Origin of the sequence: Roseibium sediminis (assembly GCF_008711325.1) — a bacterium.
Classification (GTDB): Bacteria; Pseudomonadota; Alphaproteobacteria; order Rhizobiales; family Stappiaceae; genus Roseibium; species Roseibium sediminis.
In genome coordinates, this window is sequence record NZ_VXDB01000009.1 from 115344 (window position 1) to 173014 (window position 57671).

Consider the following 57671-nt stretch of genomic DNA (forward strand, 5'->3'; position numbering starts at 1 on the left):
ACCCGTGGGGATGTTGTGGCTCTGGCCGGTGCGACCGGCTCGGTTTCCCAGCCGCAGGTTCACTTCGAGCTTCGCCGTGGCAACAAGCCGGTCGACCCGATGAAGTATCTGCCGCGCAGTTGATCTTCATCGCTCGTCCGAGTGTTCAGGGCAGTTCCGGTGGTTTTCATACCACTCGAACTGCCCTGTGCTTTTTGGCGGTTGGTCAGATGGCTTTGCCGAGGCGACCAGCCAGATCCTGAATATACTGGAAAGCGACACGGCCTGAGCGGCTGCCGCGTGTTGTTGCCCATTCCAGCGCATCGGCCCGCAGTTTGTCTGCTTCCATGTCCAGTCCATAGTGGCGGACATAGCCGTTGACCATCTCCAGATAGTCATCCTGACTGCATTTATGAAAGCCGAGCCACAGCCCGAAACGGTCTGACAGCGATACCTTTTCTTCAACGGCTTCTGCCGGATTGATTGCGGTGGAGCGTTCGTTCTCGATCATGTCGCGGGGCAGGAGATGCCGGCGGTTGGACGTCGCGTAGAAGATGACATTATCCGGTCGCCCCTCGATGCCGCCTTCAAGAACGGCCTTAAGGGATTTGTACGAGGTATCATCATTGTCGAACGAGAGATCATCGCAGAAGATGATGAACCGGTAGGGCGCATCCTTGATCAGCGCCATGAGCGCGGGCAGGCTCTCGATGTCCTCCCGGTGGATCTCGATCAGCTTCAGGTTCTGATTTTTGTTCTCGCGGTTGATGGCAGCATGCGCAGCCTTGACCAGAGAGCTCTTGCCCATCCCGCGCGCGCCCCAAAGCAGGGCATTGTTGGCAGACAGTCCGTTTGCAAACCGGCGGGTGTTGTCGAGCAGAATGTCACGCAAACGCGAGACCGCACACAGAAGGTCGATGTCGACCCGGTTGACCTTGTGGACCGGGACCAGCTCTCCTGGGCGCGGGCTCCACAGGAACGCTTCGGCAGTTTTGAAGTCCGGAGCACGAGGTGCGGCAGGGACGGCTCTTGCCACAAGCTCCAACAGGGAATCGAGCTTGTGATTCAACTCGGAAATTGCGTCTTTTTCCGCCATTCTTGTCTTGTAACCCCCGTCAATTTGCCCCATTTGAGGGCGAACGCTCTGTGTGCCGAGGCATATCACGGGGACGGGATGGCGAAAACGACGGTTATTCCCAATCCGGTACGGCGCATGTTCGCGAGATATCTTGAAAACCGGCGCACCACGGTTATAGTCCGCGCCACTGAAATGATGAGCTGTTCGGACAGAGACCAACTCGAATAACAACCGTCCGACCGAGCCCCTTAAGGAGAGTTACATGTTTGTCACCCCAGCTTACGCGCAGGCCGCCGGCGGCGCCGCCGGACCGGATTTCCTCATTTCCATGCTGCCGTTTGTTGCGATCTTCGCAATCATGTATTTCCTGATCATTCGCCCGCAGCGCCAGCGCATGAAGCAGCATCAGGACATGGTGACAAACCTGCGCCGTGGCGACACTGTTGTTACTTCCGGCGGCCTGATCGGCAAGGTGGCCAAGGTTGTCGACGATGGCGAGCTGCAGATCGAACTCGCCGAAGGCGTGAAGGTTCGCGTGGTGCGCCAGATGGTTCAGGAAGTGCGCTCCAAGTCGGAGCCGGCGAAGGAAAACGCATAAGGGTCGCTGGAAAGCACCCGTTCCGAACCGAATTCAGCCGGGTCGATCGCATCCTGATCGACCCGTTTCCCAGCACAGGCTCTTGTCATGCTTTATTTCTCCCGATGGAAGATCGCCCTGATTGTGGCGGTGATCGCCGCCGGTATTCTCGCGACGCTTCCCAATTTCCTTTCCCAAAAGACGCTGGAAAGCTGGCCGGATTTCCTGCCCAAGAACCAGATGGTTCTCGGTCTTGACCTGCAGGGCGGTGCTTATCTGCTCTTTGAGGTGGACAAGAAGGACTACGTCGAAAAGCGTTTCAAGGCTGTGGTTGGTGACATCCGCAACTCGCTGCGGGAAGAGCCGCGGATTGGCTATACCGGATTGGGAGCGAATTCGGATTCGGCACATGTGCGTATCCGCGATCTGACAAAGCTCAAAGAGGCTGAAGAGCGACTTAAAGAGCTCCGCAATCCTCTAGTTTCCAACCTCTTTGGCGGCCAGCCGGTAGACGAATTTGCGGTTGCGGTTTCCGAAGACGGGCTTATCCGCTTCACCTATACCGAAGAAGGTCTCGACAACCGTCTCCAATCCCTTGTCCAACAGTCAATCGAGGTCATTCGGGACCGTATTGATGGCTTGGGAACGACCGAGCCCAACATTCAGCGTCAAGGTTCTGACCGTATCCTTGTAGAAGCCCCGGGCGAAGCTGATCCTGAAAGGTTGAAGGACCTTATTAGAGGAACAGCTGTCCTTGGTTTCCATATGGTCGATACGTCCATGTCGGGTGAGCAAGCGATGCAAAGTCGCCCACCTGTTGGAACCGTAGTGGCCATGTCAGTTGACGATCCACCAATCCCCTATCTAATTGAGGAAGTTCCGCTCTTAACAGGTGAAGATCTGGTAGATGCACAAGTCAGTTTTGACCAACGCACGAACGAACCTGTTGTGAATTTTCGCTTTAACACAGCGGGCGCGAGAAAGTTCTCGTCGGTAACGCAAAAGAACGTTGGTAGGCCTTTCGCTATTGTTTTGGATGGGGAAGTGATTTCCGCGCCGGTTATTCGTGAGCCAATCACCGGCGGGTCTGGTCAAATTTCTGGCAACTTCACCGTTGAAGGCGCAAATGACCTCGCCATCCTTTTGCGTGCTGGTGCATTGCCCGCGCAGTTGACTGTTATCGAAGAGCGCTCGATTGGTCCGGGTCTTGGTCAGGATTCCATCGAGGCGGGTGAATATGCATCCGTGATTGCCGGCGCTGCGGTGATCATCTTCGTGCTGCTCGCCTATGGCCGGTTTGGTGTGATCGCTGACTTGGCGCTTGTGGTGAACATCGTGCTGATCTTCGGTGCACTCACATTCCTGCAGGCGACTCTGACACTGCCGGGTATCGCGGGTATTGTGTTGACCATCGGTATGGCCGTTGATGCCAACGTGCTTATCTTTGAGCGCATCCGCGAGGAGGCGAGGGCCGGGCGATCCGCGATCTCGGCCATCGATGCAGGCTTCAAACGGGCCTTCGGGACCATTGTGGATGCCAACGTGACGACCCTGATTGCTGCCCTTATCCTGTTCCAGCTCGGGTCTGGACCGGTCCGCGGTTTTGCCGTGACGCTGGCAATCGGTATCTTCACCACCGTTTTCTCCGCCTTTACGTTCAGCCGTTTCCTGGTGGCCCTTTGGGTTCGCTCTGCTCGGCCGACGAAATTGCCAATTTAAGTCCGGGAGACAGAATATGGCTTTGCTCCGTTTGGTGCCGGACGATACGCACTTTCGCTTCATGTGGCTCCGAAAGGTCAGCTTTCCGCTGGCTATTCTCCTCGGCGTCGCTTCCATCTTCCTGTTCGTTTCCGTTGGCCTGAACTACGGGATCGACTTCAAGGGCGGAACGATCATCGAGATCAAGACCGATGGTCCGGCTGATGTGGGCAAGATCCGAAGTGATCTTGGCTCGCTGCAACTTGGTGATGTTCAGGTTCAGCAATTCGGTGGCGAGGATGAGGTTCTTATCCGCGTCGAGGAACAGGCTGGCGGTGAACTGGCCCAACAGGCTGTTGTTGGACAGGTTCGTGCGCTCTTTGCCGAAGACAACATCGATTTCCGCCGGATCGAGGTGGTTGGGCCGCGCGTTTCCGGTGAACTTGCGACAGCTGGTATCATCGCTGTTGCCGCGTCCCTGATCGCAATCCTGTTCTACATCTGGTTCCGGTTCGAGTGGCAGTTTGCGGTGGGGGCGATCCTGACCACAGCCAACGACGTGATCATTACCATCGGCCTGTTCGTGGTGTTGCAGCTCGACTTCTCGCTGTCTTCCATCGCGGCGGTCCTGACGATCATCGGTTATTCGCTGAATGATACGGTGGTTGTCTATGATCGTATCCGCGAGAACTTGCGGCGTTACAAAAAGTTGGAACTGCCGGAGTTGCTCGATTTGTCGATCAACGAAACACTGTCGCGTACCACACTGACGTCTGTCACCACGCTTCTTGCGCTGATCTCGCTCTACATGTTCGGTGGTGAGGTGATCCAGTCCTTCACGCTTGCCATGATCTTCGGCATCGTGATCGGGACCTATTCGTCCATCTTCCTCGCAGCACCCCTCCTGATCCTCCTGAACCTTCGCACCGGTGGCAAGTCCTCCGGTGACGGAGAGGCGGAGACGCCGGATGGTGAAGGCGCGGCTGCGTAAGAGATGATTGAAGTTCGCGACGCACATTTTCCGGGACGCGCCCCAATCGAAGCCTACGGAGACGGTGGCTTCCGGTTTGCGGATATGTCCCATCGCGGTTCCATCCTGTCTGTGCCAAGCGGCATCTACGGCTGGGACCCGAAGAGCGTCGCGGACTTTTCGCTCGACGCCTTTCAACGGGTTATCGAGGAAGCCGATGACATCGAGGTGTTGTTGATTGGCACGGGAAAGGACCTCGTGCCGCTTCCCCGCGAGTTGAAGGAAGCCTTTCGAGAGGCCGGAATTCTCGCAGATCCCATGTCGACTGGCGCGGCGATCAGAACTTTCAACGTCCTTCTTTCCGATGAACGGGCAGTCGCAACGGCGCTTCTGGCCGTTGAATAGACTTTCAGCACGAGCGAAAGTGTCTCCATGAGCACGGATTTCGACTACGCGGCAGAAACCCTGCGGACCAGCGACTGGAACCGCTATTTCACGGTGCTGTTCGCCGATCGGAACCATCGGCCAGGTCTGTTTGCGCTTTATGCCTTCAACGCCGAGATTGCCCGCGTCAGGCAAATGATCAGCGATCCGATGCCCGGCGAAATCCGCCTGCAATGGTGGCGTGATCTGTTGGCAGGGCAAGCGCATGGCGAAGCTTCAGCGAACCCTGCGGCGGCTGCGCTGAAGCAGACGGTCGACAAGTACAATCTGCCAGTAGATGCCTTGCAGGCGATGATCGATGCTCGTGTCTTCGACCTCTACGATGATCCGATGCCCAGTCTCAACGATCTGGAAGGCTATGCCGGGGAGACAACGTCTGCCGTCTTCCAGCTGGCGAGCCTGATCCTGAATGAGGGTGCTGATGCGGGCACTGCGACGGTTGCCGGTCATGCGGGGGTTGCCTACGCCCTGACCGGCTTGATGCGGGCGTTGCCGTATCACGCCTCTCGCAGACAGGTCTTCCTGCCTTCAGACCTCTTGTCCCGGCACAATGTTGATATGGAAACTGTTTTCCGCGGTGAGCCGACGCCGGAACTGGGGGCGGCACTCACGGAAATGCGCGAACATGCCCGCCATCACATGAAGCGGGTGCGCGAAAAGCTGGGTGATGTATCGCCGAAGGTCGCCGCCGCGTTCCTGCCGCTTGCATTGGTCGAGCCCTATCTGAAAGAGCTGGAAAAGGCAGGCGATGGCTATTTGAAGAGCCACGCGGACCTGTCAAAACTGCGCCGCCAATGGATCTTCTGGCGGCAGGCCCGGCGAGGGCTCGCCGGGCTCTGATCGTGTCGGTGCCTATTCGGCTGCTTCCGCCAGATCGAGTGTTTTCAGCCAAACATCAAAATCGGCCTTGGCGCGATTGGTCATCGCCAGCTTCTTGGCGCGGGTCTTGTCCTTGCCCTTGATCCGCTTGCCGTTCTCATCAAGTTTTGGCGCTTCCACAGGCGGGAAAAGGCCAAAGTTGACGTTCATCGGCTGGAAGGAACGTGGCTTGCCGCTTTCTTCATGAACCAGATGACCGCCGGTAATATGGCTCAAGAGCGCCCCCATGGCGGTTGTTGCCGGCGGCGTTGAGAAATCCCGGCCGAGACGTTCAAGGGCGGCAAAAATGCCGGTCATGCAGCCAACGCTTGCCGATTCCACGTAGCCTTCACAGCCGGTGATCTGCCCGGCAAAGCGAAGCCGCGGTTCGGCTTTCAGGCGCAAGCTGCTGTCCAGAACCTTTGGTGAGTTGAGGAACGTGTTGCGGTGCAGGCCGCCGAGGCGGGCAAATTGCGCGTTTTCCAGCCCTGGGATCATGCGGAAGATGTCCGCCTGCGTGCCATAGCGCAGCTTGGTCTGAAAGCCGACCATGTTGTAAAGCGTGCCAAGTGCATTGTCCTGACGAAGCTGAACAACGGCATAGGCCTTCACGTCCGGATTGTGAGCGTTCGTCAGGCCCATGGGCTTCATCGGTCCATGGCGCAGGGTTTCGCGCCCTCGGGACGCCATGACCTCAATCGGCAGGCAGCCGTCGAAATAGGGGGTGTTTTCTTCCCACTCCTTGAAGTTCGTTGTATCTCCGGCAAGCAGCGCATCGACAAAGGCTTCATATTGCTGCTTGTCCATCGGGCAGTTCAGGTAGTCCTTGCCCGTGCCTCCCGGGCCGACCTTGTCATAGCGGGACTGGAACCAGGCCTTCGTGAGGTCGACTGATTCAAAATGGACAATCGGAGCGATGGCATCGAAGAAGGCGAGGGAATCTTCTCCGCTTTTGGCCAGAACTGCCTCGGAAAGCGCGGGAGATGTCAGCGGTCCAGTTGCTACGATCACGCTGTCCCAGTCTTCGGGTGGAAGTCCGGCGATCTCTTCGCGTTCGATTGTCACCAGCGGGTGGTCTTCCAGCGCCTTGGAAACAGCGTCGGAAAAGCCGTCGCGGTCCACGGCAAGGGCGCTGCCAGCGGGAACCTGATTTGCATCGGCCGATGCCATGATCAGCGATCCGGCCTTCCGCAATTCATCATGGATCAGACCAACCGCGTTCTGTTCGGAATCATCGGAACGGAAGGAATTGGAGCACACAAGCTCAGCCAGACCTTCAGTCTTGTGCGCATCCGTCTTGCGTACCGGCCGCATCTCATGAAGGACAACCGGGATACCGCGCTTGGCGATCTGCCATGCAGCTTCCGAACCGGCAAGACCGCCGCCGATCACATGGATGGGCTTCATTTTTCATTCCTTGAGCTTGTTCTGACGACCCATGCTTGCGCAATAGCTGCGCCTTGGGCACCTTAAGGGCATCCGGTGCCCGAGTTGCCCCCTGATATCAGGATGCATGGGCATGCGGCAATGGTTTGTGGTTGTTTCGGGGGGAATTGAGTGCGCAATTGCATACGAAAGGGAGACCGTATGCGGGTGGGACGGCCCATGGGGATTTTCAGTGCCGTGTTCTTCACGCTGGCGCTTGGAGCCTGCAGTGCTCATGTCTCTGATGATGCCAGAGGATGGTATGCCACGAATAATGGCGAAGCTCCCAAACAACAACGCATCTACATTTGCCACGGGTTCGGCTGCACGTATCGAACGCCGATCAGCTACTCCGCTGCGGATCTTGCGAAACTGAAATCCATCCTTGCTGCCGGTAAGTCGTCACCGGAAGCGGAAAGACAGGCGATCGCGCGGGCTGTTCAATGGCAAGAGAACCGCGTTGCTCCGGACGTCGGATCGGCAGGGGATGTTGGTGGCTATGACTTGTCCAAGTCACGCGTCCCGGGGCAGATGGATTGTATCGACGAGGCCGCCAATACAACCAGCCTTCTCGTGCTGGCGACAGAACGTGGCTATTTGCATCATCACAAGGCGGGACGTCCGGTTTCCAAGGGGTTCCTGATTGACGGATCCTATCCCCATGCCAGCGCGGTCGTGAAGGAAACTGCCACCGGCAAAACCTTTGCCGTCGATTCTTGGCCAAGGGGCAACGGCATGAAGCCGGATATCATGCCACTCGGCGACTGGTATTCTAAGAAGAGTTGACGGGACAAAAAAGAAAAACACCCACCGGCCTGGGCCGGTAGGTGTTTTTGACTGCTCCAGAGCCGGATGGGGTGAGAACAGAGCGACTGTTCACCGGTTCGGAGCAGTGGATGGGCGCTGCATGCTTATGCCGCGCAGCCCATCAGTGCATCACTTCATGGAAGCGCGTGCAAAGTGGCTGATGTCAGCCCGGCTGATGCCGAGATCGTTCAGTTCACGGTTGCTGAGGCGAGACAGTTCGTCATAGGTCGCGCGGTAACGTTTCCAGTTGCGGTAAGAGCGTACTACAGAGTCCAACATGGCTAAGGCCTTTCTATCTAGTGGCCATGGCACCGCGGATCGGCGTCTGGCCCGTTCGTATCTAACAACTGCTAAATAAGCTTTTCTAAAACGATTAGGTAGATGCGTTTGTGCAGGCCTGCTCTGCCAAAAATGCAAGTCAACAAAAGGTTAAAATGCATGGATCTTCGTAAAGCTGATCTGTAATTTATCAAATAAGCTATAGCGTCCCCTCGCATATCGTCAAACGATGCGGGGATACTACGTAGTTTGCTGTATGTCAGGGAAGATTGCTTTAAAAAAACGATCGCCCGTCAGTGGGAGGAGGTACTGACGGGCGCCGTTTGACAGAGGCAAGATTGGGAGGAGGAGTTCTTGCCTCAAACACGTTCTTCGGCTTGGGAGGAGGAGTGCCTCGGAACGCGATCTCTATATATGTACGCCTAGTCGAATTTGCGACGGGCGACGAATTCTATTTCGCTGCGGGTAATGCCCAGATCATGAAGTTCGCGAGTAGACAGGCGAGACAGCTCGTCAATCGTGCGACGTGCCTTTACCCAGTCATTGTATCTGCGAACCACAGAACCGAACATTATTCTTCTCCTTGCAATGACTAGAAGCGCTGCCGGAGCGCTGTGTCATTGATGCGATGCACCTTATTTAGTTGATGCTGCTAACCGATTGAAGTGCCAATGATGCATGCCAGACATGCATTTGGTGCAATGCACCAAATTGACGTTGGAGAAACCGCAAAATGCCGTTTGTGACACGTCATAAATGACAGTTTTCTGCGTTTTGTGCGATGCGATATCACTCCGCAGCGGTACTGGTTGCCTGTGGACGACGCTCAAGGAGCTCCTTCAGGAACTGCCCGGTATAGCTCTCCGATACGTTGGCAACATCTTCCGGGCGGCCTGTTGCGACAATCGTTCCGCCGCCATCGCCCCCTTCTGGACCAAGGTCAACAATCCAGTCAGCGGTCTTGATGACTTCCAGATTATGTTCAATCACCAGAACCGTATTTCCCTGATCGACCAGCTCATGCAGGACTTCCAGCAACTTGGCCACATCATGGAAATGCAGGCCCGTTGTTGGCTCATCCAGAATGTAGAGTGTGCGCCCCGTAGAGCGGCGGGACAGTTCCTTGGCCAGCTTGACGCGCTGCGCTTCGCCACCTGAAAGCGTCGTTGCCTGCTGACCGACCTTGATATAACCGAGGCCGACGCGGGCGAGGGTTTCCATCTTGTCGCGAACGGCAGGGACGGCGGAGAAGAACTCGGCTGCTTCTTCAACGGTCATGTCGAGCACGTCGGCAATCGACTTGCCCTTGAACAGGACTTCCAGCGTCTCGCGATTGTAGCGTTTGCCCTTACAGACGTCGCAGGTCACGTAGACATCCGGCAGGAAGTGCATCTCGATCTTGATGACGCCGTCGCCCTGACAGGCTTCACAGCGGCCCCCCTTGACGTTGAACGAGAAACGCCCGGGCGCATAACCGCGGGCCTTGGCTTCCGGCATGCTGGCGAACCATTCACGAATGGGCGTGAAGGCTCCGGTATAGGTGGCCGGGTTGGACCTGGGTGTTCTGCCAATTGGCGACTGGTCGATGTCGATCACCTTGTCGAGGCGTTCCAGGCCATCAATCCGGTCATGCGGGGCGGGGTTGTCCCGTGCGCCATTCAACCTGCGGGCAGCGGCCTTGAACAGGGTGTCGATCAGGAAGGTGGACTTGCCCCCGCCAGAAACACCCGTCACGCAGGTAAAGGTGCCGAGCGGAATATCGACGGACACATCCTTCAGATTGTTGCCGCGTGCTCCGACGACAGACAGCTTGTGCGTCTTCTTCGGTTTGCGACGTTCCGCAGGCTGAGGGATCATCATCGCCCCGGAAAGATACTGACCGGTCAGGGATTTCGGGTTGGCCATGATTTCAGCCGGCGTACCCCGGGCAACAATCTGGCCGCCATGGACACCGGCGCCGGGGCCGACATCAACGACATAATCTGCCGTCAGGACCGCGTCTTCGTCATGCTCCACGACAATCACCGTGTTGCCGAGATCCCGCAGGTGTTTCAGCGTGTCGAGCAGGCGCGCATTGTCGCGTTGATGCAGGCCTATGGATGGTTCGTCCAATACATAAAGCACGCCCGTCAGGCCGGACCCAATTTGGGATGCAAGGCGAATACGCTGGCTTTCGCCGCCCGACAGAGTGCCGGATCCGCGTGACAGAGTGAGATACTCAAGCCCCACATCGTTCAGGAATTTCAGGCGCTCACGGATTTCCTTGAGAATCCGGCCTGCAATTTCCTGTTGCTTTTCGCTGAGCTTGGCTGGAAGGCTGTCAAACCACGCACCGGCCTCGCGGATGCTGAGCTGGGAGGCATGGCCGATATGACGGTCTGCAATACGAACGGCGAGTGCCTCGGGCTTCAGGCGATAACCCTGGCAGGCCGGGCAGGCGTGGTCCGACTGGAACCGCGACAATTCCTCACGAACCCAGGTGGATTCTGTCTCCCGCCAGCGGCGTTCGATATTGCCAATCACGCCTTCAAAGGTCTTTTCCGTGCGATAGCTGCGCACCCCGTCGTCATAGATAAACTCGATCTTGTCCTTGCCGGTGCCGTGAAGAATGGCGGTCTTGACCTCATCCGGCAGCTCTTTCCACGGTGTCGACATGGAGACATCGAAATGCCGGGAGATGGCTTCCAGAGTTTGCGCATAATAGGGGGACGTCGACCCGGTTTTGGCCCAGGGTAGAACGGCGCCTTCGCGCAGGGACAGGGAGTGATCGGGCACGACAAGGTCGTCCTCGAAGGCGAGGGTTGTGCCAAGGCCATCGCAGGTCGGGCAAGCGCCGAAGGGATTGTTGAACGAAAACAGGCGCGGCTCGATTTCCGAGATGGTGAAGCCGGAGACCGGGCAGGCAAATTTCTCGGAAAACACGAGGCGTTCCGGATTGCCCTTTTCGTCCTTCTTGTCGGCAAATTCCGCAAAGGCGATACCGTCTGCAAGCTGCAGGGCGGTTTCAAGGGAATCTGCCAATCTGCCTGCAATATCATCGCGCACGACAATACGGTCCACGACCACGTCAATGTCGTGCTTGAATTTCTTGTCGAGAGCAGGGGCGTCCGCAATTTCGTGGAACTCGCCGTCAATCTTGACGCGCTGGAAGCCCTTTTTCATCAGCTCGGCAAGTTCCTTGCGATACTCGCCCTTGCGCCCACGCACGATCGGGGCCAGCAGATACAGGCGGCTGCCGTCTTCGAGCGCCATGATGCGGTCGACCATCTGGCTGACTGTCTGGCTTTCGATCGGCAGGCCGGTTGCCGGAGAATAGGGAATGCCGACACGCGCGAACAAAAGGCGCATGTAGTCGTAGATTTCTGTCACCGTTCCAACGGTGGAGCGCGGGTTGCGGGAGGTGGTCTTCTGCTCGATGGAGATCGCAGGCGAGAGGCCGTCAATCTGGTCCACGTCGGGCTTTTGCATCATCTCCAGGAACTGGCGGGCATAGGCGGACAGGCTTTCCACATAGCGGCGCTGCCCTTCGGCATAAATCGTGTCGAAGGCGAGAGAGGACTTGCCCGAGCCGGACAGGCCCGTCATCACGATAAGCTTGTCGCGGGGCAGGTCGAGGTCGACGCCCTTGAGATTGTGTTCCCGTGCACCGCGCACGGAAATGACACGTGTCGGATCAGCTTCCGGCTTTGCCATCGAAGCAATGTCTGACGTCTTCTGTGTCATTGGGTGACTTTCTCCGCCCGTTGATAGCCTGTTCTTCAGGACCAGCTGAGGTGCCATTGCAGTTTCCGGCTGGGTCTGATGGTCGATATAGCATTGCGATCGCGAAGTGCCAGTCGCCGAATGCGACTCATCTACGCTTTTTGCCCGAAGCACGGTAAATTGACAAAACGAACATAACAAGAACAAAGTACTGGTGTGACCATGTCACGCTTGCCGTTGGTGGGCTTGTATGTCAGATTTGGTACAAATAGGGAACATGAGTTGTTGCGTGTGGCGCGCCTTTTCTGCCTGCTTTTGGGCGGGGATTGTGGAAAAGCAGGAGGACGGTAGGAAAAGGGTCGGTCTTTCCCTGCGAAAGCGCTAGGTTCGGCGAAATTCGTTCGGGTCTACGTCTTGGCCCGGCTTTATAAATGTGCCGGATGGAGCGCGGCAGCGTCGGTTCGGATGTAAAACGGGAGCGCAGGATGGCGGGAAGCGTCAACAAAGTAATTCTAGTCGGCAACCTTGGTGCCGATCCGGAAATCCGCCGGACCCAGGACGGGCGTCCGATTGCCAATCTCAGCATTGCGACTTCCGAAAGCTGGCGTGATCGCGGGTCGGGTGAGCGTCGGGAGCGGACCGAATGGCACCGCGTGGTGATCTTCTCGGAAGGTCTGTGCAAGGTTGCCGAGCAGTTTCTGCGCAAGGGATCGAAGGTGTATCTGGAAGGCCAGTTGCAGACACGCAAGTGGCAGGATCAAAACGGCCAGGACCGCTACTCGACAGAAATCGTCCTTCAGGGCTTCAACTCAAACCTGACCATGCTTGACGGTCGCGGCGAAGGCGGCGGCGGTGGTGGCGGTGGCAATCTGCCCGACTATGGCGGCGGCCAATCCGGTGGTGGCTTTGGAGGCGGCAGCGGTGGCGGTGGCTATGGCGGCGGTTCACAAGGCGGCAGCTTTGGCGGTGGCTCGCAAGGGGGCGGCTTTGGCGGTGGCAGCGGCGGCTTCGGCGGTGGATCGCAGGGCGGCGGCGGCCCGATGGACGATGAAATTCCGTTCTGATGGGCCGGAAGTGACCTCCTGAACAAGGCGGTCAGGACCTTGAATGGAAACGGTGGTCCGGCGCCAGATGCCGGACCTGAGTATGTTGGAAGTGGTTTCGATCCGGCTGCTCAACTATAGGTGATTGTACGCAGCCGACCAGAATCGTACTATTAACCACTCGGCGAAACCATTGCCGTATGGTATCGCTGGGTAAGAACGGTTTCTGCGGGCAGGGCGCGGGGACCGGGCTGAGCCAACTTCGTGCCGATAGAATGACCGGGTACCGGACTGTTTATGTGCCGTCTACCGAGTTGCGTCCCTCCGGTCTTCACCAGATAGAACTCGATGAGCCTGACTTGATGACCGTATCCACAAATTTGCCGTTCTCCATCTCCTGCAAACCGAACCGGGCGACGGGAAGGCGTCGTGCCTCCGTTGCGGCGCTTCTGATGATGAGCGTCTTTTCCGGTGCCTTTTTGACCGGTTCCGCGACCGACGCCTCAGCGCAGAACTTTCTGCAGCGCATCTTCACGCCGAAGGAAAAGCGGCTTCAGGAGGTGCAGGCCAAGCAGGAAGCCGAACAGCGGAAGAAGGCGACGAGCTACAAGGTCGCTCCGCCCAAGATTTACACCTACAAGCCGGATGTCTGGAAAACGGTATCGCTGGCGTCGCTTGCCAAGCTGAACACGGCGGCAGTCCAGCCGACAACAGAGACGTCCGGCACTGACGGCGGCACGAGTGTAGCCACTGAAATTCCGGCGCCTGTGCTGACCGAATTCGACAAGGCACGCCCGGCTCTCAAATCGCTGTCTTTCAAGGCTCTGCCGGAAGTTGGCGAGGCACTGGAAGCCTATTATCGTGAGCATCCCGACTACATTTGGGCGACAGATGGTGAGCTGAACTCGAAGGCTCTGGCAGCCATCGAGGTGCTTGGTGCTGCAGATGAGTTTGCGCTTGATCCCAAGGACTATGTCGTCGGCATGCTCAAGCCTGCTGCGCAGGCGCAAGTCGCCAATGTCGAAGCCGTCGATGACAGTGAGATTGTCGATGCGCGTGCAGCTGCCGTTATGGCATTCGAGATGGAGCTCTCAGCTGCGGTCCTGACTTATGTGCTGGATGCCAAGCGTGGCCGTGTCGATCCCAATCGCTTGTCCGAATATCATGACCTGCCACGCCACGACGTTGATCTGGTTGCCGCTCTTCGGGCGATCCAGTCCGGTGGTGATGTCGCTGGTATTCTTGAGGGACAACATCCCCAGGACGGCAATTTCGCGAAGCTCAAGGCGCGCCTTGCGGAACTGAGGGCCGAGGACGAAGCCGAAGACCCGATCGTGATTGCGCCGGGCACGTTCCTCAAGGAAGGGCGCACCAGCCCGGAAGTGAAGAATATCGTTGCCGCGATCCGCAAGAACGGGTCTGCGGAGCTGAAGGAAAAGCACGCCGAGACCCTTGCCGCTTATGCCGGTGAAGAGGATTACAACACCGCAATCTCGGCAATGGTTCGTTCCTATCAGAAGGAGCACGGACTGGCGCCGGACGGCATCGTTGGCAAGAACACGATCCGCGCCCTTGTCGGCGAAACGAACGCGGCCAAGATCGCGAAACTTGAATTGGCTATGGAGCGTCGTCGCTGGTTGCCGGAGGATCTCGGCGAGCGGCGTGTCTTCATCAACCAGCCGGCGTTCATGGCGACCTACTATGAAGGGCAGTCTGAACCGCTTTCCATGCGGGTGGTGGTTGGCAAGAAGTCCAACCAGACAAACTTCTTTTATGACAATATCGAGATCGTTGAGTACAACCCGTATTGGGGTGTGCCTTACTCGATCATCGTCAATGAAATGATCCCGAAACTGGCGCGTGATCCCAGCTATCTGGATCGCTCCGGTTATGAGGTCAGCACGGCTTCCGGCAAGCGCGTCTCTTCTTCCTCGGTGAACTGGTACGCGGTTGCCTCCAAGCAGCAGAGTGTGAATGTGCGCCAGCGTCCGGGCAGTGCGAACGCGCTTGGAGAGGTCAAGATCCTCTTCCCCAACAAGCACCATATCTACATGCACGACACCCCGGCAAAGAGCCTGTTCAACAAGGACAGCCGCGCCTTCAGCCATGGCTGCGTGCGCCTGCATGATCCGAAGGCAATGGCCGCTGCGGTTCTTGGAAAGTCCAAGGACTATGTGTCGGGTCAGATCGCCAGGGGCAAGAACCAGCAGGAGCGCGTTCAGGGCAATCTCCCTGTCTACGTGTCCTACTTCACCGCCTGGCCGAGCGATGCTGGCGAGATCGAGTTCTTTGATGATGTCTATGATCGTGACCGGCACCTGCTGAAGGCGCTGGAAATGACCGATGAAAGCCGGGCTGCAGCACGCAGCTGACCATCGGCATTTGCCAAATTAAATCAGGCGCTGTGGGGCAATCCACAGCGCCTTTTTTCTTGGTTTTGCCAACTCGGCCCCACTCAGCTCGACCTCTGTCAGCTTGGAGAGGCGAGGCAACCAGTCAGGTTCTTGGCGAGATTGGCAATCAGCTGCGGGTAGAGGTCCGGTCCGTTGGCAAGGCCTGCTCCCAGTGGATCGAGTGTGGCTGTCTTTGTGCCTGTGCCCTCGATGACCGTTGCGACGATCTTCGGTTCAAACTGCGGTTCGGAAAAGACGCAGCGAGCGCCCGATTCTGCAATCTTCGTCCGGATTTCCATCACACGTTCAGCACTTGGAGCGGTTTCCGGCGAGAGGGTAATGGCGCCGGTTGCTTCAACTCCATAGCGGTGTTCGAAATGATGGTAGGCATCGTGGAAGACGATGAAGCCGGGATTTTCGAAGTTGCTCAGCGATGCCTCGATTCCGCCCGACAAGGTGTCGATCACGCCCTCCATGGCTTCAGCGTTCTTGTCGTAAAGAGCTGCATTTTCAGGGTCAGCAGCACCGAGAGCTGCGCTGATTGCAGCCAGCATCGCCTTGCCGTTTTCCGGGTTCAGCCAGATATGCGGGTCCTGCGCACCATGGGCGTGTTCGTCATGGTCTTTGTGTTCATGCTCATGCTCATGCTCTTGTTCCTTATGGGCATGCTCATCATGGTCCTTTTCGCCGTGAGCATGGTCATCGTGCCCATGTTCATGCTTGTCGCCGTCATCGTGCTCATGGGCCTCAAAGGTTGTCCCTTGGCGGAATGGCAGATGCGATATGCCGTCTGCGTCCATGAGGGTGATGACCTTGGCATTGGATGCAAGAGTGTCTATCGGCTTCTTGAGGGACGGGGCGAGCTCCTCGCCGATCCAGAAGACGATGTCCGCGTCCTGCAGGGCGCCTGCCTGTGACGGTTTGAGAGCATAGCCATGCGGCGAGTTGGCACCGTCGATCAGCAGGGTCGGCTCACCGACGCCCTGCATGACGGCAGTCACAAGGGAATGGACCGGCTTGATTGACGTCACAACCTTCGGCGCATCGGCAAAGGCCGCTGAAGGAAGCGTTGCCGCAAGGCAGGTGAGGGCCAGAGCGGTGGTGGATTTCATCAGCAATGATTTGGAAGAACGGGGCGACACAGGCAAGAAAGCGGGCACGGCAAACTCCGAGGCGTGTAATGTTGTTACGTGTAACTGTATAACATTTAATTTCCGCGCATCAAGCCGGTTCCTGATGCAATATGTGTGAAACTTGGCCACAGGTGGGGATGGAGGAGTTGCGTTTGAACTGTGAGAGAAATTGTTGTGGTTGAAGTTGGGAAGCTGGCGAGGATAGAAAGGGCCACCTGCGGACCTCATTTGAAATAGGGCTTGCGCTGCACGTGAACAAACAATTCGATCCGTCTTCCATTATTGGCGAAACGCCCCCAAAGGCCGCCAGCTTCATCGTCACGATTTATGGCGATGCGGTGGAGCCAAGGGGCGGTGTCCTTGGAATGGCAAATCTGATCGAAGTGTGCGCGCGGTTTCAAATCAGCGAATCCCTGGTTCGAACCGCTGTCTCACGGCTTGTCAGTGCTGGTCAGTTGGTCGGGGAGCGAGAAGGACGCCGCAGCTATTACCGCCTGACGGATGCCGCCCGGCGCGAGTACACGGCTGCATCCCGCATCCTGTTCGCCGAAGAGCCGGAAGCGACAAGCTTTCGGTTTGTCTTTTCGGTCAGTGAAGAGAGCGAGAGCCTTCTGCGTGAAAGCGGGTACACGCCATTCGGGCAGGGGGGCTGGATCGGGCCCGACAGAGGGGCAGTGGTCTCGGATGGTATCGTTTTTGTTGCCAGTCACGAGGTCGGCTCTGGAGCGGAGAGTTCGCCAGCGTTTTTTGGCGATCTTTGGGATTTGCCGTACTACGCCGAGCAATATGAGGCGTTCGAGCGCCGGTTTCTTCCCTTGGCGGAGCACCTAGCGGCAGAGCGGCTCTTGGATGGGGCCGACGCGCTAAGTCTTCGCTTTTCACTCGTTCACGCCTATCGTGCGATTCTCCTGAGAGACCCGCGCCTTCCATCCTCCGTTTTGCCGGAGAATTGGCCTGGAACCAGAGCGCGCCGACTGTTTGCAAGGCTTTACATCAGCCTCTCGGATGTCGCCGATGCCTATGTAGGGCGCGTTTTTCAGGACGCGTTCGGGCTGTTGCCTGCAGAAAGTGACGCGGTTCACAATCGCCTGAACCGGTTGCGGCAGCATCTGTGAAGGCTTGAAAAGCTCAATCCGACAAAGGTTTGGACCCTTTATTGTATCTTGAGGGGTGAGCGGGCACCCCGCCAGACGCCTGAATTCTGCCGTTTTGGTTGAAAGCATCACGAAAACGTCGTTAATTTGTCTTTTCTTGTGATGTGTTGTGATGTATAAAGTGACCAATCGGTCAGCGAATGATCGAGATGCTCGCCCTCTTAGCGGGGCTACCGAACGTCATCAGGGCGCTGTGGGACCTTGCAGACCTATCTCACTTGCAAGGTGCGTCCGTGTTCGGAGCGTGCGAAAGCACGGAGCGTTTCTCATTCGCGACCGAAAGGTTTTTGATCTCGGGCGCACCTGTGGTGCACTTGGGGCGATTGAGGGCCGGACGGCTGAGGAGGATCGCGAATGTACGCACAGATGGTGACATCTACCGGCAAGGGTGTTCAGTCCCTTGAGGATATGAGCCCCGAGGAGCGCGCCTTTCAGGAGCGCATCAACCGCGGCGAAAAGATCGAGCCGAAGGAGTGGATGCCGGACGGGTATCGCAAGAACCTCATTCGTCAGATCGGTCAGCACGCCCATTCCGAAATTGTAGGTCAGCTGCCGGAAGGCAATTGGATCACGCGCGCCCCGACGCTTGAGCGCAAGGCTATCTTGCTGGCAAAGGTTCAGGATGAGGCCGGGCATGGCCTCTATCTCTATTGTGCTGCCGAGACCCTCGGCGTCAGCCGCGACGAGCTTCTCGACAAGCTTCATTCCGGCGACATGAAATACTCTTCCATCTTCAACTATCCGACGCTGAACTGGGCCGATATCGGTGCGGTTGGCTGGCTGGTTGATGGTGCGGCGATCATGAACCAGGTGCCGCTGCAGCGGACATCCTATGGCCCATACAGCCGCGCGATGATCCGCATCTGCAAGGAAGAAAGCTTCCACCAGCGCCAAGGCTACGACATCATGATGAAGATGGCCTTCGGTACGGAAGCGCAGAAGGAAATGGCTCAGGATGCCCTGAACCGCTTCTGGTATCCGTCATTGATGATGTTCGGCCCGTCAGACAAAGACTCTGTGCATTCTGCCCAGTCCATGGCTTGGAAGATCAAGATCAATACCAATGACGAGCTGCGCCAGAAATTCGTCGACCAGACTGTGCCACAGGCCAAATATCTTGGTCTGACCATTCCGGATGAAAACCTGAAATGGAATGAGGAGAAGGGCGGTTACGACTTCTCCGAGCCGGACTGGACCGAGTTTTTCGAAGTGATCAAGGGCAATGGCCCGTGCAACAAGGAACGGCTCGGTGCCCGCGTGAAGGCGTGGGACGATGGGGCATGGTTCCGGGACGGGCTGATGGCCCATGCAGAGAAACAATCCGCAGCAAAGCTGGCCGCGGAATAGGACCACTGACGCCGGGCCCCATCGACACAACGATAACAACACACTGTGCAAAAGGCCCGGCGGCGGTGACTTTGGGAGAGAACCGATGAAAAAAGAATGGCCCCTTTGGGAAGTTTTCATCCGCGGACAGCATGGGCTGAACCACCGTCACGTGGGCAGCCTGCATGCACCGGATGCGGAAATGGCGATCAAGAATGCCCGCGACGTCTACACCCGTCGCAATGAAGGCGTGTCGATCTGGGTGGTGGAAGCCAACAACATCACTGCTTCCAGTCCGTCGGACAAGGGGCCGCTGTTTGAGCCGTCCAATTCCAAGGTCTATCGGCATCCGACCTTCTTCGATATTCCCGAAGAAGTGGGGCACATGTAATGACAGCGGCCTCCACCACACTTGATCCGGCGGTTTATGCCGACTGGCTGATGAGGCTCGGTGACAACACGCTGATCCTCGGCCATCGCCTGTCTGAATGGTGCGGTCATTCTCCGGTGCTGGAGGAAGACATTGCCATGGCGAATACCGCGCTTGATCTGATCGGTCAGACGCAGCTGTGGCTCGGTCTTGCCGGCGAAGTCGAGGGCAAGGGCCGCACGGCAGACAATCTGGCGTATTTGCGTGATGCATCGAGGTTCCGCAACGTTTTGCTGCTGGAGCGCCCGAATGGCGACTTTGGCCAGACCTTGATGCGCCAGTTCCTGTTCGATGCCTTCCATCTTGAGCTTTTGAAGTCCCTGCAGACTTCCGGCGATCCGCGCGTTGCCGAAATCGCGGGCAAGGCGATCAAGGAAGTTGCCTATCATCTGGAGCGGTCAGCTGACCTGGTTATCCGTCTTGGCGATGGAACCGAGGAGAGCCACAGCCGCATGCAGACGGCGCTCGACGATCTGTGGCCCTATGTGGGCGAATTCTTCGTCAGCGACGATATCGACAAGGCAGTTGCCGATGCCGGTATTGGCCCCGATCCTGCAGACCTGAAGGCGGCTTGGCGGCAGACAGTGGACGAGGTTCTGCGGGCTGCCACCCTGAACGTGCCCGGTGAAGGCTATGTTCACAAGGGCGGCAAGCGCGGCATCCACACGGAGCATCTGGGTTTCATTCTGGCGGAAATGCAGTTCCTGCAGCGCGCCTATCCGGGCGCAACCTGGTAGGCGGGGATGCAGGTCGCGCTCGATACAGTCTGGGATTGGCTTGGCGAGGTGCCTGATCCGGAAATTCCGGTGATTTCGCTGACCGATCTCGGGATCATACGCGATGTTGCGTGGGATCGGGAGACGTTGGTGGTGACTGTCACGCCGACCTATTCCGGCTGCCCGGCAACCACGCTGATCAATCTGGAAATCGAGTCGGCCTTGCGGGGCCACGGCGTGGAACACATTCGGCTGGAACGTCAGCTCTCTCCAGCCTGGACCACAGACTGGATCAGCGCTGAAGGGCGGGAAAAACTGAAGGCCTATGGCATTGCCCCGCCTGTCGACGGAACAGCTGCGGACGGCAAGACCGTCGCGCTTGCTGCTCGCCTTCTGGGGCAGGGCAATCTGGTGATTGAGTGCCCCCGCTGCGGATCACATGAGACGGAGAAGGTGAGCCAGTTCGGCTCCACTCCCTGCAAGGCGGCCTATCGCTGCAAAAGCTGCCTTGAACCCTTTGACTATTTCAAATGCATCTGATGCACCGGAGTGATCTGGCATGGCACGTTTTCATCCGCTTGAAGTAACTGACGTAAAACACGACACGCGGGACGCTGTTGTCGTGACGTTGAAGCCACGTGACGAGGACAAGGGCGCCTTCGACTTCGTTCAGGGCCAGTACCTGACCTTTCGGCGCGAGTTTGACGGCGAGGAACTGCGTCGGTCCTATTCCATTTGCGCCGGCAAGGATGACGGCATCCTGAGGGTTGGCATCAAGCGCGTTGACGGCGGTGCCTTTTCGACCTGGGCCAATGAGAACCTTGCTCCCGGCGATGTTCTGGAAGCCATGTCGCCAATGGGACGCTTTCATACTGACCTCGATTCCGCGACCGAGCGACACTATGTCGGCTTTGCAGCAGGATCGGGTATCACGCCGATCCTCTCGATCATCAAGACGACGCTGGCACGCGAACCCGGTTCCCGCTTCACGCTGGTCTATGCCAACCGGCAGATCAACACGATCATGTTCCGGGAAGAGTTGGAAGATCTGAAGAACCAGTATCTTGGCAGGTTCTCGGTCCTGCATATCCTTGGCAAGGAAGCGCAGGACATTGATCTCTTCACGGGCCGGATCGATGCAGAGAAGCTGCGCCAGCTGTTCAAGATGTGGATAGATCCGTCGTCCATCGACATGGCCTTCATCTGCGGTCCGGAAGAGCTGATGCACACGATTTCCGATAGCTTGAAAGAACACGGTCTTTCAGCTGACCAGATCAAGTTCGAGCTGTTTGCTTCCAGCCAGCCGGGCAGGGCAAAGACCCGCGCAGTCAGCAAGGAAGCAGACACGGCCGTCGGACAGGCGGAGGTCTCCATCACGCTTGATGGCGCAACGCGCACGATCACGATGGATAAGGGAGACATGAGCCTTGTCGATGCGGCGCATGCCAACAAGATCGACGTGCCTTATTCCTGCAAGGCGGGCGTATGCTCCACCTGCCGCTGCAAGGTGATTGAAGGTGAAGTCGAGATGGCGGTGAACCACGCGCTGGAGGACTACGAAGTGCGACAGGGTTACGTCCTGTCCTGCCAGTCCACGCCAATCACCGACAAGGTCGTCGTCTCCTACGACCACTAACCTGTTTCAGGACAGATGCCCGGTGCAGGAGGGTTTGCAGCGGGCCAAGAACAAGCAAGGATATTTCAGCATGACTTTATCGGCCCAAACGCCGCGCCGCCTCGAAAGCTTTGTCTCTGGCCATTGGACTGCGGGTCAGCGGGACGGCAAGCCGCTGCTCAATGCGGCAACCGGCCAGACTGTCGCGCTGATCGATGCCTCAGGTCTTGATTATGGCGCTGCGCTTGATTGGGGCCGGAAGGTCGGCGGCAGGAACCTGCGCAAATATTCCTTCCATGAGCGGGCGGCCATGCTGAAGGCGCTGGCACAGGCCTTGATGGATCAAAAGGAAGAGTTCTATGCCGAGAGCTTCCTGACCGGGGCGACCCGGACCGATGGCTGGATCGACATTGAGGGTGGCATCGGTACTCTCTTTGCCTATTCCTCCAAGGCGCGACGGGAGCTGCCGAACACGCGCATCCTGACAGATGGGGACGTCGAGGTTCTGTCCCGCGACAACACCTTCTCCGCACAGCATATTTTCACGCCAATGGAAGGCGTTGCCGTTCACATCAACGCCTTCAACTTTCCGGTCTGGGGCATGCTGGAAAAGATCGCACCAACGCTGATCGCCGGGATGCCGTGCCTTGTGAAACCGGCCAGCCAGACGGCTTATCTGACGGAACTGGTTGTCCGCCGCATTCTGGAGACCGGCATCTTGCCGGAAGGTGCCCTGCAGCTGGTTTCCGGCTCTGCGGGCGACATGCTGGATCATCTGACCGGTCAGGACGTTCTGACGTTCACGGGCTCTGCCTCCACGGGCCAGATGCTGCGCGGTCATCCGAAGGTCGTCTCGGAATCTGTTCGTTTCACCATGGAAGCCGACAGCCTGAATTCTTCCGTTCTTGGCACGGATGCAGCTCCGGGAACACCGGAATTCGATCTTTTCGTGAAGGAAGTCGCACGGGAGATGACCACGAAGGCGGGCCAGAAGTGTACGGCTATCCGCCGCGTTATCGCGCCGCGTGCCCACACCGATGCCCTGATCGAGGCCCTGTCTGCACGTCTCGGCAAGACGGTAGTCGGCGATCCGTCCTCGGAAGACACCCGCATGGGGCCGCTTGCCTCGCTTGATCAGCGCGATGAAGTTCGTGCCCGGATCAAGGAACTAAGTGCTGAAGCTGAAATCGTTGCCGGGAACCCGGACGAAGTCTCCGTCGCCTCCGGAGACGCAGACAAGGGTGCCTTCATCAACCCCGTCCTGCTCCATTGCGCCAAGCCGCTGGATGGCACCGCCATCCACGATGTGGAAGCCTTTGGTCCCGTGGCCACCGTCATGCCTTACCAGGATATCGAAGAGGCTGTTGAGCTGGCAAAGCGCGGCAAGGGATCGCTGGTCGCCTCTGTCTTCACCAATGATCCAAAGGTCGCGGAGGAGGTGGTCATCGGCATGGCACCGCTTCATGGCCGTGTGTTGATCGGCAACCGCGACAGCGCCAAGACCTCCACAGGTCATGGCTCTCCGCTGCCGATGCTGGTTCATGGCGGTCCGGGCCGTGCTGGCGGCGGCGAGGAAATGGGCGGTATGCGTGGGGTTAAGCACTACATGCAGCGCACCGCCGTTCAGGGCACACCACGTCTTCTTTCTGCGGTCACAGGTCGCTGGATTGCTGGCGCAAATGGCCTCACTACGCCGGTGCATCCGTTCCGCAAGTCACTGGCAGAACTCAATATTGGCGACCAGCTGATCACCAAGTCGCGAGAAGTGACGCTTGCCGATATCGAGCATTTTGCGACCTTCACCGGCGACACATTCTATGCCCACATGGACGAGGAAAGCGCCCGTGCCAATCCGTTCTTCGAAGGCCGTGTCGCGCATGGCTATCTGATCGTGTCCTTTGCTGCCGGTCTCTTTGTTGATCCGGCTCCGGGGCCTGTCCTTGCCAATTACGGCGTCGACAACCTGCGTTTCCTCACACCGGTCAATCCGGGTGACGAACTGAAAGTTCAGCTGACCGCCAAGGAAATCAACCCGCGCATCACCGCCGATTACGGCGAAGTCCGCTGGGATTGCTGCGTCACCAACCAGAACGATGAAGTCGTCGCGCAATACGATGTCCTCACCATGGTTGCCAAGACCTGGCCGCAAGTTGCACAGGCCGCTGAGTAAGGTTAGCGCGATTTTTGAGAAGCTGCCGTCCCGGCCCCGCGCCGGGACCTTTTGCATACAAGGCCCCGGATCGGTGTCCGGGGCAGCGCGAGCGGACGGATTGTCGCCCGGCCAACCATCGTTCGAGCTGTGCCAAATTTTGCATCTCGCACGATTGTCATCCCCGACTTGATCGGGGATCCAATGAATTCCAGAGACGTTTATGTTCTGCTGCTTTGCGAACCTGTTCGCCCAACAAACGGCTCTGCCAGCCGGATGGTGGCAATGGATCCCCGATCAAGTCGGGGATGACTATTGACCGTTTTGAAAGTTTAACTCTCCATTTGAAGAATGCAATGATTGGCAATGACCGGGCAAAGCCAAAGTATGGATGATATTTGCGTAATTTTTGATCTTGATGGAACGCTTGTTGATAGCGAGCTGCTCTGTAATCAGGCATTCGTCGACCTGCTACCTGACTTGACTGTTTCTGCGGAAATATTATTGCGAGAATACAGAGGGAGAAAGCTATCTTGCATTTTTCGAGATCTTGAGGAGCGGATAGGCCGACCACTTGGGGAAGACTTTGAGCGGGTCTATAGGCACAGGGTTGCGGAGCTTTTTGGAACCGATCTCAAGCCAGTGCGCGGCGTTCGTAAAACTCTCGAACGTCTGGATAGACCAAAATGCGTTGCGTCTAGTGGACCTCGATCGAAGATAGAGTTGGCGATGAGAATAAGCGGGTTGGCGACCTTCTTTGGTTCAAACGTTTTTAGTTCTTACGAAATCAAAAGTTGGAAACCTGAACCAGGCCTGTTCCTCCATGCCGCCGCCGCTATGGGTTTTAGCCCGAACAACTGCGTTGTGGTCGAAGACAGCGCCGTTGGTATCGAAGCTGCGCTTGCAGCCGGAATGACAGCGGTTCACTTTTGTCCGACCTCTGAGACAAGAGTGGGCAATGCGACTTTGGTTATTGAAGAAATGGCTCAGTTGCCAGAATTGATAGAGGGTTTTGCTAAAGCTAGGTACAATGTTTGAAAACTTGTACCACCAACCCTCTCACTTCACCGACTTTGCACCTTCCAGAATGAGTTGGGTGGCGAGGTCGGCGTAGTTTTCGCGGGTGACCGGGCCGCCGTCGCGGAACCACATGTAGACCCAGTTCATCATGCCGAAAAGGCTCATGGTGACGGGCATCAGGAGAGGCTTTTCCGGGTTTTCGAGGTTCGGATTGATCTCTTTCAGGATAGTCGAAAAGCGGCGGACGATCCGGCGTTCCAGTGCCGTGATCTCGCTTTTCTGCTCGTCGCTGAGGAGCGGGCCAGCGTTCAACTGCACCTTGTGCAGGTCGTCGGCGTCCTTGTAGTTTTCCAGAACCGCGCGAACGAGGTGCTTCAGCCGATTTTCGGTGTCGAGATCCGGCTGATCAGCTTTTTCAATATCCCGGTCAAGGTCTTCCAGATGGCTGCGAATGATCTCGAAGATCAAGGCGTCCTTGTTCGGGTAGTAGTGGTAGAGAAGCGACTTGGAGACCCCCGACGCCGTGGCGATTGCGGACATGGACGCCTTTTCCATGCCCTGTTCCGCAAAGACGGATGCAGCCTGGATCAGGATATGCCGTTGTTTGTCCTCAAAATCATCGGCGCGGGTGCGAGCCATCTTTATCTCTTCTGTTACAGTATCTTGTGATCGCTAGCTAATTGCATGCATTAGCCTCGATCACGCCTCCTTCGGTCGATTGTCGACCACACGCTTTGCCTTGCCTTCCGAGCGGGCAACTTTGCCGGGCTCCCTTACATCAATTTTCGTGGAAACGCCAACCACGCTCTTGATGTGATGGGAAAGCTCCTTGGCTGACGCGGCGCGGGCCTCGGACGAGGACCTCGCCTCGGTCGCCTCGACAAGAACCGTCATGGTGTCCATGCGGCCCTCGCGGGTGAGTTCGATCTGGAAGTGCGGGGCAAGTCCGGCGCATTTCAGGATCTGCTCTTCGATCTGGGTCGGGAAAACATTGACACCGCGCAAGATGATCATGTCGTCGGACCGACCTGTGACCTTTTCCATCCGGCGCATGGAACGGGCCGTGCCGGGCAGAAGGCGGGTAAGATCGCGGGTCCGGTAGCGGACCATCGGCAGGCCTTCCTTGGTCAGGGTCGTAAAGACCAGCTCGCCAATTTCACCGTCAGGCAGCACTTCACCGGTCTCAGGATTGATCACTTCCGGATAGAAATGGTCTTCCCAGATATGCAGCCCATCCTTGGTTTCCACACATTCATTGGCAACACCGGGGCCCATGATTTCCGAGAGCCCATAGATGTCTACGGCGTGCATGTCGAAGGCTTGTTCGATTTCCCGGCGCATGGAGTTGGTCCAGGGTTCAGCCCCGAAAATGCCAACTTGCAGCGAGCTTTCGCGCGGGTCGATGCCCTGACGGTGGAACTCGTCCAGAATGGACAGCATGTAGGACGGCGTGACCATGATGATCTTTGGTTTGAAATCCGTGATCAGGGTCACCTGACGTTCGGTCATGCCGCCGGAAACAGGAACGACGGTGCAGCCGAGTCGCTCTGCACCATAATGTGCGCCGAGGCCGCCGGTGAAAAGGCCATAGCCATAGGCGATGTGCACGATGTCACCAGCCCGACCACCGGAAGCGCGGATGGAGCGGGCGACAAGGTCCGCCCATGTTTCGATGTCCTTTTGGGTGTAGCCGACAACCGTCGGCTTTCCGGTTGTGCCGGAAGACGCGTGGATGCGAGCGATCTTGTCCTGCGGAGCTGCAAACATTCCAAAGGGGTATGTATCGCGGAGATCTGTCTTCACTGTGAAAGGGAATTTCGCCAGATCGGCAAGGGTCTTGAAGTCGTCCGGGTGACAGCCGTGCTCGTCAAACCGCTTCTTGTAGAAAGGTGAGTTCTCGTAGGCATGGCGCAACGACCATGCCATGCGCTCTTGCTGCAGGGTCGCTATTTCATCGCGCGAGGCGGTTTCAATCGGCTCCAGATCGCCCTGGCGCGGTGAAAGATCTTTCATACGTCTCCTCCCAAAGACTTGGATTTCGGATCCGGGACTTACTCGGGCAGGTGGGTTCCCTTGACCGTGCGAGAATGTCCGCGGAATTCGGCGATCAACTCGCCGGACTGATTGGTGATCGAAATGTCGTAGATGCCGGAGCGGCCCTGACGGGTCACTTCCTTCGCTGTGGCGGTCAGCCGGTCGCCGATACGGCCCGGCCTCAGATAGGTCACCGAGCAATGCTGGGCGACGGTCAGCTGGTTGTAGGTGTTACAGGCAAAGGCAAAGGCACTGTCGCCAAGCGTGAACAGATAACCGCCGTGGCAGTTGCCGTGCCCGTTGGCCATGATTTGAGTGAGTTCCATGGACAGGACCGCGTGCCCCGGAGAGACCTGCTCGATCTTCATGCCAAGGTTCTGTGACGCATGGTCGGTGGACCACATGGCCGCAGCACAGGCTTCGGCCAGCTGTTGCGGGGAAAGCTCCGATGCCTTCAAACCGGTTTCGCTCATTTGCCTGAAAACTCCGGTGCGCGCTTTTCCAGGAACGCGGTTACGCCTTCGGCATAGTCCGCGCTGTATCCGGCCTCGCGCTGCAGATCGCGCTCCAGATCCAGCTGTTGGTCAAGCGTCTGGTTGGCGGCTTTCTGGATGGCCCGCTTTGTCAGGCCGTAACCCTTGGTCGGGCCGACCGCAAACTTCGCAGCCTGGCCGCGAGCTGCCTCCATCAAGCCGTCATCCTCGACAGCTTTCCAGATCAGGCCCCAGTTTTCGGCCTGCTCTGCAAAAACGGGCTCGCCGGTCAGGGCAAGGGCCTTGGCACGGGCCTCACCAATCAGACGGGCAAGGTGCCAGCTGCCGCCTGCGTCCGGCACAAGGCCAAGCTTGCAAAAGGCCTGAATGAAGCGGGCAGACTTGGCGGCAAACACCATGTCGCAGGCGAAGGCCACGTTGGCTCCAGCACCGGCTGCAACACCATTGACCGCGCAGACAATCGGCTTCTCAATGGAGCGGATCAGGCGAACGGTTGGATTATAGAAGGTGTCGAGCGTATGGCCGAGATCAGGTGCGCCACCCTTGCGAGGGTCGCGGTCGCCAAGGTCCTGACCTGCGCAAAAGGCGCGGCCAGCGCCGGTCAGAAGAACCGAGCGTACAGCGTTGTCATCGCGGGCACGTTCAAAAGCCGCGCGCAGCGCAAGATGCATCTCGTCATTGAAAGAATTCAGCTTGTCCGGGCGGTTGAGGGTGATGGTGAGGACGCCTCCGTCAAGCTCCGTCAGGACGGTGTTTGAAGCGCTCATGAAAGTCTCCCGGCTGGCTGCGGGCCAGCATGAAGCCAACCCGTTTGTTTTGACGATTATTTGCATAGACCGAACGGTCAGTCAATTCTTTAGGTGGGTGAAAACAGGTGGCGAGTGACGTAAGGAGAGAAGGGGCGTCAGACCCGCCAGCGCAGAAGCCGCGTTTCAAGTTTGCCAACCCCGAAACTCACCACAACACCGAGGAGGGAGAGGATTACGACCCCGGCAAAGAGGCGGTCGAGATCATAGAGCGAACCGGCCTGAAGGATATAGGCGCCAATGCCATATTCCGCGCCCAGCATTTCGGCAGCCACAAGCAGAATGATTGCGATTGCGAGGCTGATCCGAAGCCCCGACAGGATGCCCGGCATGGCTCCTGGAAGCACGATCTTGCGGACGATGGACATCCACGACAGGCCGAAGCTTTGCCCCATTCGGATCAAGGTGCGGTCCACATTGTCGACCGCACCGTAGGTGGCAACAACCGTCGGGGTGAACGTGCCAAAGGCGATCAATGCGTATTTGGACCCTTCATCAATGCCGAACCAGATCACGAACAGCGGCAAAAGCGCGATCTTTGGAATGGGAAAGATCGCTGCGACGAGTGGCACAAAGCCTGCGCGGGCAGCAGAGAACAGCCCGATCATCAGGCCTGTTCCAATCCCTGCGAGGGTTCCAAGGAATGCACCAACGACAAGCCGGGTGAGCGAGGGAAAAAGGTTCTGTGTCAGCCGACCGGATTGCCAGAACTCCACCAGCGTCCAGAAGACATCACTTGGCTTGGGCAATGTGAGCGCCGAAATCCAGCCTTGCCGGGTTCCAAGTTCAGCAATGGCGATCAGTATAGCAAAGACAATCAGCCCGACGCCTCGTTTATGTCTTGGCCGAAATCCGCCCCCCCGATAAGGCACGGGCCGGGCAGGTGTGTCGTTATCATGTGCGGACGTCTCAAGCGCCATGGACAAGCTCCGCATCTGCTGCGCGGGCTTCGTCGCGCATCAAGTGCCACAAATGATCATGCTTCTGCTGAAGGTCAGGGTCTGCTGTGCGCCTTTGATCCAGAGGCGCGTCTATCGTCACCACCTCATGAATGCGACCGGGACGGCGGGACAGAACAACGATCTGGTGTCCCAGTCGAACGGCTTCCTGAAGATTGTGGGTCACATAAACGGCGGTGAATGGCGTGCGGCTCCACAAGGAGACTAGGTCTTCCATCAAAAGATCACGGGTCTGACTGTCGAGTGCTGACAGCGGTTCATCCATCAACAGCACGGCAGGATTGACGGCAAGGGCACGGGCAATGGCTACCCGTTGCTTCATGCCGCCGGAAAGCTGCTTGGGCAGGGCGTTTGCGAAGTCGCTCAGGTTGGTGCGGGCGAGAACGTCGGTGATGACGCTGTCGATCCGGTCTTTCGGTAGACCGTGATCTTCAAGCACCAGCGAAATGTTCCCGGCCACCGTTCTCCATGGCAGAAGGGCGAAGTCCTGAAAGATGTAGGTGAGGGCGTTGAGGCAACCGTCCGGCTGTTCGCCAACCTGAAACACATTGCCAAGGGTCGGCTGTTCCAATCCGCCGATAAAGCGCAGCAGAGTGGATTTCCCGCATCCCGAGGGGCCGATGATGCAGGTGATCTTGCCGGCTGGAATTGTGAGCGAAATGTCGCGCAGAACCTCCACCGCATCATAGCGATGGCCGACCGCGTCAAGGCGGATTTCCATGTCAGGATCCCGTTCCGGGCGGGATGTTGCTCCCGCCCTGTCATGTTCCAACCGATGAGGTTAGCCGCGCGTTTCCACGTAGCTGCCATCAACGAGCGTCTCCAGGGTGATGTCCTTGCTGACTAGGTCTTCCGCCTGGAACCACTCCAGCTGGTCCTTCACCGAGGCGAGGTTCAGTGCTGCTCCTTCATTGAGGCGCATCGTTCCGTTGACGATGGACGGCGCGGCCTTTTCGCGAGGCTGATCGTTGTAGACATGCTTGTGCAGCAGGTCGACCATCGCGTTCAAGGCTTCGTCGCCGCCGGTCTGGGCAATCATGGCTGCGTTGTAGTCGGCGGCACCCTTGGAATAGGCGGACAGGAAGCTCTTGGTGAGATCCCGCTCGTTGCCAGCGTTTTTCTCCGAAGTGAAGAGCGTTGTCACCTGATAATCCGGAACATAGTCGGCCACATTGCCGATGATGTGAACGGCGCCGGATCCTGCCAGTGGCTTGGCAATGTGCGGTACAATCGACCAGGCGTCGATCTGGCCCGACTTCAAGGCACCGATAACCGCGCCGACTTTCTGCAGCGGCTTGAACTTCAGCTCGATCCCTTCCTTTGCAGCGATTTTGGAGCCCATGTAATGGAAGGAAGACCCGGCCGTTGTCATGCCGAAGGTCTTGCCGTTCAGGGCGGCAGGAGACGTCACACCGGCCTGAAAGGCTGCATCGGAGACGAGGATCTTCTGGCCATCGATGCCGGCTTCCTCGGAGAGGCCGCCGCCGATTACCTTGACTGCACCCTTTTGGGCAAGGGAGATCAGGCCACCGGAAATGGCAGTCACACCAAAATCAACGTCGCCGGAGGCAATCGCGACGGCCATCGGCTGGGCAGCCTGAAAGAATTTCAGCTCAACATCGAGACCGGCTTCGGCAAAGTAGCCGCGCTCATAGGCAACAAAGCTGCCTGCGTGACTGGTAAAGCGCAGCGCTCCGAGAACGACCTTCCGGTTCTGCGCAATGGCCGGCATTGGCAGCGTGGCAAGAGCAGCAGCTCCGCCCATAAGGCCAAGGGCCTGGCGGCGATTGAAAACGGACATGAAACCTCCCAAAACTTTTTTACAGCCGAGCCGTCACCGCAAATAGTGAGGTCACCCGGTCACTATAATTAGACGCTGCATGTTGGGAGAAAGCGAGGGCAGGTTGCAAGGCCTGCAGAGGCAAAAGCTGTTCAATACGGTCTGCGACCTTGGTCGCGGAGGTTCCGGCAGACAACGCGGTCTGCCGAAATCTCAGGTGCGACAAGCGAAAATCACTTGGCGGAGATCTTGTCAGCCATCACGGAAATGGTCTGAACGTAGACGCTGGCCTTGTTCCATTGCCGCAGAACGCCGTAATTGGCAGTGCCCGGACCCCAAGGCTGACCGGCCCGCCAGCCTTTTTGCTTCAGATAGTTGGCGGTCGAAGCAAGAACGTCAGGCACCGAGCGGATGAGGTCGCGGCGACCATCGCGGTCATAATCGACAGCGTATTTCATATAGGATGAGGCCAGAAACTGTGTCTGACCGATCTCGCCAGCCCAGGCTCCGCGCATTTGCTCCGGAGCCATGTCGCGGCGCTTGATGATCTGGAGGGCATTGACCAGCTCATTGGTGAAAAAGTCCGACCGGCGGCAATCATAGGCCAGCGTGGACAGTGAGCGGATGATCGACATGTTGCCGACATAGCCGCCAAAGTTTGTTTCTAGTCCCCAGATGGACAAGAGGATCGGTGCGGGAACGCCGTATTTCTTTTCTAGCTTGTTGAACAGGCGCGCATATTGCTGTTCAAGGCGTTTCGCCTTGTTGATCATCGCGTTGTTCACACGCTTGGCGTAGAACTGCTCGAACGACAGCTTGAAGGATTTCTGGTTCCGGTCCAGCCGGATCACCTTCTGGTCGTAGGAAACGCCCTTCAAAGTGGACGACACCAGACCAGAACTCAGTCCGTATTTCGATGCATTTTGGGTGAAGTCGGCTTTCCAGGCTTCAAAGCCCTTGGCATCGTTGCCGCATTTGGCACTTGCAGTGCCTGCCTGAAGCACTGCCAGCGAAAAACAAAAAGCAAAAACACTGCGCAAAATCATGGGGAACCTCTATCCCTAGGCTGTGTGGACGGATTGGAGATGCATTTCGCCGGGAAATGCAGTGTCCAAGACAAGGCGAAACTGGCGAAGGCGATGTGGTACATCGTTGAGCCAGATTTGCGTTGGCATTGGGCAGTGCAGGCCCGGCCCTTTGGGTGGATCAAACGGCTACAATCTGAAGGAAACGCGCCTTTGAACGTATGTTCAATACGTTCAAAGTCTCCTTTCCACCAGCCTTTGCCGTTTGATCCACGAAATACGTCTCCAATCCGTCCACACAGCCTAGTATTACCTTTGGGAAGATTGCTACCCCATGATCCTCCGATAGTCACGACCTATTGAAACAACAGGTGAGGCTTTTTCAGCGGGAAATGACAGCCGTTGCCTCGATTTCCACGAGAGCTTCGTCTTCGACCAGTTCCGAGACGACGAGCATTGACATGGCGGGGAAGTGTTTTCCGAAATACTTCTGGTAGGCCTTGCCGACGTCCCGCTGGTGGCTGACATAGGTTTTCTTGTCCGTCACGAACCATGTCAGGCGAACCACGTCACTCGGCTTGCCGCCTGCTGCTTCCACGATGGCAACAATATTGGCAAGTGCCTGTTCCATCTGGCCGATGAAATCATGGCTTTCGAATTTCTGCTCGGCTGTCCAGCCGATCTGTCCGCCGATATAGAGCGTTCCGTCTGGTGTGAGCATGCCGTTGGCATAGCCTTTGGCAGGGGCCCAGCCTTCGGGCTGAATGACTTTATGAGACATGCGGTTTCTTTCGTTTTTTCAGCAAAACACGTGCCTTGAAAATTCGGCGGGCTCAGGTGACGCGGGAGCGTACGGCGTATTTCGGGTCCTTCCACGCTCCGGTCGACATGATGTCTTCCAGAATCTCGGCTGCGGCGAAAACGTCTGCCTCATCGAGATAAAGCGGCGTGAAGCCGAAACGCATGATGTTCGGCGCACGGAAGTCACCGATCACGCCGCGCTCAATCAGGGCCTGCATCGCCTCATAACCCTTCTCGAAACGGAAGGAGACCTGAGAGCCACGCGCTTGCGGGTCCCGTGGGGATGCCAGTTCCAGCATCGGGCAGCGGCGTTCGACTTCAGCAATGAAACGCTCCGACAGAACGATGGAGGCCTTTCGGATATCCTCCATCGTGACGCCTTCAAAGGCGTTCAGGGCTTCGTCCAGAATGGACAGCTGAACAATCGCCGGTGTGCCGATGCGAAGTCGCTCCGTGCTCATTGCGGGGCGGTAACCCAGCTCCATCGCAAAGGGCGCATCGTGACCGAGCCAACCGGCAAGGGCAGGCTGGATTGTTTCGACAATATCCGGGCGGGCATAGATGAAGGCTGGCGCGCCGGGGCCGCCATTCAGATATTTGTAGGTGCAGCCAACCGCAAACTCGGTGTTGCATCCGGTCAGGTCAACCGGAACCGCACCTGCCGAGTGGGCGAGATCCCAGATCATGACTGCGCCAGCTGCATGAGCCTTGTCAGTGATGGCTTTCATGTCGTGCATGCGTCCGGTGCGATAGTCGACCTGGGTCAGCATGACCACGGCAATGCTCTCGTCGATGGCGTCCACGACGGATTCCGGATCCACGACTTTCAACTCGTGGTTCTTGCCGATCGTGTCGATCAGGCCTTTGGCCATATAGAGATCGGTCGGGAAATTGCCGTTGTCGGAGAGAACCACCTTCCGGTCCGGGCGCATTTGAAGGGCTGCGGCAACGGCCTGATAGACCTTGATCGACAGCGTATCACCGGTCGCGACCGTGCCTTGTGCTGCGCCGATCAGAGGCGCGATCCGATCGCCCACGGTTTTCGGCAGGTGCATCCAGTTTGCCGTGTTCCAGGCCTTGATCAGATCCTGCCCCCATTCGGAGGTGATTGTTCTGGCAGCGCGCTCGGCGGCCCCTTTGGGCAGCACACCGAGCGAATTGCCGTCGAGATAGAGAATCCCGTCCGGGAGCTCGAAGCGATCCTTGCGCGGCAGTAGTCGCGCCTGAGCGATTGGGGCGTTCATGGCTTACAGGTCTCCACGTACATGCCAGAGTTCGGGGAAGAGCTGGACGTCCAGCATTTTTTTCAGATAGCTCACACCGGGCGTCCCGCCGGTGCCGCGCTTGAAGCCGATGACGCGCTCGACTGTCGTGACGTGGTTGAAACGCCAGCGACGGAAATAGTCCTCCAGATCGACCAGCTTTTCCGCAAGTTCATACAGCTCCCAATAGTCCGCGACATTCTCGTAGACGATCTTCCAACGCTTGCGGATTTCGTCATTTGCCTCATGCGGTTGGGTCAACTGGGGAGCGGGCGGTGTGGCATCCGGTCCATCCAGTGTCTTGAAGAGCAACGTCACCGCATCATCGTAGAAACTCGGGCGTGCAAGTTCTGCTTCCAGCTTGCCAAGGATTTCCGGGTGATGCGCATGTGGCTTGAGCATGTTCGGATTTCGATTGCCGAGCACGAATTCGATCATCCGGTATTGCCACGACTGGAACCCGGAAGAAGGGCCAAGGGCATGGCGGAATTCGGTATATTCGCTCGGCGTCATGGTCCGAAGAACGTCCCAAGCTCCATTCAGCTGATCAAAGATGCGCGAAACGCGGGTCAGCATCTTGAATGTCGAAGGCATCTTGCCTGCATTCATTTTCTCGCGGGCGCTGGCAAGCTCGTGGATGGCGAGTTTCATCCAGAGCTCACTGGTCTGGTGCTGGATGATGAACAGCATCTCGTCATGCGCATCGGAAAGGGGATGCTGCGCCGAGGTGACCGGGTCCAGATGCAGATAGTCGCCATAGGACATGGCGTCCTTGAAATCCATCTTCGCTCCGGCTTCGCCGGGATCGTAAGCAGACGAACTCATCAATTTTGGTCCTTCAGGCGGAAGCGCTGGATCTTGCCCGTGGCTGTTTTGGGAAGTGTGTCGGTGAAGATGACCGAGCGCGGATATTTGTAGGGAGCAATCGTTGCCTTCACATGGTCCTGCAGAGCCTTGACCAAGGCATCGCTTGCCTCGACACCTGCCATCAGCACGACATGCGCCTGAACGATCGAGCCGCGATTTTCATCTGCAACGCCAATGACGGCACATTCAGCCACAGCGTCGTGAGACAACAGGGCCGCTTCCACTTCAGGTCCGGCGATGTTGTAACCGGCCGAAATGATCATGTCGTCGTTGCGGGCGGCAAAATGGAAGTAGCCGTTTTCATCGCGTACGAATGTATCGCCCGTGATGTTCCAGCCGTTCTGGACATACTCGCTCTGGCGCTCGCCGCGCAGGTATCGACATCCGGTCGGGCCACGAACGGCAAGACGACCGATTTCGCCGTCGGCAAGATCCTCGCCATCCAGCCCGATGACCTTGGCCTCATAGCCTGACACGGGTTTACCGGTGCAAGCCGGGCGGTGGTCGCTGAACCGGTTGGAAATGAAGATGTGCAGGAGTTCGGTGGCGCCGATGCCGTCCAGCATGGGTTTGCCGGTCTTTTGCATCCACTCGTCATAGACCGGGGCAGGAAGGGTTTCGCCCGCAGACACGGCTGCACGCAGGGAGGAAAGATCCGCGCCTTCGTCCATCGCCTTCATCATCGCGCGATAGGCGGTCGGGGCGGTAAAGCAGACGGTTGCCTTGTACTTCTGAATGATCTCGATCATGTTCGGCGGCGTTGCCTGTTCCAGCAAGGTGGCGGCCGCCCCGAAGCGAAGCGGAAAGATCGCCAGCCCGCCCAGTCCGAAAGTGAAGGCAAGCGGCGGGGACCCGACAAAGACGTCATCCGGCTGAACCGAAAGGACTTCCCGTGCATAACCGTCCGCAATAATCAGAAGATCACGGTGAAAATGCATCGTTGCCTTCGGGATACCGGTGGAACCGGACGTGAAGCCCAGAAGCGCAACATCGTCCTGAGACGTCTGGACGGCATCGAAACGAACCGGCTTTTCGAGGGCGAGGCGATCAAGCTCAGCATCATGATTGGACGTGCCGTCAAAGCCGACGACCGTATTCAGGAAGGGGCTGTCCTTGGCGCAGGCGGCCATTTCGTCCATCAGCCGCGTGTCGCACAGTGCATGTGTGATTTCGGCTTTTTCGACATACTTCTTCAGCTCGGCAGCGCGAAGCATCGGCATGGTGTTGACGACCACAGCTCCGGCCTTCGTTGCGGCAAGCCAGCAGGCGACCATGGCAGGATTGTTCGCGGACCGGATCAGGATCCGGTTTCCCGGCTTGATGACGAGATCTTCCACCAGCGCATGGGCGAGACGGTTCGTCCAGTCAGCCAGTTCCTTGTAGGTTCGACGACGGCCATTGCCGATCAGGGCGGTGTGGTCGCCAAAGCCCTTTTCGACCATGGTGTCGGTCAGTTCGACCGCGGCATTCAGCGTGTCGGGATAGTCAAAGCCGTCGAGTCGCAACTCCGGCCAGGTGTCGAATGGCGGAAGGTTGTCGCGGGCAAATGTATCGGTATGGGCTGATGGCTTGAGCATGCTCATTCTCCCTCAAACGCGTTGAGCGTCTGCCTTGCTATGACGACTTTCTGAACGTCCGTGGCACCCTCGTAGATGCGAAGGGCACGGATTTCGCGGTAGAGCTTTTCAACTGTTACGCCGGAGCGCACGCCGTCGCCGCCATGCAGCTGGACCGCCTTGTCGATGACGATCTGGGCCTGCTCGGTCGCAAAGAGCTTGGCCATGGCCGCTTCCCGCGAGACCCGCGGCGCTCCGCTGTCCTTGGTCCAGGCTGCGCGATAGACGAGCAGGGCCGCGGCATCGATGTCGAGCGCCATGTCTGCAATATGGCCTTGAACCATCTGCAGGTTATAAAGCGGCTTTTCGCGGATTTGCCGGGTTGTTACCCGGAGCAACGCCTCATCAAGAGCCCGTCTCGCAAAGCCGAGGGCAGCAGCTGCCACGGTTGAGCGAAAGACGTCCAAAACGGACATTGCTATCTTGAAGCCCGCGCCGCGCCTTCCAATCAAGGATGAGGCCGGTATCCGGCAATCGCTGAAGCGCAAGGTTGCCAGCGGATGCGGGGCGATTGTTTCCAGCCGCTCCACAACCTCCAGCCCCGGCGTGTTAGCTGGAACGATGAAGGCGGACAGGCCGCGCGCGCCGGGTTCTTCGCCGGTACGTGCAAAGACCGTATAAACGTCGGCAATCCCGCCATTTGAAATCCATGTCTTTTCGCCGTTCAGGACGAAATGCGCGCCGTCAGCGGTCGCTGTCATGGTCGAGTTGGCGACATCCGATCCGGACTGGGGTTCGGTCAGGGCAAAGGCGGAGATCGCCTTGCCATTGCGGGTGAGGGGAAGCCAGTCGGCTTTTTGGGACACGGAACCGAAGAGTGAAATGGCCCCTGTTCCGAGCCCCTGCATGGCAAAGGCGAAGTCGGCAAGACCATCGTGGCGAGCCAGTGTTTCGCGGATCAGGCACAGGGATCGGACATCCAGTGGGAAGGAGCTGGTCGGCTCCACGCCCGAATGGGTCAGGAAACCTGCGCGACCAAGCATGGCGACGAGCGTCTTGCAGGCTTCATCCGTGTTTGAATGATCAACAGACGCAAGATTTTCCGTTGCCCAGGCGTCGAGATCTTCCTGAAGCCGGCGGTGACGGTCTTCGAAGAACGGCCAGTCGAGAAAGCTTCTGTCAGCCATCAGTTGCCCTCGAAAACCGGTTTCTGCTTGGCGACAAAGGCTTCGTATGCCCTGTTGAAGTCCTCTGTCTGCATGCAGATGGCCTGCGCCTGTGCTTCGGCCTCAATCGCCTGTTCAAGCGACATTGACCATTCCTGATTGAGCATGGTCTTGGTCATCATGTTGGCAAAGGCCGGGCCTTCGGAAATGCGAAGTGCAAGTTCTGTGGCAACGCCTTCCAGTTCGCCGGCTTCCACCATCCGGTTGAAAAAGCCCCAGTTCAAGCCTTCCGTGGCGGACATGGACCGGCCCAGATAAAGCAGTTCGGCAGCGCGGCCCTGACCGATGATACGCGGGAGGATGGCACAGGCTCCCATGTCGCAGCCGGCAAGGCCGACGCGATTGAACAGGAACGCCACCTTGGCATCGGGCGCGGCGATGCGCAGGTCCGAGGCCATGGCAATGATCGCACCGGCACCGGCACACACACCCTCGACGGCGGCGATGATCGGCTTGCCGCAATTGATCATGGCTTTCACCAAGTCGCCGGTCATGCGCGTGAAGCGAAGAAGTTCCTTGGTGTTCATCTTCACCAGCGGCCCGATAATATCGTGCACATCTCCGCCGGAGCAGAAGTTGCCGCCGTTGGGGCCGAACACCACGACCTTTACGTCATCGGCATAGTGCAGGTCGCGAAACCAGTCGCGCAGCTCCGCATAGCTGTCGAAAGTCAGCGGGTTTTTCCGCTCGGGGCGGTTGAGGGAAATCCTCGCAATGCCGCCGGAAATCTCGCAATTGAAATGCTTTACATCAGAACGCATGGTCATCCCCGTTTGCCCTCAAGCTTTTCGGTGAGTGTATCGAGCCGCTTGATCATGCCGAGCGTGTCGTCCTCGGTCAGGTCTGCCAGCAGCGAGTCAATCCAGGATTCGTGAGCGGCCGCATGTTCGGCAAAGGTGGTGCGACCATTGTCCGTCAGCTTGACCAGCGAAGCACGACGGTCGCCGGGAACAGCGGTGCGCTCGGCGAGACCTTCCTGCGCCAGCCGGTCGACGATGCCGGTGATATTGCCGTTCGATACGCGCAACAGCTCCGAAATCTCGCTCATCTTGAGGCCGTCCGGATAGCGATAGAGCGAGGACATCACGTCGAAGCGGGGCAGGGTAGAGCTGAACTCCTCCCGCAGCTTGCGCCGCAATTCGTCTTCAATCCGGCTGCTGGCCTTGAGCAGCTTCAGCCACAGGCGCAAGCGGGTTTTGGAGAGCGCGTCTTTTTCCGAAGTCGGCTTGTCCATGATCAAATCTCTCCTCCGGACAGGGAAAGGGTGTGGCCGTTGACCGAGCGGGCTGCGTCCGAACAAAGCCACAAGGCTGTTCCGGCAACTTCGTCGGTCTGGATGAACCGGTTCTGCGGGTTGTTCTTCTTCAAGGCAGCTTCCGCGTATTCAGGGCTCATTCCGGTTTTAGAAACGATGTTTTGAACCGACCGCTCCAGCATCGGTGTTTCGATGAAGCCGGGGCATATGGCGTTGGCGGTAATGCCGCTGGTGCCGAGTTCCAGCGCCAGTGCGCGGGTGAGACCGACGACGCCATGCTTTGCAGCCACATATCCGGAGACATAAGGATAGCCCTTCAGGCCCGCCGTGGACGCGACAGCGATGAGGCGGCCCCAGCCATTTTGCTTCATGTCTGCCAGCGCGGCTTTCCACAGCGTGAACACGCCGACAAGATTGACCGACAGCATGGAGTTCAGATCATCTGCCGTCATCTTTGCGAAGGGAACGCTCTCTGCAGCCCCGGCATTGGCGATGGCAATGTGAACGGGGCCGCGTTTTTCGCGGGCTCTTTGCAGTGCCTGTTCCACCTGCGTGGCATCCGTCACGTCGCAGGTTTCATAGGGCAGGCCTTGCGCCTTCAGTCGGGTCTCATTGCGGCCGAGAATGGTGACACGTGCGCCGGATTGCGCGAACTCGCGCGCGATCTCGGCGCCAACACCTGATCCTCCTCCGGAAATGACAACGTGCTTGTCGGCGACCATCAGACCTTCACCACCGTTTCGGCTTCGCGGTCAGCAAGGCGCCATGCCTGATCCCGACCTGCCATGTAGGGCAGCGGCCAGCTTTCGTGACGATCTCCGATCTTGGCTCCCTCGTGCATGGTCCAATAGGGATTTGCAAGGTGAGGGCGGCCCACGCACACAAGGTCCGCACGGCCAGCCATCAGGATCGAGTTGGCGTGGTCTGCCTCATAGATGTTGCCGACGGCCATTGTCTTGATCCGGGCTTCGTTGCGAATGCGATCGGAGAACGGCGTCTGGAACATGCGGCCATAGACGGGCTTCGCCTTGATCGTCGTCTGACCCGCTGACACGTCGATGATGTCTGCCCCGGCAGCCTCGAAAAGTTCCGCAATTCGAACCGCTTCATCCGGGGTTACACCCTCGTCGCCAACCCAGTCATTGGCCGAGATGCGGACCGACATCGGCTTGTGTGACGGCCAGGCGGCCCGCATGGCCTCGAACACTTCCAGCGGATAGCGCATGCGGTTTTCGAGCGATCCGCCGTATTCGTCGTTACGGGTGTTGGAAACCGGCGTGATAAAGGAGGAAATCAGGTAGCCATGGGCTGCGTGCAGCTCGATCATGTCGAAACCGGCGCGGTCGGCCATTTCGGCAGATGCCACGAACTGCGCCTTGATTGTATCCATCTCGGCTCTTGAAAGTTCGTGCGGCACGGCATTGTCGGAAGACCACGCAATCGGCGAGGCGGAGACGAGATCCCAGTTTCCGTCGGCCAGGGGTTTGTCCATGCCTTCCCAGCCGATATTGGTGGAGCCCTTGCGACCGGAATGGCCGATCTGGCAGCAGATCCGCGCATCGGTTTCCGCATGGACGAAATCTGTCAGGCGTTTCCACGCGGCCTCGTGTTCAGTAGCATAAAGCCCCGGACAGCCCGGCGTGATGCGACCGGTTGGCGAAACGCAGGTCATTTCCGTATAGACGAGACCCGCACCGCCCTTTGCCCGTTCGCCGTAGTGGATCAAATGCCAGTCCGTCGGGCACCCGTCGACCGCCTTGTACTGGGCCATGGGAGAGACCACAATGCGGTTCTTCAGCTCCATGTCACGCAGCTTGAAGGGGGCGAACATCGGCGCTCTGGTTGGCCCGTTGGTCGGTGCTCCCGCCGTTTCCTGAAACCACTTTTCTGCCGAAGACAGCCAGATGGGATCGCGCAGGCGCAGGTTTTCGTGACTGATGCGCTGCGAGCGGGTGAGCAGCGAATAGTTGAATTGCACCGGATCGAGATCGAGATAACGCTCGACTTCCTCAAACCACTCCAGAGAGTTGCGAGCCGCTGATTGCAGACGCAGCACTTCCAGACGCCGCTCTTCCTGATAGCGCTCGAAGGCAGCTTCCAGCGTCGCTTCGGAATGAAGGTAATCGGCAAGGGCGATGGCGCTGTCGAAGGCGAGACGCGAGCCTGAGCCGATGGAAAAATGCGCGGTCGCCGACGCATCCCCCAGCAGCACGACATTCTCGTGATACCAGCGCTGGCAGAGAACACGCGGAAAGTTCATCCATACAGCAGAGCCGCGAAGATGCGCGGCGTTGGACATCAGCGCATGGCCACCAAGGTGGTTGGCAAAGACCTTTTCGCAGGTGGCGATGGTCTCTTCCTTGGACATGGTCTCAAAGCCGACCTTGTCCCAGGTTTCCTGAGAGCATTCCACGATGAACGTCGCCGTATCGGCGTCGAACTGGTAGACATGCGCCCAGATCCAGCCGTGCTCGGTCTTTTCAAAGATGAAGGTGAAGGCGTCGTCGAATTTCTGGTGCGTGCCGAGCCAGACGAACTTGCACTTGCGCACATCGACTTCCGGCTTGAAATGCTCCGCGTAGTGCGAGCGAACACGCGAGTTGATGCCATCGCAGGCAATCACGAGATCGTAGTCGGCGCGGTAGGCTTCCACGTCTTCAAATTCTGTCTCGAAGCGCAGGTCGACACCCAGTTCGCGGGCGCGTTCCTGCAGGAGAATCAGCATCTGCTTGCGGCCGATGCCGGCAAAGCCATGCCCGCCGGAAACCGTGCGCACGCCGTTATGCACCACCGCGATATCGTCCCAATAGGCGAAATGGCTGCGAATGGCCTCGGCGCTTTTCGGATCGTTTTTCTGCAGGTTTTCCAAGGCGTCGTCGGAGAGGACAACCCCCCAGCCAAATGTGTCATTGGCCCGGTTGCGCTCGATCACGACAATCTCGTGGTTCGGATCGCGCAGCTTCATGGAAATTGCAAAATAGAGACCGGCAGGGCCTCCACCCAAACAGGCAATGCGCATGGTCCGTTCTCCTCTTGGTCGATTTTCCCTTGAGACCATGATCAGTGTATATTTCATATTTAAATGTTTCAAGATTGAAATATCGCAACTGCGCGCATAATCTCCTATCCCTGTGCAAAGCGTGAGGGAGGAACCATGACCGACGCGACCGGAATTGACTGGGAAGATGCCTTCGCCAATGGCGCCTATATCGAAAATGCCATGGCGTACCCGGATCGCTGGGCCGCTCTGGCCGAGGCTTTCCGAATGGCGCATCCGCAAAAGGAACTGGATGTTTCCTATGGTCTTCATGCACGCAATCGGCTGGATCTCTTTTATCCGCAGGGTGATCCGAAGGGTCTCGCCGTGTTCGTCCATGGCGGTTACTGGCTGAAATTTGACAAATCCTGGTGGTCGCATCTGGCAACGGGCGCATTGGCTCACGGGTGGGCGGTTGCCTTGCCTTCATATGTGTTGGCGCCCGAGGCACGCATTTCCGACATGACCAGCCAGATCGGGGCGGCAATTGAAAAAGCTGCCAGCCTCGTCAAGGGATCAATTCACATATCCGGCCATTCTGCCGGCGGTCATCTGGTCAGCCGCATGGCGTCGTCAACGCCACCGCTTTCGCCGGATGTCTTGCAGCGGCTGAAGCGTGTCGTGTCCATCAGCGGTCTGCATCATCTGGAGCCGCTGCAATTCACCGACATGAACAAGGATCTGCGCCTTGATGGTGATGAAGCGCGCGCTGAAAGCGCCGCGCTCCTTGATCCGGTTGCGGGTGTTGAAACCATCTGCTGGGTAGGCGCACAGGAGCGCCCCGAATTCTTGCGCCAGAACCGGCTTCTGGAAGAACGCTGGTCACGAAAAGGCGCAACCATTTCCGCTGTCTATGATCCCGGAAAGCACCATTTCAATGTTATCGACGGACTGGCTGATCCGGACAGCGCATTGACACGGGCATTTGTGGGGTGACGTAGCTGCCTACTGTCAAAACTTGCAATCTTTAGGGTTTGGTAAATTGAAATTTGTTTTAACTGCCTCTGGCAAATAACTATGTCGCAGGCAAGGGGCGGGATTCTTCTTGCTTGTTTGATTTAACATTTTTGATTTTGTTCCAGAAAGCAAGAAGCACGTGGCAGTTTATGGAATTTTCTATGATAGGATCGGCGATCCAACGTTGGGTGAAGAAACATTTGCTGACGAAGTTTTGGATGGAGATTTCAAAAGCGCCTTTCCAGTTGGGGTAGAGTTTGATCCGAGTGTCAAGGCTGCCTTCGCAAGCGATGGCGGTCTGATACAGCAAGATGCACAATATCAAGGTTTGCCCGTAGATATGTCAGGATTACCTAAACGTGTCCGGTTGGGGGGCGCGCACAAGTTTCCGCTTCCTGACCTTCTAAAAGCAACGGGGCATTTTCTAGTCAGCGAAAAGTTGCGGGATGCGATTGAGGTGCTTGAGCCTGACGTTCATCAGTTCCAGCCTGTTGAACTGATCTGGCAAGACGGCAGTCCTGTGGCCACCTATTTCTGGTTTAATGTCTGCAATCGCCGGGATGCAATGGACCGCGAACACACAACATATTCCTTTAATGATCGCATCAAGATTTGGAATTTAGCTTCGAATGGCAAGTTCGTAGTGAATACTTCACAGTCCAACGGAGCTCACGTTTGGGTGGATAGCAGACTGACCAACCGAACCATTTTTGTTTCAGAGAGTTTTAAGGACGCAATGACGGCGGCCGGTATTACCGGGATTGGTTATAGCGAATACCAAACCGTCTGAGTGAAGTGACGGCCTTTGGCGCAGAGGTTTGTGGGGCGGCAATTGAAAAAGCTGCCCTGAAGTTGATGACAAACTCATGCCCCTCAGCCGTCATCCTCGGTCTTGTGCCGAGGATCTAATGAATTCAGAGGTTTGCAGATGCTCGGGACAGGCCCGAGCATGACGAAAGCAGAAACATCCAACATTGTCAGCAGTCTCAGGGCAGCAAAAAGCTGCCCCAAATTCTAGTCCACAAACTTCTGCTTCACCTTGCCGCGGAATTTGGCGGTGAGGTCTTCCGGCACTTCGCTTCCGTCATAGAGGAAGGGCAGGATGCCGCGGCGGCCTGAGGCGTTGCGCATCTTCGCCAGATCCTCGTCCGACACCGTCACTCGCTGGGACATGCGCCGTCCCCATTCGGCAAGGCAGTCATAGAGCCGATCGATCTCGTCCTTGTGGTCGGGACTTGAGCCGAGGTCGCGATATTCCTTCGGGTCTTCTTGCAAGTCGAACAGCATCGGGCGGAAGCCGCCTTCGGCGTGGATCATCTTGTAGCGACCGTCAAAAATCATGAAGAGCCGCGCATCGCGGATGGAAACGCACAATTCCTGCCGCTGGGAAGTCTGGGAATAGTTGTATTCGCTGATGGCATAGTCACGCCATTCGGGCGTCTTGCCATGGAGCCAGGGCAGGAGGGAGCGGCCCTCAATGATGTGGTCCGGCACCTTGCCGCCCGTTGCTTCCACGAAGGTTGCGGCCAGATCGATGGCTTCCATCAGCGCATCGCATGTTTTGCCCCGCGTTGCGTCGGCTTCCTTTCGCGGGTCGTAGACAATCATCGGGATCTTCACCGACGGGTCGTGGAACATGTCCTTTTCGCCCAGCCAGTGATCGCCGAGATAGTCGCCATGATCTGAGGTGACCACGATCATGGTGTTCTTCAGCTCGCCAGTCGCCTCCAGATGATCCAGCAGGCGGCCCAGTTGATCGTCGCATTGCTTGATCAGGCCCATATAGGCCGGGATCACCTTTTCCCGCACCTCATCGCGCTGGAACGCTGATGCCACCTTGCCCTTCATATAGGCGGCAAAAACGGGATGGGGATTGTCGCGCTCGGATGGGTCGCGCGCGACATCGATCATGTCGGCGGTGGAATACATGTCGTGATAAGGGGCGGGGACGATGTAGGGCCAATGTGGCTTGATATAGCTGACATGGGCGCACCAGGGGCGAGCGCCCTTGGCCTTTTGCTCGTCCATGAAGCGGATGGTTTCGCTCGTCAGCCACGGGGTTTCGCTGTCCTCCTCGCGAATGTTCGCCGGTTTGTCGGCGTTCTTGAACATCCACCCGGAGGCGACTTCATCGCCTTCAATCCCGGCATTGGCGTGATCCGACCACGGGTTTTCGGCCTCGTAGCCCCTTGATTTCAGATACTCGTTATAGGGCGAGCGTTTTTCATCGTAAAAGCCGTCCGGGCCTTCGCCCCACAGGCCGTCATCGCGAATGATCGCGTCAAAGCCGCATTCGGTCTGCCGCGCGCCGATCATCGTGTCAGGTGACAGGCCGAGGCGTTCCATACCCTTCTTGTCGACCTTCATGTGGGTCTTGCCGATCAGGAAGCAGTCCATGCCGTTGTCGCGAAGGTGATCGCCAAGGGTCATTTCACCGACACGCAGGGGAAAGCCGTTCCACATGGCCCCGTGGCTGGACGTGTAGCGCCCGGTGTAAAAGCTCATGCGCGATGCACCGCAGATCGGCGACTGGCAATAGGCGTTGGTGAAGCGGACGCCCATCTTTGCGACGCGGTCGAAATTGGGGGTCTGCAATGTCGGGTGACCAGCGCAGCTGAGATAGTCGAAGCGCAGCTGGTCGTACATGATGAAAAGAATGTTCAAATGATCCTCCCGCGCCGACTTCTGCCGGTCTTGCCCGTTTGATCAAGGCTGTGTGGACGAATTGAGATTCGGCTGCGGGAGAATAGCCGGAATTCATTCACCGTGGCGAAAAACACCGGCTTATCCAGAGAGGGCGCGGCAACAGGGTTACAGCCCTTGTCAGCTATCCGAATATCTTCTTGAAGCGATCGATCCCGAGCCGGAAACCATCCTCGAAATTGCCGTTACCAGGGTGGTAGACACTCTCAAAGGAGATCACCCCGTCATAGCCATCAGCCCTCAGCGCATCTGCCATAGGTTGGAAAAGCGGAGCCAGCTGGCCTTCGCCCATGCGCCGGACTTCCAGTGTGGCGCGGGGCGTGTCGACCTGCACATCCTTGATGTGGACATGGCCGAGATAGCCGCTGCGAACCTCGTCATAGCCTTCGGGATAGGCGCGCTCGTGGCACCAGCAATTGTTGGCCGGGTCCCACAGGACCTTAAGCGTGTCCTTGGCGTCGAGGTCATCGATCAGCTTTCTGGCCGTGTAGTTGGAATTGACCATCGTGCCGTTTCCGGTCTCAACCACCAGAATGACGCCTTCCTTCCTGGCCAGTTCCACGGCAGGGGCGATCATCGGCGGCATGGTGTCCCAAGCTCCCTTGGCGACGTTCCATTGTTCGGCGCCATTGTGGCCCCACAGGATCTGCTCCTTTTTCTGGGTCATGATGCGCACCAGCGGCGAGCCGACTATGTGGGCCATGTCGATGACCCGTTTCAGGGCATCCATGTGTTTTGTGTGAAGCTCATCGCCCGGACGATTGGCCGTTGTCATGCCGGCAAAGATATGGCGGGAGAGGCAGGACACGGGCTTGCCACGGTCCCGCAGAAGTCTGTCGATCTCGCGGATTTCCTCGGCGGAGTGGTCGCCGACTTCCTTGTCACCAACAAACTGGAGTTCGGCATAGTCGAGGCCAAACTCATCCATCACATCGACTGCGTGTTTCAGATCGCGGCTGATGCCGTCGCAAATGACACCGAGTTTCATGGCTCATTTCCCCCCGGTCTTGCGGGCACCGTCCCGGTGTAGTTCCGCACCGACGATGTCCTCGATGACACGGGTGCAGACCCAGTTGTCGCCATTTGGATATTTCGTGCGCCCAGCGTGGAAAATCTGCATGGCAGAACCTGCGGTATGCAAGGGGACGCCCAGCTCCTCTCCAAGGTTCATGGAGATCGTGAGGTCCTTGTGCATCGTGTTGATGTGGCTGCCGGTGCCTTCAAACTGGCGGTCGATGATCTTCTGCAAGGCGTTGTTGACCACACCGCAGCCGGCAGAGGAGGTGGAGAAGACCTTCAGCAGCACATCGCCCGAAACTCCGGCCTTGGCGGCGAGGGCCGCCGCCTCGAAAGTGGCGGAGAACTGCGCGCCGATGAGGGACTGGAGGCAGGCCTTCACGGTCTGTCCGTCTCCCGGCTTGTCTCCAACCCGGTGAATGTTTGCGGACACGGCTTCCATTACCGGGGCAAACCGGTCCAGAACCGCATCCGGCGCAGCGGCCATCATGGTCAGTGTGCCGCCCTGAGCGCCCGGAAAGCCGCCAGACACCGGACTGTCGATGAGATGGATGCCCGAGCCATCCATCGCAGCGCCGATCTCACGGGCTTCGCGGGGTTTGATTGTGGCTGTGAGAATGACGGCGCTGCCGGGTTTGAGCGAAGAGGTCAAACCGCCTTCACCAAGGATCACGGCCTTGGCCTGATCCCCATTCATGACCATGACATAGACCGCATCGGAATTGGCTCCGACATCGGCCACCGATGTCGCGGGCCGTCCGCCCATGTCCTCAAAGGCGCTCATACGTTGCGGGGACAGGTCGAGCCCCGTTGTTTCAAATCCGTTCGCTATCAGATTTTTAGCGAGGCCACTGCCCATATCGCCGAGGCCGATCACTCCAGCTTTCATCTTTGCTGTTCCTCCCAAGGTGAGCGGATCGGTGGTCAGTCACTCGATTCTTTGAGGCAGGATGCCGGACTGCCCGATGCGCCTTCCGTCTTGAACGCTATAACGGGAATTAGGGTGACGCAAGGAAACATATGATGTTTCAATTGGAAGTACTGGACATTTTGGCTTCAGGCCCTGATTGTGAGATTTGTCAGGGGCTTCAATCGATTTAAACTGCTTGACATGCCGTAGCGTCGCTGGTTCAAATCTGTTTTGGTCGGACCAAAATAGTCCGTTTGGTTGCGTATCAGGGATCGATCTCAGATCCGCGAATGGCGTCGCGCATTGGGGGGGCCGAATTCAATATGACCGGTGTGTTCGGGTCAGGTCGTCGAAACATATGATGTTCCGGATTGACCAAGGGTAACATAAGATGTTTCACTCAGTGGATGGATATGAGCTACTACGATCTTAAACTTGCTCAGTTTGCTGCTCCCAGCCTCGCGTTGGAGATCGCATCCGATCTCGGCAAGCAGATCGTTGCCCATCACTACAAGCCTGGAGATCTTGTCGAGGACGAAGGGTCCTTGGCGGGAAAGTATCAGGTCAGCCGATCCGTTATCCGCGATGCAGTGAAGATACTGGTTGGAAAGGGGCTCCTTGAGGTCCGCCGGGGGATCGGAACAAGGGTCCGTCCGACGAGCCAGTGGGGACTTCTTGATCATGATGTCATGGCCTGGAGCCAGACCGCAGCCGATACCGACAAGCGTCTCTTCAAGCTTCTGGAACTGAGGCAGGCGATCGAGCCGAAGGCCGCCGCACTTGCTGCACGTCATGCCAATGAGGAATCCGTCTCGGAAATCCGTCACTGGCTGGAAGAGATGGAGGCAAACGCGGGAAGCGGTGAGGGGTTTGTCAAGGCGGACGCCCAGTTTCACCGCTCGATCCTGCGCGCGACCGAGAACGAGTTCTTCGTGGCGCTTGAAGGGATCATCCTGTCGACTTTGATCAGCAGTATGCGGCTGACCAACTATCCGCCGGGGCACCGTTTCAAGGATGTGCCGACGCACCGTGCCATTTACGAACATATCAAACAGGGCGATGCGGAAGCGGCCGAAAAGGCCATGATTGCATCGCTGGAGGATGCCGAGGCAAACCTTATGCGTTGTCTGGCTGAACGCAGTTGCGACACACCGTCTACGGGGCAGGAAGGAAAATCGACCTTGGCCCGGTAACTGCACATGAGTGATCTGGTCGGCAAACAGGCTGGGAGGCCTGGATGACGACAGACTGGAATTGAAGCAACCTAGGGAGGAAGAAGGATGCTGAATAATATTTCCAAGGGCCTGTTGGCTGGAGCTGCAATGGTCGCGCTTTCGGGTGTTGCCGATGCTGCGTCAACCAATCTCCGGATCCAGACGCACTATGCACCGGAAACTGTTTCGGGAAAGCTGGCGGCGCGGTATGTCGATAATGTTCAGACCATGTCGAATGGCGAAATCTCAATCGAGATGTTCTACTCTTCGTCCGTCGTGAAGTCCGTTGAAACCTTTGATGCTGCGGCAACAGGTATCCTTGATTGCGATATGACCGGTGGTGGTTACCAGACCGGCAAAAACCCGGCTTTCCAGTTTGTCGGCGACATCATGGGTGGGTATTCCACGCCGTATCAGCAGTTGAGCTGGCTCTACTACGGTGGCGGTCTAGATGCGGCCCAGAAGCTTTACAACAAGTATGACATGCAGCTCGTTGGCTGGTGGGTTTACGGTCAGGAAAGCCTTGCGTCCACCAAGCCGATTGCAGGTCCTGCCGACCTGAAGGACTGGAAATTCCGTTCGCCTCCGGGCATGGAAACCAAGATCTTCGAAAAGCTGGGTGCCAAGCCGATCGTGATGGATTTTACCGAAATCTTCACCGCGCTTGAAACCGGCATCATTGATGGTGCCGATGCGTCGGGTATCGCCAACAACGTTGGTCTGGGCCTGTATGATATCGGCAAGCACACCAACTTCCCGGGCTTCCACTCCATGCCTTCCGACCACCTTGCCTGCAACAAGGCAGTGTGGGACGCAATGCCGGAAGCTCATCGCCGCATCATGTCTGTTGCCATGGAGTCCCTAGCGCTTCAGACCGCTCTGACCTTTGAAAAGGCGAATGCGGAAGCCGTTGCCAAGCTCCGGGCTGATGGTGTGAACATCTACGAATGGTCTCCTGCAGATCTGCAGGCCTTCCGTGATGCGGCTCAGGCCACATGGCCGGAGTTTGCGACAACGCCGGAAGCCGAAGCCCTTGTTGCAAGCCATCTGGAATACCTCGGGCAGCTTGGCCTTGTGTCCAAGTAAGCTGCGTCCTTGGTGATGTCGTAAGACAGTTGGGCCCCGTTTTGGCGGGGCCTGACACACTCAACGCTTTTCAGGGAAAATGGGTATGGAACACCGGACACACAGCGTCCTGGAGTGGCTGGTTCCGCTCGCCTTCATTATCAGTGCAGGGTGGGTGATCTGGAATGGCCCGGGCTACATCATGGCATTCGGCTGGGGAGACCAGTTTGATGCGCTTGCAGCCCGTTATCCGGCTGCAAATGCGCTCGACTGGATTGCTCTGGTCGCCTTGCCCATTTTTCTGGTTCTGGGCACCATGACAGTGCGACGTGCTTCCATGGAGTTTATGGACTGGGGCGTCTTTGATCGCCTGTCCGTGTTTATTGGCCGCGTCACGATGTTGCTGATCGTGCTGCTGGTGACGGTCATGGTCTATGAGGTGGTTCTTCGCTATGCCTTTGAAAGACCAACGCTTTGGGCGAACGAGATGTCGCTCTGGATGGCCGGTTTCATTTTTGTGCTGGCGGGCCTTTATGCCATGCAGCAGCGCAGCCATATCCGGATCTTCCTGCTTTATGACCTGATGCCGCGCTGGCTGCAGCGGACCTGTGATACAATTTCTACCATTTTGATCATGGTGTTTGCCTTTGCGCTCGTATGGGGCGGCTTTGGCGAGGCGCAGGCGAAGTTTCTGCGTTGGGAAACCTTTGGAACAGCGTTTGATCCGCCCATTCCGGCTACGGAAAAACCGCTCATTCTGATCGTGGTCATGTTGGTTGCTGTGCAAGCCGTCGCGAACCTCATCCGGGACTGGGATGCAGAACCCGAAATTCACACTGCTGCAGACGATATTGATGCCGATGAACTTGCACGGCTGAGGGCTGCGGTCGGCAGCGACGGGATCGACGATCAGGACGTGACCCGTAGTTCAATTCAATCAACCGGTTCGAGGCAAGCCTGATGGATATTGGTACGATTTCCCTGGTCCTGCTGTTGGGGCTGATGTTCCTCTTGGCCATCGGCATGCCGCTCGGCATGGCATCTGCAATTCTGGCCGTCCTCGTGCTGGTCATGAAGTTCGAACCGTCCCTGCTGACAGACCCGCTGAGCTTTGGGGAGGGGCTCCTGACCCGACGCTTCGGAACAGGGCCACTGAACATTCTTGCCCAGAAGATATACGGGCTTTTGACGGACTATGTCCTGATATCCATTCCACTCTTCATATTCATGGCCTCCTTGCTGGAACGCTCCGGCATCGCCAAGGACATGTACTCGTCGCTGAATATCTGGCTCTCCAGCGTTCGTGGCGGCATCGCTATTGTGACGTCCGTCATGGCCGTCATCATGGCTGCAATGTCCGGCATTATCGGCGGTGAAGTTGTTCTGCTTGGCCTGATCGCGCTGCCGCAAATGCTGCGTCTTGGCTACAACCAGAACCTCGCCATCGGAACGATCTGCGCCTCCGGTTCGCTCGGAACCATGATCCCGCCATCGATCGTGCTGATCATCTATGGCCTGATCACGGAAACCTCGATCAAGGCCCTCTTCACGGGCGCGTTCATTCCCGGTTTCATGTTGGCCAGCTTCATCATCATCTACATCATCGTGCGCACGCAGATGAACCCGGAGTTGGCTCCCTTGCCCGAGAAGAAGGAGGGCGATCCGGAAGGGGCGGAAAAATGGGCCCTGTTCGGGGCGTTCCTCTCGGTTCTTTGGGCCGGGTTTGCCGGTGCGCTGTTCCTCAGGGCTCTGTTCTTCACTGTGACCGGCCAAAATGCTGTCGTTGAAGGTGTGGACCCGATTACTCTGGGAACGGTCGAATATCTTCCCTGGCTGGGGGGGCAAGTCGTCATTGCCCTTGCTCTCATCTTCTTTGCCTTTGGCCGTGATCGCACGAAAATAGCCTGGGGCATGGGCAAGGGGCTGGTGGCGCCGATCATCGTTATCGGGGTAGTGCTCGGCTCGATTTATGGCGGCATTTCCGGCATCACGGAAGCGGCCGGCATGGGTGTTGTCGCGGTCTTTGTTCTCTCCGTCATTCGCGGTGAAGCCAGCTTCGATCTGGTGTGGGACAGCCTGATGCGGACGCTCAAATCCACCGGCACAATCATCTGGGTCACCATTGGTGCGGCAACGCTTGCCGGGGCCTACACGATTGCAGGGGGACCTCAGTATGTTGCGGACCTCATTGTTGGCTCAAACATGCCGACAATGGTGGTTCTGTTGACCATGATGCTGATCCTGCTCTTCATGGGCGCGTTCATGGACTGGGTCGGGATTGTTCTGCTGATCATTCCGGTGTTCCTGCCAATTGTTCAGCGTCTTCCCATCGAAGAGATCGGCCTGATCGGCACGCTTGATCCGAAATATCTTTCGGTGTGGTTCGGCGTTCTCTTCTGCATGAACATGCAGGTCAGCTTCCTGTCGCCACCCTTTGGTCCGGCTGCGTTCTACCTGAAGTCCGTGGCGCCTGCGCATATTTCGCTCACGGATATCTTCAAGGGGTTCCTGCCGTTCATCTGCATTCAGCTGTTGGCTTTGACGGTTCTGCTGATCTGGCCAAACATCATCACCATTCTGCTCTGAGGAGGGCAGGCCATGTTGACACAGGATCAGGTCGAATTTTTCACGCGGGAAGGATACCTCGTCGTTGAAAACCTGGTGGACCCACGAACCCTTGAGGGGGTGAAGCGTGAATACTCCGCGCTCATGGATGATCTCTATGAGCGGTGGGTGGACGAGGGTAAGGTCAAACCGGCCCATGCCGGGATGACCTTCTGGGACAAGCTCGATATTGCCTACAAGGGCGGGTTTGACTGGTATCAGCCCTTTGATATCAGCCTGCCACAAGGCAACTTTACCGCGGAGACACCGATGCATTTCGGACCGGGGGTTTTCGATCTCGTGACCAACCGGGGCATTCTGGACGCGGTGGAGAGCCTCATTGGGCCGGAAATCACCTCCAATCCGATCCAGCATGTGCGGATAAAGCCGCCTCAGCGTGCCGTGGCGGCGTCCGAAAGCCGGGCCCACGTGATTGCGACCGACTGGCATCAGGACAAGGGCGTCACCTTGCCCGAGGCTGATGACACAACCTTTGTCACGGTTTGGCTCGCAATAACCGATGCGACCATCGAAAATGGGTGCCTGCAGGTCGCCAGCGGTTCCTATACGGAAATGCTGCCGCATTGCACGAAAACGCAGGTCGGGATCGCCGATCCGTTTCTGCCAAAGGACAATGCCGTTCCGCTGCCGGTGAAGGCGGGCGGGGCCGTTATCTTCCACCCATTGACCCCGCACGGGTCGCTTTCAAACCAGTCCGACGGTTACCGCTGGTCGTTTGATCTTCGCTACAATGTGACCGGCCAGCCGACCGGCCGCAGCCATTTTCCGGACTTTGTTGCCCGGTCCAGGTCCAATCCTGGCTCAGAACTGAAGGATTGGCGGGAGTGGAAACGCATGTGGGAAGACACGCGTGACCGGCTCGCCGCTGCCCCGTTCATTGCCCAACACCGCTGGGATGCCAGTGGCCCTTATTGCGCCTGAGACATCATGAAAACAATACAACTTGATCCCAGTGACAATGTTGCAGTCGCGCGGGAGCGGCTGGAAGTTGGCGAAGCCTTGGGCGGGGGAGCTACGCTTGAGCCGATCCCGTCCGGACACAAGGTCGCCCTTTCTCGGATAGCCCGCGGGGAGGCGGTGCGAAAATACGCTCAGGTGATCGGTTTTGCGGCTGAGGACATTGAAGCCGGCGCTCATGTTCACACGCATAATGTCGAGTTCCGCAATGTCTCCGGGTCATACGAGTTCTCAACGAACCTTCGTCCGGTTGCCATGGTTCCGGACACAAGCCGTGACAGTTTCATGGGATATCGGCGGAGCAATGGCAGGGTCGGGACGCGCAACTACATTGCGATCCTGACCTCCGTGAACTGTTCTGCCACCGCTGCCCGCATGATTGCAGCAGCCTTTGGCCCTGAAGAAATGGCGGCCTATCCCAATGTGGATGGGGTCGTGGCCTTTGTGCATGGAACCGGCTGCGGCATGGCCGGGTCGGGTGACGGGTTCTCGGCGCTTCAACGGGTCATGTGGGGCTATGCACGTCACCCCAATCATGGCGGGGTCGTCATGGTCGGGCTTGGCTGCGAGATGAACCAGATCGACTGGCTTCTGGAAGCCTATGGCATCGAAAAGGGCCCGCTGTTTCAGACCATGAACATTCAGGACGTTGCGGGCCTTCGAAAGACTGTTGAACTGGGCATCGAAAAGGTTCGGGCGATGCTGCCGTTGGTCAATGAAGCCCGGCGTGAACCCTGTCCGGCATCCGAGCTTATGGTCGCCCTTCAGTGCGGCGGGTCAGATGCGTGGTCTGGCGTTACGGCCAATCCGGCTCTTGGCTACGCGTGTGACCTTCTCGTTGCGCAGGGCGGGACCGGAGTTCTGGCGGAAACGCCGGAAATTTATGGTGCCGAGCACCTCCTGACCCAACGGGCCATGGATCGGAAGACCGGTGACAAGCTGATCGAGCTGATCCGCTGGTGGGAGGATTACACCGCGCGCAACAAGGGCTCGATGGACAACAATCCGAGCCCCGGCAACAAGAAGGGTGGGTTGACGACGATCCTCGAAAAGTCCCTTGGAGCTGCCGCCAAAGGGGGTACAACTCCGCTTACCGGGGTCTACAAGTATGGCGAACCGGTCACCGCAAAGGGCTTCACTTTCATGGATTCGCCGGGATATGACCCGGCTTCGGTAACCGGGCAGATTGCTTCCGGGTGCAATCTGGTCGCCTTCACTACGGGGCGCGGGTCTGCTTTCGGGTCCAAACCGTCTCCCTGCATCAAGATTTCCACCAACACTGCCATGTATGACCGCATGGTCGAGGACATGGATGTGAATGCCGGTGCGATGCTGACGGACGGGGTCAGCCTGGAGGAAAAGGGCCGCGAGATTTATGAGCTCCTGTTGCGGGTTGCTTCCGGTGAACAGTCGAAATCGGAAGCGCAGGGGCTCGGCGACTTCGAGTTCGTTCCCTGGCAAATCGGAGCGGTGATGTGAGTGAAGGCCGAAAGCTGCGGCTTGCCGTCATCGGCGCCGGGCTCATCGGAGAGCGGCATGCGCGACTAGCCGCCAAACACGATCGCTGGACACTTGCTGCCCTAGTCGATCCTGATCCTCGCCGGGAGGCACTGGCGGCTGAACTTGGTTGCCAGTGGGTGCGCACCATAGACGAGCTGCAGTCTGGCGATATTGACGCGGCAATTGTCGCAACGCCCAACGGGCTGCACCTGAGCGGCGGACTGGCCTGCGCGGAGCGTGGATGGCCATGCCTGATTGAAAAGCCGATAGCCGATACGGTGGAGCAGGGGCAATCCTTGGTGGATGCCTTCGAGGCTGCAGGTGTTCCGCTGCTCATCGGCCATCATCGTCGATACCATCCTTTTGTCGCCAAGGCGCGGGAGATCCTCGACAAGGCCACATATGGCGTCCCGGTGATGGCATCGCTGATCTGGGCTGTCTGCAAGCCGCTGGAATACTTTCAGCAGGGAGATTGGCGGCTGCGCTCCGATGGCGGCCCGATCCTGATCAATCTCATCCATGAAATGGATCTGGCTTTGCATCTTCTGGGGCCTGTCCGGCACGTACAGGCCATGACATCCAATGCGCAGCGGGGGGCGGCAGTCGAGGACACGGCAGGCGTGCTCCTGCGGTTCGAAAGCGGCGTGATCGCGACTATCTGCCTGTCCGATGCAGCCCTCAGCCCCTGGAGTTTTGAAGGGGCTTGCGGCGAGAACCCGCATATTGCCGAAACCGGGGTTTCATCGTGGAGGATCGGGTGTTCCAACGGCTCCATTGAATTTCCCGGACTGGAAGTCTGGCAGGATGCTGAGCACGGGCAAGGCAACTGGTCACGCCCGCTTGTCCAGACACGTCTTTCCGTGCCCAAGGTCGCGCCACTTGAAGAGCAACTGACCCATTTCGCCGATCTGGCCGAAGGGCTTTGTAATGAGCCGAAAGTCAGCGGACGAGACGGTCTTGCCGCTCTCAAAGCCATTGTTGCCATTCAAAAGGCGTCGCGAACCGGCGAGATCGTTAATCCTTGAATTGAAAGCTTGAAAGGCAGTTACATGAGCAAACCTTCAATCGGATTCATCGGCCTCGGGCTCATGGGAACGGCCATGTGCAACCGTCTGGTCGATCAGGGATATGCGTTGAGCGTTGTTGCGAACCGGTCGCGGACGAATGTCGAGAAACTGGTTGCCCGCGGGGCGTGTGAGGTCAAGACTGCCCGGGATTTGGCTGCTGGCAGCGATATCGTGATGATCTGTGTCGATACATCTGCGTCCGTGGAAGCTCGGGTTTATGGAGAGAATGGGGTTCTGGCCGGGGTTCGGCCGGGCGCAACAGTCATCGATTTTGGAACCTCCTTGCCCGGATCAACCAAGAGCATCGCACACGACATGGCCGCGGTCGGTGTGACCTATCTTGACGCACCACTCGGGCGCACGCCGTCGCACGCTCTTGAAGGCAAGCTCAATATCATGTGTTCGGGTGACGAAGCAGGGTTCCATCGTATGGAGCCGGTGCTCAAGGATCTCGGCGAGAACGTCTTTCATCTTGGCGAGGTGGGGACGGGTCATACGATCAAGCTGATCAATAACTTTTTCGCCATGACCACGGCCAATGCCATGTCGGAAGCTTTCGCAATGGCAGACAAGGCCGGCGTAGATCGCCAAAAGCTGTACGATGTTATGGCTGCCGGGCCGCTTCGTTCTGGCATGATGGATTTCATCAAGGCCTATGCCATTGACGGTAACCGCGACATGCTGGCCTTTTCCGTTCGCAACGCTCGCAAGGATGTTGGCTACTATGCCAAGATGGCAGAGGACCTTGAGGTTGAAAGCGTAATGGTGGCCGGGCCCCGACAGGCGCTTGGTCTTGCAATTTCTGCAGGACGTGGAGACACCTATGTCACGGAACAGGCTGATTTCTTTTCGCAGCTTTTTGGCAGCAAGCGGGATGAAAGTTCGACCTGATGTCTGACGGCGCATCAGGAGGCTCGGACGACAAGGTTCTGACAGGTATTGTCCTGATGCTGGTGGCTTATCTGGTGTTCTCGTGCATCGACACCAGTTCCAAGTGGCTGACCCTTGCGGGTCTCTCTCCGCTGCAGGTCGCCTTCATGCGATATTTCGGGCACTTCACAGTGTCCCTTGGCTATCTTGGCCGGGGCAAGGTCGCCCTGAAATGCCCGACGCCGTGGCTGACTTTTCTTGTTCTCTTGCGGGGTGTTTTCCTCGCCGGATCGACGATCTTCAACTTCATTGCGATCCAGTACCTCCAACTCTCGCTGACGGCCTCGATCCTGTTCACTGCGCCGATCCTGATCTGTGCGCTGTCATGGCCCTTGCTGCGGGAGCCGGTTGGCATCTATCGCTGGTCGGCAATTGCTTTCGGGTTTTGCGGCGTTCTGATTGCCATTCGCCCGTTCGGGCAGGATTTTCACTGGGCGATCTTCCTGTCTCTCGGTGCGGCACTCAGCTTTGCGTTTTATTCGATCCTGACGCGTATGTTGGCCGATACCGTCGCGACGGACACGATGCAGTTCTATTCTGGACTGGTGGGAACAGTGGGCCTGCTGCCGTCCGCCATCCTGCTCTGGCAAATGCCGGAAACGGCCGTCCAATGGGCCTTGTTGCTGGCAATCGGCCTCTTTGGATGGGGTGGGCACCAGATGCTGACAACGGCCATGCGATATGCGCCTGCCAATGTGTTGATGCCCTATGGCTATTCCCTGATCCTCTACATGACCTTCTGGGGCTATGTCGTCTTTGGCAATGTGCCTGATGCGTGGGCCGTCGTCGGCGCGATCATCATCGTTGCTGCCGGACTGATCATCTGGT

54 protein-coding genes (2 of these 54 cut by a window edge) are annotated in these 57671 nt (G+C 57.7%); 28 read left to right on the plus strand and 26 right to left on the minus strand.

The features are described 5' to 3' along the window. Positions 1-123 carry the end of a peptidoglycan DD-metalloendopeptidase family protein gene (locus tag F0155_RS23920; protein ID WP_161599794.1) on the plus strand. Its footprint begins 1614 nt before the window's first position, so only the last 123 of its 1737 coding nucleotides appear in the window; its start codon lies beyond the left edge, outside the window; it ends in the stop codon at positions 121-123. A gap of 82 nt (positions 124-205) precedes the next feature. Here F0155_RS23920 and F0155_RS11000 read toward each other — a convergent pair whose 3' ends face one another. Next, a complete protein-coding gene (locus tag F0155_RS11000; RefSeq protein ID WP_150524564.1) occupies positions 206-1075 on the minus strand; it encodes an ATP-binding protein in 870 nt (289 codons plus the stop codon). Positions 1076-1319: 244 nt separating this feature from the next. Between F0155_RS11000 and yajC the strand changes: the two genes are divergently transcribed. The 5 genes from yajC to F0155_RS11025 all read left to right on the plus strand — a co-directional run bounded on the left by yajC (position 1320) and on the right by F0155_RS11025 (position 5586). Further along, positions 1320-1655 carry a preprotein translocase subunit YajC gene (gene yajC, locus F0155_RS11005; protein WP_150524565.1) on the plus strand — a complete coding sequence of 112 codons (336 nt, stop codon included), beginning with the start codon at positions 1320-1322 and terminating at the stop codon, positions 1653-1655. Positions 1656-1742: 87 nt separating this feature from the next. Further along, entirely contained in the window at positions 1743-3353 is a 1611-nt protein-coding gene (secD, locus tag F0155_RS23925; protein WP_150524566.1) for a protein translocase subunit SecD, read from the plus strand. Positions 3354-3369: 16 nt separating this feature from the next. Next, positions 3370-4323 (plus strand): protein translocase subunit SecF, encoded by a 954-nt coding sequence (gene secF, locus F0155_RS23930; RefSeq protein ID WP_150524567.1) that lies wholly within the window; start codon positions 3370-3372, stop codon positions 4321-4323. 3 nt (positions 4324-4326) lie between these two features. Then, positions 4327-4707: an Mth938-like domain-containing protein gene (locus F0155_RS11020; protein ID WP_150524568.1), complete on the plus strand. Its 381-nt coding sequence runs from the start codon at positions 4327-4329 to the stop codon at positions 4705-4707. Positions 4708-4734: 27 nt separating this feature from the next. Beyond that, the gene (locus tag F0155_RS11025) at positions 4735-5586 is read left to right on the plus strand and encodes a phytoene/squalene synthase family protein (protein ID WP_150524569.1); all 852 of its coding nucleotides are present in this window, start codon (positions 4735-4737) and stop codon (positions 5584-5586) included. 12 nt (positions 5587-5598) lie between these two features. Here the strand turns inward: F0155_RS11025 and trmFO are convergent, their stop codons facing one another. Then, on the minus strand, positions 5599-7011 hold the full coding sequence (gene trmFO, locus F0155_RS11030) for a methylenetetrahydrofolate--tRNA-(uracil(54)-C(5))-methyltransferase (FADH(2)-oxidizing) TrmFO (protein WP_150524570.1): 1413 nt from the start codon (positions 7009-7011) through the stop codon (positions 5599-5601). 198 nt (positions 7012-7209) lie between these two features. Between trmFO and F0155_RS23595 the strand changes: the two genes are divergently transcribed. Continuing rightward, on the plus strand, positions 7210-7815 hold the full coding sequence (locus tag F0155_RS23595) for a hypothetical protein (protein ID WP_208999231.1): 606 nt from the start codon (positions 7210-7212) through the stop codon (positions 7813-7815). A 150-nt stretch (positions 7816-7965) separates the two neighbouring features. Here F0155_RS23595 and F0155_RS11045 read toward each other — a convergent pair whose 3' ends face one another. From F0155_RS11045 to uvrA, 3 genes are all read right to left on the minus strand, one after another. Next, on the minus strand, positions 7966-8115 hold the full coding sequence (locus F0155_RS11045) for a DUF1127 domain-containing protein (RefSeq protein ID WP_150524573.1): 150 nt from the start codon (positions 8113-8115) through the stop codon (positions 7966-7968). A gap of 422 nt (positions 8116-8537) precedes the next feature. Further along, on the minus strand, positions 8538-8687 hold the full coding sequence (locus F0155_RS11050) for a DUF1127 domain-containing protein (RefSeq protein WP_150524574.1): 150 nt from the start codon (positions 8685-8687) through the stop codon (positions 8538-8540). A 217-nt stretch (positions 8688-8904) separates the two neighbouring features. After that, positions 8905-11808 carry an excinuclease ABC subunit UvrA gene (gene uvrA, locus F0155_RS11055; RefSeq protein ID WP_150524648.1) on the minus strand — a complete coding sequence of 968 codons (2904 nt, stop codon included), beginning with the start codon at positions 11806-11808 and terminating at the stop codon, positions 8905-8907. A 494-nt stretch (positions 11809-12302) separates the two neighbouring features. On the opposite strand from uvrA, the gene F0155_RS11060 reads away from it, so the two are divergent. Both F0155_RS11060 and F0155_RS11065 read left to right on the plus strand, forming a co-directional pair. Further along, the gene (locus F0155_RS11060) at positions 12303-12881 is read left to right on the plus strand and encodes a single-stranded DNA-binding protein (RefSeq protein ID WP_150524575.1); all 579 of its coding nucleotides are present in this window, start codon (positions 12303-12305) and stop codon (positions 12879-12881) included. A 341-nt stretch (positions 12882-13222) separates the two neighbouring features. Further along, a complete protein-coding gene (locus F0155_RS11065; RefSeq protein ID WP_150524576.1) occupies positions 13223-15232 on the plus strand; it encodes a L,D-transpeptidase family protein in 2010 nt (669 codons plus the stop codon). A 98-nt stretch (positions 15233-15330) separates the two neighbouring features. Here the strand turns inward: F0155_RS11065 and F0155_RS11070 are convergent, their stop codons facing one another. Next, positions 15331-16413: a zinc ABC transporter substrate-binding protein gene (locus tag F0155_RS11070; protein WP_280177000.1), complete on the minus strand. Its 1083-nt coding sequence runs from the start codon at positions 16411-16413 to the stop codon at positions 15331-15333. A 224-nt stretch (positions 16414-16637) separates the two neighbouring features. Here F0155_RS11070 and F0155_RS11075 point away from each other — a divergent pair, with 224 nt between their 5' ends. The 8 genes from F0155_RS11075 to F0155_RS11110 all read left to right on the plus strand — a co-directional run bounded on the left by F0155_RS11075 (position 16638) and on the right by F0155_RS11110 (position 24814). Next, on the plus strand, positions 16638-17501 hold the full coding sequence (locus tag F0155_RS11075) for a PaaX family transcriptional regulator C-terminal domain-containing protein (RefSeq protein ID WP_204934433.1): 864 nt from the start codon (positions 16638-16640) through the stop codon (positions 17499-17501). A 393-nt stretch (positions 17502-17894) separates the two neighbouring features. Then, entirely contained in the window at positions 17895-18887 is a 993-nt protein-coding gene (gene paaA / locus F0155_RS11080) for a 1,2-phenylacetyl-CoA epoxidase subunit PaaA (RefSeq protein ID WP_150524578.1), read from the plus strand. Positions 18888-18972: 85 nt separating this feature from the next. Continuing rightward, positions 18973-19257: a 1,2-phenylacetyl-CoA epoxidase subunit PaaB gene (gene paaB / locus F0155_RS11085; protein WP_009760030.1), complete on the plus strand. Its 285-nt coding sequence runs from the start codon at positions 18973-18975 to the stop codon at positions 19255-19257. After that, complete coding sequence (paaC, locus tag F0155_RS11090; RefSeq protein ID WP_150524579.1) at positions 19257-20033, plus strand: 1,2-phenylacetyl-CoA epoxidase subunit PaaC; 777 nt, start codon at positions 19257-19259, stop codon at positions 20031-20033. The genes paaB and paaC overlap by 1 nt, the downstream gene beginning before the upstream one ends. A gap of 6 nt (positions 20034-20039) precedes the next feature. Continuing rightward, the gene (gene paaD / locus F0155_RS11095; RefSeq protein WP_150524580.1) at positions 20040-20552 is read left to right on the plus strand and encodes a 1,2-phenylacetyl-CoA epoxidase subunit PaaD; all 513 of its coding nucleotides are present in this window, start codon (positions 20040-20042) and stop codon (positions 20550-20552) included. Between the two features lie 19 nt (positions 20553-20571). Further along, positions 20572-21648, plus strand: a complete 1077-nt coding sequence (gene paaE, locus F0155_RS11100; protein WP_150524581.1) for a 1,2-phenylacetyl-CoA epoxidase subunit PaaE — start codon at positions 20572-20574, stop codon at positions 21646-21648. A 70-nt stretch (positions 21649-21718) separates the two neighbouring features. Beyond that, positions 21719-23797 (plus strand): phenylacetic acid degradation bifunctional protein PaaZ, encoded by a 2079-nt coding sequence (paaZ, locus tag F0155_RS11105; RefSeq protein ID WP_150524582.1) that lies wholly within the window; start codon positions 21719-21721, stop codon positions 23795-23797. A 345-nt stretch (positions 23798-24142) separates the two neighbouring features. After that, positions 24143-24814 carry an HAD-IA family hydrolase gene (locus F0155_RS11110; RefSeq protein ID WP_204934435.1) on the plus strand — a complete coding sequence of 224 codons (672 nt, stop codon included), beginning with the start codon at positions 24143-24145 and terminating at the stop codon, positions 24812-24814. A gap of 21 nt (positions 24815-24835) precedes the next feature. Here F0155_RS11110 and F0155_RS11115 read toward each other — a convergent pair whose 3' ends face one another. The 17 genes from F0155_RS11115 to F0155_RS11195 all read right to left on the minus strand — a co-directional run bounded on the left by F0155_RS11115 (position 24836) and on the right by F0155_RS11195 (position 41880). Continuing rightward, positions 24836-25435 (minus strand): TetR/AcrR family transcriptional regulator, encoded by a 600-nt coding sequence (locus tag F0155_RS11115; RefSeq protein ID WP_150524583.1) that lies wholly within the window; start codon positions 25433-25435, stop codon positions 24836-24838. Between the two features lie 60 nt (positions 25436-25495). Next, positions 25496-26809, minus strand: coding sequence for a phenylacetate--CoA ligase PaaK (gene paaK / locus F0155_RS11120; RefSeq protein WP_150524584.1), 1314 nt, complete (start codon positions 26807-26809; stop codon positions 25496-25498). 38 nt (positions 26810-26847) lie between these two features. Continuing rightward, on the minus strand, positions 26848-27303 hold the full coding sequence (gene paaI, locus F0155_RS11125; protein ID WP_150524585.1) for a hydroxyphenylacetyl-CoA thioesterase PaaI: 456 nt from the start codon (positions 27301-27303) through the stop codon (positions 26848-26850). Continuing rightward, a complete protein-coding gene (gene paaG, locus F0155_RS11130; RefSeq protein WP_150524586.1) occupies positions 27300-28091 on the minus strand; it encodes a 2-(1,2-epoxy-1,2-dihydrophenyl)acetyl-CoA isomerase PaaG in 792 nt (263 codons plus the stop codon). The genes paaI and paaG overlap by 4 nt, the downstream gene beginning before the upstream one ends. Positions 28092-28228: 137 nt before the next feature. Then, positions 28229-29050, minus strand: coding sequence for an ABC transporter permease (locus tag F0155_RS11135; RefSeq protein ID WP_208999232.1), 822 nt, complete (start codon positions 29048-29050; stop codon positions 28229-28231). Continuing rightward, a complete protein-coding gene (locus F0155_RS11140) occupies positions 29040-29810 on the minus strand; it encodes an ABC transporter ATP-binding protein (protein ID WP_150524588.1) in 771 nt (256 codons plus the stop codon). Before F0155_RS11140 ends, F0155_RS11135 begins: the two co-directional genes overlap by 11 nt. Positions 29811-29870: 60 nt before the next feature. Beyond that, entirely contained in the window at positions 29871-30890 is a 1020-nt protein-coding gene (locus F0155_RS11145; protein ID WP_150524589.1) for an ABC transporter substrate-binding protein, read from the minus strand. A 212-nt stretch (positions 30891-31102) separates the two neighbouring features. Continuing rightward, a complete protein-coding gene (locus F0155_RS11150) occupies positions 31103-31915 on the minus strand; it encodes a lytic murein transglycosylase (protein WP_150524590.1) in 813 nt (270 codons plus the stop codon). Between the two features lie 361 nt (positions 31916-32276). Further along, positions 32277-32675, minus strand: a complete 399-nt coding sequence (locus F0155_RS11155) for a RidA family protein (RefSeq protein WP_150524591.1) — start codon at positions 32673-32675, stop codon at positions 32277-32279. 52 nt (positions 32676-32727) lie between these two features. Continuing rightward, positions 32728-33939 (minus strand): kynureninase, encoded by a 1212-nt coding sequence (kynU, locus tag F0155_RS11160; protein ID WP_150524592.1) that lies wholly within the window; start codon positions 33937-33939, stop codon positions 32728-32730. 3 nt (positions 33940-33942) lie between these two features. After that, entirely contained in the window at positions 33943-34782 is an 840-nt protein-coding gene (gene kynA / locus F0155_RS11165) for a tryptophan 2,3-dioxygenase (RefSeq protein ID WP_150524593.1), read from the minus strand. Beyond that, a complete protein-coding gene (locus F0155_RS11170) occupies positions 34782-36401 on the minus strand; it encodes an AMP-binding protein (protein ID WP_150524594.1) in 1620 nt (539 codons plus the stop codon). Before F0155_RS11170 ends, kynA begins: the two co-directional genes overlap by 1 nt. Before the next feature lie 2 nt (positions 36402-36403). Next, positions 36404-37567 (minus strand): acyl-CoA dehydrogenase family protein, encoded by a 1164-nt coding sequence (locus F0155_RS11175; protein WP_150524595.1) that lies wholly within the window; start codon positions 37565-37567, stop codon positions 36404-36406. Then, entirely contained in the window at positions 37567-38367 is an 801-nt protein-coding gene (locus F0155_RS11180; RefSeq protein ID WP_425299920.1) for an enoyl-CoA hydratase family protein, read from the minus strand. The genes F0155_RS11175 and F0155_RS11180 overlap by 1 nt, the downstream gene beginning before the upstream one ends. A gap of 2 nt (positions 38368-38369) precedes the next feature. Then, a complete protein-coding gene (locus F0155_RS11185; protein ID WP_150524597.1) occupies positions 38370-38840 on the minus strand; it encodes a MarR family winged helix-turn-helix transcriptional regulator in 471 nt (156 codons plus the stop codon). A 2-nt stretch (positions 38841-38842) separates the two neighbouring features. After that, complete coding sequence (locus F0155_RS11190) at positions 38843-39583, minus strand: SDR family NAD(P)-dependent oxidoreductase (RefSeq protein WP_150524598.1); 741 nt, start codon at positions 39581-39583, stop codon at positions 38843-38845. Further along, positions 39583-41880, minus strand: a complete 2298-nt coding sequence (locus tag F0155_RS11195; protein ID WP_150524599.1) for a bifunctional salicylyl-CoA 5-hydroxylase/oxidoreductase — start codon at positions 41878-41880, stop codon at positions 39583-39585. The genes F0155_RS11190 and F0155_RS11195 overlap by 1 nt, the downstream gene beginning before the upstream one ends. Before the next feature lie 135 nt (positions 41881-42015). On the opposite strand from F0155_RS11195, the gene F0155_RS11200 reads away from it, so the two are divergent. Beyond that, the gene (locus F0155_RS11200; protein WP_150524600.1) at positions 42016-42834 is read left to right on the plus strand and encodes an alpha/beta hydrolase; all 819 of its coding nucleotides are present in this window, start codon (positions 42016-42018) and stop codon (positions 42832-42834) included. Between the two features lie 160 nt (positions 42835-42994). Then, complete coding sequence (locus F0155_RS11205; RefSeq protein ID WP_150524601.1) at positions 42995-43645, plus strand: imm11 family protein; 651 nt, start codon at positions 42995-42997, stop codon at positions 43643-43645. A gap of 224 nt (positions 43646-43869) precedes the next feature. Here the strand turns inward: F0155_RS11205 and F0155_RS11210 are convergent, their stop codons facing one another. From F0155_RS11210 to F0155_RS11220, 3 genes are all read right to left on the minus strand, one after another. Continuing rightward, positions 43870-45519, minus strand: coding sequence for a sulfatase-like hydrolase/transferase (locus tag F0155_RS11210; RefSeq protein WP_150524602.1), 1650 nt, complete (start codon positions 45517-45519; stop codon positions 43870-43872). A 163-nt stretch (positions 45520-45682) separates the two neighbouring features. Next, complete coding sequence (locus tag F0155_RS11215; protein ID WP_150524603.1) at positions 45683-46546, minus strand: sugar phosphate isomerase/epimerase family protein; 864 nt, start codon at positions 46544-46546, stop codon at positions 45683-45685. Between the two features lie 3 nt (positions 46547-46549). Then, positions 46550-47464, minus strand: a complete 915-nt coding sequence (locus F0155_RS11220) for an NAD(P)-dependent oxidoreductase (RefSeq protein WP_150524604.1) — start codon at positions 47462-47464, stop codon at positions 46550-46552. Positions 47465-47898: 434 nt separating this feature from the next. Between F0155_RS11220 and F0155_RS11225 the strand changes: the two genes are divergently transcribed. The 9 genes from F0155_RS11225 to F0155_RS11265 all read left to right on the plus strand — a co-directional run. Further along, complete coding sequence (locus F0155_RS11225; protein ID WP_204934437.1) at positions 47899-48678, plus strand: FadR/GntR family transcriptional regulator; 780 nt, start codon at positions 47899-47901, stop codon at positions 48676-48678. A gap of 87 nt (positions 48679-48765) precedes the next feature. Beyond that, positions 48766-49785 (plus strand): TRAP transporter substrate-binding protein, encoded by a 1020-nt coding sequence (locus F0155_RS11230; protein WP_150524605.1) that lies wholly within the window; start codon positions 48766-48768, stop codon positions 49783-49785. An 85-nt stretch (positions 49786-49870) separates the two neighbouring features. Then, complete coding sequence (locus F0155_RS11235) at positions 49871-50725, plus strand: TRAP transporter small permease subunit (RefSeq protein WP_150524606.1); 855 nt, start codon at positions 49871-49873, stop codon at positions 50723-50725. Beyond that, positions 50725-52350, plus strand: a complete 1626-nt coding sequence (locus tag F0155_RS11240) for a TRAP transporter large permease (RefSeq protein WP_150524607.1) — start codon at positions 50725-50727, stop codon at positions 52348-52350. The genes F0155_RS11235 and F0155_RS11240 overlap by 1 nt, the downstream gene beginning before the upstream one ends. Before the next feature lie 12 nt (positions 52351-52362). Then, entirely contained in the window at positions 52363-53310 is a 948-nt protein-coding gene (locus F0155_RS11245) for a phytanoyl-CoA dioxygenase family protein (protein ID WP_150524608.1), read from the plus strand. Between the two features lie 6 nt (positions 53311-53316). Continuing rightward, entirely contained in the window at positions 53317-54825 is a 1509-nt protein-coding gene (locus F0155_RS11250) for a UxaA family hydrolase (protein ID WP_150524609.1), read from the plus strand. Then, positions 54822-55871 carry a Gfo/Idh/MocA family protein gene (locus tag F0155_RS11255; protein WP_150524610.1) on the plus strand — a complete coding sequence of 350 codons (1050 nt, stop codon included), beginning with the start codon at positions 54822-54824 and terminating at the stop codon, positions 55869-55871. Before F0155_RS11250 ends, F0155_RS11255 begins: the two co-directional genes overlap by 4 nt. A 24-nt stretch (positions 55872-55895) precedes the next feature. Then, entirely contained in the window at positions 55896-56804 is a 909-nt protein-coding gene (locus F0155_RS11260; protein WP_150524611.1) for an NAD(P)-dependent oxidoreductase, read from the plus strand. Next, positions 56804-57671, plus strand: partial view of a DMT family transporter gene (locus F0155_RS11265; RefSeq protein ID WP_150524612.1) — the 5' portion only. The gene runs 74 nt beyond the window's last position; 868 of the gene's 942 nt are visible here — the first part of the coding sequence; the start codon lies at positions 56804-56806; its stop codon lies beyond the right edge, outside the window. Before F0155_RS11260 ends, F0155_RS11265 begins: the two co-directional genes overlap by 1 nt.

Bases quoted from the DNA above. Each gene is read 5' to 3' on its own strand.
- F0155_RS11195 (WP_150524599.1), bottom strand. From the start codon at position 41,880: ATGCGCATTGCCTGTTTGGGTGGAGGCCCTGCCGGTCTCTATTTTGCA.
- trmFO (WP_150524570.1), bottom strand. From the start codon at position 7,011: ATGAAGCCCATCCATGTGATCGGCGGCGGTCTTGCCGGTTCGGAAGCT.
- paaE (WP_150524581.1), top strand. From the start codon at position 20,572: ATGGCACGTTTTCATCCGCTTGAAGTAACTGACGTAAAACACGACACG.
- F0155_RS11110 (WP_204934435.1), top strand. From the start codon at position 24,143: ATGACCGGGCAAAGCCAAAGTATGGATGATATTTGCGTAATTTTTGAT.
- F0155_RS11170 (WP_150524594.1), bottom strand. From the start codon at position 36,401: ATGCTCAAGCCATCAGCCCATACCGATACATTTGCCCGCGACAACCTT.
- uvrA (WP_150524648.1), bottom strand. From the start codon at position 11,808: ATGGCAAAGCCGGAAGCTGATCCGACACGTGTCATTTCCGTGCGCGGT.
- paaK (WP_150524584.1), bottom strand. From the start codon at position 26,809: ATGAAAGATCTTTCACCGCGCCAGGGCGATCTGGAGCCGATTGAAACC.
- F0155_RS11235 (WP_150524606.1), top strand. From the start codon at position 49,871: ATGGAACACCGGACACACAGCGTCCTGGAGTGGCTGGTTCCGCTCGCC.
- F0155_RS11050 (WP_150524574.1), bottom strand. From the start codon at position 8,687: ATGTTCGGTTCTGTGGTTCGCAGATACAATGACTGGGTAAAGGCACGT.
- paaB (WP_009760030.1), top strand. From the start codon at position 18,973: ATGAAAAAAGAATGGCCCCTTTGGGAAGTTTTCATCCGCGGACAGCAT.
- F0155_RS11150 (WP_150524590.1), bottom strand. From the start codon at position 31,915: ATGATTTTGCGCAGTGTTTTTGCTTTTTGTTTTTCGCTGGCAGTGCTT.
- paaI (WP_150524585.1), bottom strand. From the start codon at position 27,303: ATGAGCGAAACCGGTTTGAAGGCATCGGAGCTTTCCCCGCAACAGCTG.
- F0155_RS11185 (WP_150524597.1), bottom strand. From the start codon at position 38,840: ATGGACAAGCCGACTTCGGAAAAAGACGCGCTCTCCAAAACCCGCTTG.
- F0155_RS11155 (WP_150524591.1), bottom strand. From the start codon at position 32,675: ATGTCTCATAAAGTCATTCAGCCCGAAGGCTGGGCCCCTGCCAAAGGC.
- F0155_RS11060 (WP_150524575.1), top strand. From the start codon at position 12,303: ATGGCGGGAAGCGTCAACAAAGTAATTCTAGTCGGCAACCTTGGTGCC.
- F0155_RS11215 (WP_150524603.1), bottom strand. From the start codon at position 46,546: ATGAAACTCGGTGTCATTTGCGACGGCATCAGCCGCGATCTGAAACAC.
- secD (WP_150524566.1), top strand. From the start codon at position 1,743: ATGCTTTATTTCTCCCGATGGAAGATCGCCCTGATTGTGGCGGTGATC.
- F0155_RS11045 (WP_150524573.1), bottom strand. From the start codon at position 8,115: ATGTTGGACTCTGTAGTACGCTCTTACCGCAACTGGAAACGTTACCGC.
- F0155_RS11190 (WP_150524598.1), bottom strand. From the start codon at position 39,583: ATGGTCGCCGACAAGCACGTTGTCATTTCCGGAGGAGGATCAGGTGTT.
- F0155_RS11220 (WP_150524604.1), bottom strand. From the start codon at position 47,464: ATGAAAGCTGGAGTGATCGGCCTCGGCGATATGGGCAGTGGCCTCGCT.
- F0155_RS11225 (WP_204934437.1), top strand. From the start codon at position 47,899: ATGAGCTACTACGATCTTAAACTTGCTCAGTTTGCTGCTCCCAGCCTC.
- F0155_RS11240 (WP_150524607.1), top strand. From the start codon at position 50,725: ATGGATATTGGTACGATTTCCCTGGTCCTGCTGTTGGGGCTGATGTTC.
- paaD (WP_150524580.1), top strand. From the start codon at position 20,040: ATGCAGGTCGCGCTCGATACAGTCTGGGATTGGCTTGGCGAGGTGCCT.
- F0155_RS11230 (WP_150524605.1), top strand. From the start codon at position 48,766: ATGCTGAATAATATTTCCAAGGGCCTGTTGGCTGGAGCTGCAATGGTC.
- F0155_RS11175 (WP_150524595.1), bottom strand. From the start codon at position 37,567: ATGGCTGACAGAAGCTTTCTCGACTGGCCGTTCTTCGAAGACCGTCAC.
- F0155_RS11135 (WP_208999232.1), bottom strand. From the start codon at position 29,050: ATGGCGCTTGAGACGTCCGCACATGATAACGACACACCTGCCCGGCCC.
- F0155_RS11020 (WP_150524568.1), top strand. From the start codon at position 4,327: ATGATTGAAGTTCGCGACGCACATTTTCCGGGACGCGCCCCAATCGAA.
- F0155_RS11180 (WP_425299920.1), bottom strand. From the start codon at position 38,367: ATGCGTTCTGATGTAAAGCATTTCAATTGCGAGATTTCCGGCGGCATT.
- F0155_RS11065 (WP_150524576.1), top strand. From the start codon at position 13,223: ATGACCGTATCCACAAATTTGCCGTTCTCCATCTCCTGCAAACCGAAC.
- kynA (WP_150524593.1), bottom strand. From the start codon at position 34,782: ATGAGTTCGTCTGCTTACGATCCCGGCGAAGCCGGAGCGAAGATGGAT.
- F0155_RS11200 (WP_150524600.1), top strand. From the start codon at position 42,016: ATGACCGACGCGACCGGAATTGACTGGGAAGATGCCTTCGCCAATGGC.
- F0155_RS11000 (WP_150524564.1), bottom strand. From the start codon at position 1,075: ATGGCGGAAAAAGACGCAATTTCCGAGTTGAATCACAAGCTCGATTCC.
- secF (WP_150524567.1), top strand. From the start codon at position 3,370: ATGGCTTTGCTCCGTTTGGTGCCGGACGATACGCACTTTCGCTTCATG.
- paaC (WP_150524579.1), top strand. From the start codon at position 19,257: ATGACAGCGGCCTCCACCACACTTGATCCGGCGGTTTATGCCGACTGG.
- kynU (WP_150524592.1), bottom strand. From the start codon at position 33,939: ATGAACGCCCCAATCGCTCAGGCGCGACTACTGCCGCGCAAGGATCGC.
- F0155_RS11250 (WP_150524609.1), top strand. From the start codon at position 53,317: ATGAAAACAATACAACTTGATCCCAGTGACAATGTTGCAGTCGCGCGG.
- F0155_RS11145 (WP_150524589.1), bottom strand. From the start codon at position 30,890: ATGTCCGTTTTCAATCGCCGCCAGGCCCTTGGCCTTATGGGCGGAGCT.
- paaZ (WP_150524582.1), top strand. From the start codon at position 21,719: ATGACTTTATCGGCCCAAACGCCGCGCCGCCTCGAAAGCTTTGTCTCT.
- F0155_RS11025 (WP_150524569.1), top strand. From the start codon at position 4,735: ATGAGCACGGATTTCGACTACGCGGCAGAAACCCTGCGGACCAGCGAC.
- F0155_RS11140 (WP_150524588.1), bottom strand. From the start codon at position 29,810: ATGGAAATCCGCCTTGACGCGGTCGGCCATCGCTATGATGCGGTGGAG.
- F0155_RS11245 (WP_150524608.1), top strand. From the start codon at position 52,363: ATGTTGACACAGGATCAGGTCGAATTTTTCACGCGGGAAGGATACCTC.
- paaA (WP_150524578.1), top strand. From the start codon at position 17,895: ATGTACGCACAGATGGTGACATCTACCGGCAAGGGTGTTCAGTCCCTT.
- paaG (WP_150524586.1), bottom strand. From the start codon at position 28,091: ATGAGCGCTTCAAACACCGTCCTGACGGAGCTTGACGGAGGCGTCCTC.
- F0155_RS23595 (WP_208999231.1), top strand. From the start codon at position 7,210: ATGGGGATTTTCAGTGCCGTGTTCTTCACGCTGGCGCTTGGAGCCTGC.
- F0155_RS11115 (WP_150524583.1), bottom strand. From the start codon at position 25,435: ATGGCTCGCACCCGCGCCGATGATTTTGAGGACAAACAACGGCATATC.
- F0155_RS11260 (WP_150524611.1), top strand. From the start codon at position 55,896: ATGAGCAAACCTTCAATCGGATTCATCGGCCTCGGGCTCATGGGAACG.
- yajC (WP_150524565.1), top strand. From the start codon at position 1,320: ATGTTTGTCACCCCAGCTTACGCGCAGGCCGCCGGCGGCGCCGCCGGA.